Here is a 57,306-nt window from a genome sequence, read left to right as displayed (position 1 = left end):
GCCGCTGCCATGGTCGACGGCGCCGGAGAGCATGAACAGGGCGCCCTTGAAGAACGCGTGCGCGATCAGATAGAGCACCGCGGCCTCGATGGCGATGTCGGAGCCGAGGCCGGTGAGCATGACCAGAAGCCCGAGGGAGGCGACCGTCGTATAGGCGAGGATGAGCTTCATGTCGGTCTGGCGCAGGGAGAGGGCGGCACCGACCAGCAGCGTCGCACCGCCGAACAAAGTGAGCGTCATCATCCAGGCGGAGGTGCCGCCCAGAGCCGGGGTGAGGCGCATGAGGAGATAGACGCCGGCCTTCACCATGGTGGCGGAATGGAGATAGGCGCTCACCGGGGTCGGCGCCTCCATGGCGTTCGGCAGCCAGAAGTGGAACGGCACCTGGGCGGATTTGGTGAAGGCGCCCGCCAGCACCAGAGCCAGCATGATGCCGTACAGGGCATGGCCGCGGAGCAGATCGCCGGCGGCATTGAGGCCCGACAGGTCCCAGGCGCCCGTGGTCAGGGCCATGAGGATGAGGCCCGCCATGAGGACCAGTCCGCCGCCACCGGTCACGACCAGGGCCTGGACCGCGGCGCGACGCGAGGCTGGGCGCTCATGGTCGAAGCCGATCAGCAGGAAGGAGGTGAGGGAAGTGAGCTCCCAGAAGACGAAGAAGGCGATCACATTGTCGGCGAGCACCAGGCCGAGCATGGAGGCCATGAACATCAGCAGGAAGCTGAAGAAGCGACCGCGCTGGGGATGATCCGCCAGATAGGCACCGGCATAGATGAGGATCAGGGCGCCGATGCCGGTGATGAGGAGGGCGAAGACGAGGCTCAGCCCGTCCAGCCGGAAGGACAGGTCGATGCCCAGCTGCGGCAGCCAGGCGAGGCTCTCGGCGATGGCCGCACCGCCCGACACGGGGCCGATGAAGGTGATGAAATAGGCCAGCAGGGCGATGGGCAGAAGAGCCAGGAGCCAGCCGGCCAGACCGGCAAAGGCACGGGCGATCAGGGGGGCAAAGGCCGCCAAGAGAAAACCTGAAACAACCGCCAACAGCATGTCGCCGAAAACTCCTCCGTCCACCCCCGCGGAAAGGTCAGGCGCACCTGTCATGCAAGCCCGGTCCGGCTTATATCCAAGGGATCCCGGAGCGCCAAGGCGAAACGGGCAGCAAGCCGTTGAATTTCACGGGAGCACCGGGCAAGACCGCTGGGGGCGTCGAGGAGGGCTGGTCAAGGGACGGGTCCTCTTGTATCGAGACGGGTCAATCCCTCGTCCCCTTCTCGCCGGAGCCCCATGCGCATCTATTCCAGCCTTGCCGAACTTGCGGCCGATGAAGGATGCGAGATCGGCGTGAGCCAGTGGCTCGAGATCACCCAGGACCGCATCAACCGGTTCGCGGATGCCACCAACGACCATCAGTGGATCCATGTGGACCCGGCGCGGGCGCGCGCCGAACTCGACATGGATACGATCGCCCATGGCTACCTCACTTTGTCGCTGATCCCGCATTTCACCTCCGAGATCTTCACCGTCGCCTCGGTCAAGCGGATGATCAATTTCGGCGCCAACAAGGTGCGCTTCACCGGCATCGTTCCGGTGGGCTCGAAGCTGCGCGGGCGGGTGACGTTGTCCAAGGCGGTCTTGAGTGCAGCCTCCCTGCGCACCATCTCGGAGTTTACAATCGAGCGCGACGGCGTCGCCAAGCCCGTGGCGGTCGCCGAGATCATCACCCTCTTCTACGAGTGATGCGTCGCGGCCGCTGTTCTCCTGGGACGGAGCCGGCTTGGCGCTTGTCGCGGGCAGCGCATTCTCACCCTCCCGTTGCAAATGCAATGGGCCCCTCTCCCCCTGGGGGCGAGGGACACTCGCAAGGTCAATAATGATGAAAGTCTATCACGGCATCACCCTCGACGACCCTTACGCCTGGCTCAGGGCGGAGAATTGGCGCGAGGTGATGCGCGATCCGTCCGTGCTCGATCCCAAGATCCGCACCTGGCTCGACGGCGAGAATGCGCAGGCCGCAGCGGGGATGGCCGATACGCAGGCGTTCCAGGAGACGCTGTACAAGGAACTGCGCGGCCGGGTGAAAGAGGACGACAGCGGCGTGCCGGCCCCCGACGGGCCGTTTGCCTATTTCTTTCAATATGAAAGCGGGGCCGAGCATCCGCGCTATTGCCGGCAGAAGCGGGATGGCGGGCCGGTCGAGATCCTGCTCGATGGCCGGGCGTTGAGCGCCGGCATGGCCTTCTTCCGATTCGGCTCGGTGTCGCACAGCCCCGACCATGGGCTCATCGCCTATGGGTTCGATGCGGCGGGCGGCGAATATTATACGATCAAGATCCGGGACATCGCCTCGGGCGAGGAGCTCGCCGACGAGATCGTCCATACGACCGGCAGCATGGTCTGGGCCAATGACGGGCGGACGCTCTTCTATGTGTGGAACGACGATCGGCACCAGCCCTGCCGGGTCTATGCCCATGTGCTGGGGACGCCGGCGGAGTCGGATGTGCTGGTCTATGAGGAGAAGGACCAGGGCTTCTTCGTGGGAATCGGCGAGACCCAGAGCCGCAAGTTCATCCGCATCCAGGCCCATGACCACGAGACGTCGGAGGTCTATCTCATCGATGCCGATGCGCCGCAGGAGGCCCCGAGGCTGGTGGCGGCGCGCGACAAGGGCGTCGAATACAGCGTCGGCCATCGCGGCGGCGACCTCGTGATCCTCACCAATGCGGATGGGGCGGAGGACTTCAAGATCGTGACGGCACCGGTGGCGGCACCGAGGCGGGAGAACTGGCGCGATCTCGTGGCCCATGATCCGGGCCGCTTCATCCTGGGGATGGAGACGTTTCGCGACCATCTGGTGCGGCTGGAGCGGTTCGAGGGGCTGCCGCGGATCATCATCCGGGACTGGGCCACGGGGACGGAGCACTCGATCCATTTCGACGAGGAGGCCTATGCCCTGGGCTTCGGCGAGAACCTGGAATTCGATACGACCGCCTTGCGGTTCAGCTATTCCTCCATGACGACCCCGGCGCAGGCCTATGACTACGACATGGCCGACCGCAGCCGCGTCCTGCGCAAGACGCAGGAGGTGCCGAGCGGCCATGACCCGGCGCAGTATGTGACGCGGCGCGTGATGGCACCGGCGGATGACGGGGAGCTGGTGCCGGTGTCGATCCTGTATCGCAAGGACACGCCGCTAAACGGCTCCGCACCCTGCCTGCTCTATGGCTATGGCGCCTATGGAATGACGATCCCGGCGGCCTTCAACGCGAATTGGCTGTCGCTGGTGGATCGCGGCTTCGTCTATGCGCTCGCCCATATCAGGGGCGGCAAGGACAAGGGCTATCGCTGGTATGCCCAAGGCAAGAGGCTGAACAAGAAGAACAGCTTCACCGACTTCATCGCGGCAGGACGGTTCCTGGCGCGGGAGCGCTTCACGAGCGAGGGCAAGATCGTGGCGCTCGGCGGCTCGGCGGGGGGCATGCTGATGGGGGCGGTCGCCAACATGGCGCCGGACCTGTTCCGCGGGATCATCGCGGAAGTGCCCTTCGTGGACGTGCTCAACACCATGCTGGACCCGACCCTGCCCCTGACGCCGCCGGAATGGCCGGAATGGGGCAATCCCATCGAGAGTGCGGAGGATTTCGCCTATATCGCCTCCTATTCGCCCTATGACAATGTCGCAGCCCAGGCCTATCCGCATCTGCTGGCCCTGGCGGGGCTGGCGGATCCGCGGGTCACCTATTGGGAGCCGGCGAAATGGGTGGCAAAACTTCGCGATCTTCGAACCAATGACGCCCTGCTGTTGTTCAAGACGAACATGGAGGCGGGACATGCCGGTGCCGCCGGCCGGTTCGACCGCCTGAAGGAAGTGGCATTGATCTATGCCTTCGCCTGCAAGATAACGGACCGGATCCAGGCGATGCCCGAGTCAGGCCCGGGCGTTCCGAGCTGACTTTCGACAAGAGCCTATTGACCGAATGGAGAAGACGCCGATGACCCAAGCCCTGCGGAGCGCAGCCCCGACTGCGGCGCCGACATCCGCCGACCGCGCGCAATTCGACTGGCAGGACCCGCTCGGATTGGAGCATCTGCTCACCGAAGAGGAGCGGATGATCCGCGACAGCGTGCGTGCCTATGCCGACGCCAAGCTGATGCCGCGCATCCAGTCCGCCTTCCGCGAAGAGCGTTTCGACCGGGAGGTCATGAACGAACTCGGCGAACTCGGGCTGTTGGGCGTGCAGATCCCGGAGGAATATGGCGGGGCCGGGCTCGGCTATGTCGCCTATGGGGTGGCCGCGCGCGAGATCGAGCGGATCGACAGCGGCTATCGCTCGACCATGAGCGTGCAGAACTCGCTGGTGATGCATCCGATCTATGCCTATGGCACGGAAGAGCAGCGGCGGAAATTCCTGCCGAAGCTGGCGACGGGAGAGTTCATCGGCTGCTTCGGCCTGACGGAGCCGGATGCGGGATCGGATCCCGGCGGCATGACCACCCGGGCCAAGCGGATTCCAGGCGGCTTCATCCTGAACGGGACGAAGACGTGGATCTCGAACGCACCGGTCGCCGACGTCGCGGTGGTGTGGGCGAAGCTCGAGGATGAGGGCATTCACGGCTTCGTGGTGGAGCGCGGCACGAAGGGTTTCTCGACGCCGATCATCGACGGCAAGGTCTCGCTGCGGGCCTCGATCACCGGGCAGATCGTGCTCGAGGACTGCCATATCCCGGAGGCGAACCTGCTGCCGAATGTGAAGGGCCTCGCCGGGCCCTTCGGCTGCCTCAACAAGGCGCGCTACGGCATCGCCTGGGGCGCCATGGGGGCGGCGGAATTCTGCTGGCATGCGGCGCGGCAATATACGCTCGACCGCAAGCAGTTCGGCAAGCCGCTGGCCGCCAACCAGCTGATCCAGAAGAAGCTCGCCGACATGCAGACGGAAATCGCGCTGGGGCTGCTGGGTGCGCTGGCGCTGGGCCGCGAATTGGAGGCGGGACGGGCGGCGCCGCCGTCGATCTCGCTGATGAAGCGCAACAATTGCGGCAAGGCGCTGGATATCGCCCGGATGGCGCGCGACATGCATGGCGGCAACGGCATCTCCGATGAATATCACGTGATCCGCCATCTCGTGAATCTGGAGACCGTGAACACGTACGAGGGCACCCATGACGTCCATGCGCTGATCCTGGGACGGGCGCAGACGGGGATCCAGGCGTTCCAGTAAGGGGGGCGGTCTGGGGTGCCCGAGCCGCATGGGGTCCCGGATCTGCGCTGCGCTCCGTCCGGGATGACGGGGGTGGGGGGAGGCGCGGGGTTCCGGATTCGCTGATGCTGTAAAGCTCCATATTGCAGGGAACGACTGTTGGGCCCTTGTGCAGAGTCGCTAATGGATTCATAAAGATTCGTGGGGATTTGATTTGATTCGGTAAGCGGGAAGCGCCTTGGGATCGGGAACGACACATGACGTCTTCAGGGCACAGCTGATCGTTTCAGAGCAGCAGCAGCTCTATGATTACTGGAGCACCCGGGCCGGCAATCGCGCCATGCCGGGGCGCTGCGACATCAGCCCGGCGCACTTCCCGCGACTGCTGCCCGGCATCAGCCTCATCGATGTGGGCGAACGCGACCAGCGCTTCCGGGTGCGGCTCGCCGGCACGCGGCTGAGGGAAATCTACGAACGCGAAATCACCGGCCTCTATCTCGACGAATTCGACTGGGGCGACCGCCGCGACTACTGGGTCTCGGCCTATGAGCGGGTGGTGGGCACCGGGCGGCCGGCACAGGGCGTGGTGCGCGGCCCGCGCGTGTCGAAAGAGCATCTGGTCCAGTTCTGGCTGCGGCTGCCGCTGTCATCGGATGCCAAGCGGATCGACATGATCCTCTGCCATGATGCCTTCATCCCGGCCATGGATCTCCATGCCAACCAAGAAACATCCTATTTCGGTGCGCATTCCTACGCCTCCGCCCAAGGGCATTGAGGCTGCCTCGCGCTTGAGCTTCAGGGCGCGGGCGAGGATGAGGTGGCGGTTCAGGTCGTAGGACCCGTGGCCGGCACGACCGCTGCGGCGTTCGGCGCGCAGGGCGTGTTCGATCGCCCCGAGGGAGCGGGCGCCGGCGATCACTGCGGGGTCGCCGCGGCGCATGACGTCGGGCGACAAGCGGCGGAGGGAGCGGATCTTGGCCATGGGATCTCCTGAAGACTGGGGAGATCAGGGTGCCATGTCGCCCGGCCGGGGGAACAAGATGCGGCCGGCGCTCTCAGTTCTCAGAGATAATCGACCCGCATCACCAAGGGGGCGACCCATCGGGGGACCACGTCGTAATGGACCTCGCCCTGGTCCACATCCAGGGGCACCAAGATGAAATGCCCAATGGCGCCGCGCAGAAGGCGGCGCAGGAGGACCGTTGCCTCGTCGAGGGCGACGATGGCGTCGCAGGTCTGGATGGCGGCGGTCTCGGTCGCGCCGAGAATGTTGCCAATGAGGATGGCGCCGCGGGGATAAGGGCCCACGGTCTCCGCCAGGCGCACCGCCACGGGCTGCTCGGCGGGGACGTCGAGGGCGAAGATGCCGGGCTCCTGGCGCTGCAGGCGGCCACTGCCGTCGAGGCCGCCGAGAAGCTCGATGGAGCGCGCGCCGGTGCCGCCGAGAAGGTCGGCAGGATGGACGCCGAAGGCCGAGCCGAAGCGCGACAACCAGTCCGCCGTCACCGCGATATCCCCGGTCTCCAGGCGCTGAACGGTCTGCGGCGTTGTGTCAATCCGCTCAGCAAGGGAGCGCAAGGTCCAGCCGCGAAGGCGCCGAAGCTCCCTTATACGTGTTTTCATTATGAAAAACTGTCGTCCAATGAGTGTATTTTTCGAAAACGCCGACGAAATTTATCCCCGCCATAGTCGAACGAGTAATAATTGGGGTGTTAAGGTTACGAGGTAATCATCGGGATTTGGTGAGATCGTCAGCGCAATGATTAACTAGGTCATCTTTGCACGGGGGGCGTCAGTGTCACAAGAACTATGCTTGCGTAGTGTTGAGTATCCTTCGACAAAGAGTCGGCTGGAGGCGCGCCGCGGTCCCGCGAGGCCCCGCCGACGGGTGGTCGCCACGCTCAGTCCCGATGAAGACTACGCCATGCTGCGGGGCTTCATCATGCTGGTCGTGTGCTGGGCCTGGCGGATTCCGCAGACCGAACTCATCGCCACCACGCGCTGCCGGGCGGAGGTGGCCTGGGCGCGCCAGGTGGGGATGTATCTCGCCCATGTCTCCTGCGGCATGTCGCTCAGCGAGAGCGGGCGGCTGTTCGGCCGCGACCGGACGACGGCGGCGCATGCCTGCCGGCTGGTGGAGGACGAACGCGACGATCCCGCCATCGATGCGTCCCTGGATGCGCTGGATGCGGTGCTGCGGGTGGGGCGCATCCTGGTGCGATGCTGCGAGGGGGCGTGAGATGGCGAAGAATTTTCAGGCGCAGCGGCAAAGCCTTGCCACGCGGATGCTCGAGGAGGGCGACGGGAGCCGCCGGCCGGTGCTCGTCAACGAGGCGGAAAGCCCCCTGTTCTGGCTGCTGAAGCGCAAGGATGCACAGGGCAACAGCCTCATCAGCGCGGAAGAATACGAAGCCGGGGAGCGGCTGCGGCGGGACTTCACCCTGGCCGGCCTGACGCCGAGCGTGACCGCCCATTGGGGCGACCGGCTCGGTGGCGGGGGCAGGCGGCGCTCCGGCCTTGCCGGGGGGCAGGCCGAGCTGCAGGCGGCGGTGATCGCCGCCAAGGACCGGCTGCAGGCAGCCTTCGCCGCCGTGGGCCCGGAGCTTGCCGGCGTGATGATGGAGGTGTGCTGCCTCGCCAATGGGCTCGAGGCCGCAGAGCGGCGGCTCGGATTTCCGGCCCGCTCAGGCAAGGTGGTGCTGCATCTGGCGCTGACGCGGCTGGCGCGGCATTACGGGCTGCTGGCCGATCCCGCCGCCGCCGCCCGGCCGCGGCCCCTGCGCCATTGGGGCGCGGCCGATTATCGGCCGGAGATGTGAGGGGGGGCAGGGATTGCGGGCCGGGGTCCCGGGTCTGCGCTGCGCTCCGCCCGGGATGACGGGGGATTTATGGGTCGTCCCGGGCTTGACCCGTCCTTCGAGACGCAGCCTTCGGCTGCTCCTCAGGATGAGGGGCGTTCCCCGGCTGTCATCCCGGGCTTGACCCGGGATCCCCGAGCCGCATGGGGTCCCGGGCCTGCGCTGCGCTTCGCCCGGGATGACGATGCGTCAGGCGAGGGCGGTCTGGGCGTCGGTTCTGATGCGGGCGACCATGGAGGCCAGGCCGTTGGAGCGCTGGGGGGTCAAATGCTCGTCCAGGCCGAGGCGGGCGAAGATGGCATTCGGATCGGTGGCGAGGATCGTCCGGGCGCTGCGGCCGGAAAAGATGCGGAACAAGACGGCGATGAGGCCTTTGACGATATGGGCGTCGCTGTCGCCCTGGAAGGTCAGGATCGGCTCGGCGGGATCGCTGCGGTCGATGCGGGTCTCCAGCCAGACGCGGCTGGCGCAGCCATGGACGCGGGTCTCGCCGGTGCGGCGCTCATCAGCCAGAGGCGGCAGGTCACGGCCGAGCTCGATCAGATAGCGGTAGCGGTCCTCCCAATCGTCGAGGAGCTCGAAATCCTCCGCCAGCTGGTCGACCGCCTGGGACGTCTGTGTCATCGTCATCCAGGGGAGATAATCCCTCGGCGGTGCCGGAGCAAGCGGCTTGACGCCTTGCTGTCCACGTTGAAGTCGATCGCCGGAGGGGCTAAAGCTGCCCTAGCGCGTATCGTAGCCGTCCACAGGAACCTGCATGAAAATCAAATTCGCAAAGCCCGCCCGTCCGAAAACCGGCACCTTGGTGCTTCTGGTGGCGGAGGGCGGCGGCCTCGGACCCCTGGGCCAGGACGTCGACACGGCCACCCAGGGCGCGCTGTCGCGGGCGATGAAGCTCGCAGGCTTCGACGGGAAACGCGACAAATTCCTCGATTTGCTGGCTCCCGGCGGAGTGTCCCTCGACCGAGTGGTCCTGGCGGGCGTGGGCAAGCCTGAGGATCTGACCGCCTATGCGCTCGAGCTGGTGGGCGGGGCGATCGCAGGGACCCTCAAGTCAGGCAAGAGCAAGGATGCCACCATCGGCGTCGATTTCGACGGCGGGCCGCTGTCGAGCCCGCAGGTCGCAGCCCTCATCGCATCGGGAGCGCGGCTCAGAGCCTATAGCTTCGACAAATACAAGACGAAGAAGAAGGACGACGACAAGCCCAATCCCAAGACGCTGACGGTGATGAGCAGCGATGCCGAGGCGGCGAAGGCCGGCTTCGAGCCGCTGCAGGCGATCGCCGAGGGCGTGCACATGGCCCGCGACCTCGTCAACGAGCCGCCGAACGTGCTGCATCCCGAGGCCTATGCGAAGCGGGTGGACTCTCTGAAGGAACTCGGCGTCAAGGTCGAAGTGCTGGATGAAAAGGAGATGCGCGCACTCGGCATGGGCGCCCTCGTGGCCGTGGGAGAAGGGTCGGTCCGGGAAAGCCGGATGGTGGTCATGACCTGGAATGGCGGCAAGAAGAACGACCAGCCGCTGGCCATCGTCGGCAAGGGGGTCACCTTCGACAGCGGCGGCGTCTCGCTGAAGCCAGGGGCGGGCATGCAGGACATGAAGGGCGACATGGCCGGATCGGCCTGCGTCGTCGGCCTCATGCATGCGCTGGCCTCGCGCAAGGCCCGCGCCAATGTGGTGGGCGTGATCGGGCTGGTCGAGAACATGCCCGACGGCTCCGCCTTCCGGCCGGGGGACATCCTGAAGTCCATGTCGGGACAGACGATCGAGGTCCAGAATACGGATGCGGAAGGCCGCCTCGTGCTGGCGGATGCGCTCTGGTACACGCAGGACCGGTTCAAGCCGAAATTCATGGTTGACCTGGCGACGCTCACGGGCGCGATCCTGGTGGCGCTCGGCAAGGACCATGCGGGGCTGTTCTCGAATAATGACGAATTGTCGGAGCGGCTTGCGGCGGCGGGAACGGTCACCGGCGAGAAGGTCTGGCGGCTGCCGCTGGGGCCGGAATACGACAAGATCATCGACAGCGACGTGGCGGACATGAAGAATGTCGGCGGGCGCTATGCCGGCTCCATCACCGCCGCACAATTCCTGCAGCGCTTCGTCAACGGCGTGCCCTGGGCGCATCTGGACATCGCCGGCACCGGCATGGACGGCAACAAGACCGCCATCAGCCAGCATTTCGGCGTCGGCTGGGGCGTCAGGCTGCTGAACCGGATGATCGAGACCCATTACGAGGGGTAGGCGTGTCCTTCGAGACGGCCCTTCGGGCCTCCTCAGGGATGAGGGTTTTTCTACGACTGTCATCCCGGGCCTGACCCGGGATCCCCGCGCCGCATGGGGTCCCGGCTCTGCGCTGCGCTCCGTCCGGGATGACGGGGTGGGGGTGCCTGGGCACCGGTGCCTGCCGCTTGCAATGCGTCATCCTCGGGCTTGACCCGAGGATCCAGGGTTGCGGGGGAAAGGGCGGGCCGTGTGGCTCCTGGATCCTCGGGTCAAGCCCGAGGATGACGGTTTAATTGGAGCCCGAGGATGACGGTTTGAGTGGAGCCCGAGGGTGACGGGTGGCGGGTCTCTTCTGGCTGTCATCCCGGGCTTGACCCGGGATCCCCGAGCCGCATGGGGTCCCGGATCTGCGCTACGCTCCGTCCGGGATGACGGGGTGGAGGAGGGGGCGCGTCCGGGAGGGCGGGGGTGGGGGCATGGGATGAGGACGAGGGCGGGAGGCGATGACGGAGGTGTTGTTCTATCATCTGGAGCGCCAGGATCTCGAACAGGTGCTACCGATGCTGCTTACCAAGACCTTGGAGCGGGGGTGGCGGGCGGTGGTGCAGGCGGGCAGCGAGGAGCGGGTCGAGGCGCTGACCGTGATGCTGTGGACTTATGAAGACGACAGTTTCCTGCCGCATGGCAGTGCCAAGGATGGCTTTGCCGAGCAGCAGCCGATCTGGCTGACGCCGGACGACGACAATCCGAACGGGGCGCAGGTGCGCTTCTTCGTGGACGGGGCCAGCCTGGAGGAGGTCGCCGCCTATGAGCGGGTCGTGCATCTGTTCGACGGACGCAATCCGGAGGCGGTGGCGGCCGCCCGCGGCGAATGGACGAAGGCCAAGGCCCGTGGGCATGCCGTGACCTATTGGCAGCAGTCGAGCGAAGGGCGCTGGGAGCGCAAGGCTTAACTGACGAGGGGAAAGCGCCGGGCCAGGCCGGCGGCGACCCGGCGCAGGGCCGCCTCGGCCTCGCGCGCGCCCGGCTGTCGGCAGCGCAGGGTGCGACCGATGAGCGAGGCCGTGACGGCCATCTCCTCGGGCCCGAAGCCGCGGGCGGTCAGGGCGGCCACGGAGAGGCGCAGCCCCGAAGGCAGGGCCAGGGGTGCTGGATCATCGACCAGCGGGACCGGGTCTGCGTTCAGGCCGATCCGGCGCAGCAGGGTCGCTGCGGGCTCGGCCCCCAGTCCCAAAGGCCGCAGATCGAGGACGAGGATGGAGGTGTCGCCGCCGGCGACGAGGAGGCCCTCGGCCTGGAGCGCCCGGCGGAGGCTCGCCGCATTCTCGGAAACCCCCTGGATGTAGCGGCGGAAGGCCTCGCTTGGCACCTCGCCAAAGGCGGCCGCCAGGGCTGAAGCGGTGGCGGGCGCCAAGCCGGCATCGCCCTGATCAGTCAAGGTGAGATCGATCTGGCGGGCGAGATCGATGTCGGCGGTGGCGATCAGCGCCCCCGGCGGCCCGCGAAACTCACGATTGGTCGGCATGACGACCAGATGGGCCTCGGCCAAGGGACAGGGCAGATGCCCACCCGCCACGAGGCCGGCATGATCGGTGAGGTCCGCCACGAGCACGGCATCGACCTCGTCGGCCAATTCCCGCAGCAGCTGCAATCGCGGTCGATGGGGACAGGTGACGCCGCCGGCGATGATGAGGCGGGGGCGATGGGCCAGGCACAGCCTGCGCAATTCGGTCTCCGTCGGCTGTCCGGTCGCGGGCTCGACGCCGTATTGGGCGACATTGAACCAGCGGCCGGCGGAATGGGCGCCGAGGCTGTGGGTGACGGAGCCGCCGGCGCGCAGCTTCAGGCTGAGGACCGTCTGACCGCGCGGGAGGATGGCCAGCAGCAGGGCGAAGTGAGCCTGGGCGAGGGACGGGTAGAGGCGGATATGGGGGGCGCCGAAGATGCCGGCGGCGCGGGATACGACCAGATCCAGGAGTGCGGGCATCCGGGGAAGGCCGCCCAGGGCCAGGCGGCGGGCATCGCGGGCCGCCTGGCTCAGGGTGCAGGCCGCCGTCGTCAGATCGAGGGTCGCGAGCCCGTGGCGGCGCGCCCGCGACAAGAGGCCGAAGAGACGCCGGTCGACGACACGCAGGCCGACAGGGGCACAGGCCAAGGGAGGCTCACTCAGGGACTGGGGCACCGGGACACTCAAACCGTCAAGTACAATTTTTCTACCTAAAGTAGAAACTTGCGGCCAGAATGAGGCGTGGCCAAGAGCGTAGACGGTTCAAGGCCAGAGACATCGAAGGCGACAGGTGGCAGAGGCCGCCAGACGCGATAGAGTGCCCGCCAAGACAGCCAGGAGGTGCCATGTCCGAGAAACTTAACTACCGACTGCTCACCGGTCCCGACGACCGATCGTTTTGCGAAAAGGTCTCGCAGGCGCTGGAAGACGGCTATCTGCTCTTCGGTGCGCCGTCCATCACCCATGACGGATCGCGGGTGATCTGCGCCCAGGCGGTGATCCTGCCGCATACACTCAGCGCAGGGGGAGACTGATCATGGCGCCCACACTCTACGAGCTGGCCGGTGCACAGGACGAACGGTTCAGCCCCTATTGCTGGCGCGTCCGATTCGCCCTGGCGCATAAGGGCCTGAAGCCGGAGGTCAAGCCGCTGGCCTATCACCAGATCCGTTCGGTCGGCCATTGCGGCCATCCGACGGTCCCGATCCTCATCGACGACAGCAAGGAGGTCTGCGACAGCTGGGCCATCGCCAGCCATCTGGAAGAGGCCTATCCCGAGAAGCCGGCGCTGTTCGGCCCGGGAGCGCGGCGGATGGGACAGTACAAGTTCATCGAAGCCTGGACCAACCAGGTGCTGCATCCGGCGATCATGCCCCTGATCGTGCTCGACATCTTCGAGCGGCTGCAGCCGGAGGACCAGGCCTATTTCCGCGAGACGCGCGAGAAGCGGGTCGGGTCACTGGAGGCGGCGCGCGGCGACGAGACGGCCCGGCGCGAAATGATCAAGACCCAGCTCGCTCCCGTGCGGTTCGCCCTGTCGCGGCAGAAATGGCTCGGCGGCGACAGCCCGGACTATGCCGACTACATCGTCGCCGGCACCCTGCAATGGCCGCGGGTGTCGAGCCCGCGACGGGTGGTGGAGGATCCGGCGGTCGAGGAATGGTTCGAACGGATGCTCGATTTGTTCGACGGCATGGGCCGCAAAGCACCGGCGCTTCGATAAAAAGGGAGGGAGAAGGCGCCGCCGGCGCCCTCTCCCCCTCTGGCGACCGTGACGACGGTCAAGATCAGGAGCCGATGTCGAAGATGAGTTCGGCGCCGACATTGAGAAACAGATAGTCGTCCGTGCGAGTCCCCAAAGGTGAGCCGGTATTGATGCTGGCATAGGGCAGCTTCGTCCAGTAATCGATGCCGCCGACCGCGGCGATACTCATGCCGGGCATGATCTTCTGCACGAGCTTGGCCTCGCCACCGACCCGGCCGCCGAGGGTCGACAGGCTGTCGGCATATTTGACGGGCGAATCTGCGACCGCCGTGCGCATGATGGCCATATCGTAGCGCCCCTTCGCCATGAGGCCGTAGAAGCCGCCATAGCCCTTGATGACGGCATAGGTGCTGTCGGCCAAGGGAATGGTCGCCTCGGCCGCCAAGTTGATGCCCGGTGCCCAGGCGCTCACATCGGTGGTGCGGCTCATGGAGCCCACCACGGGGGTGGTGGCTCTGCCGAACCCATCGGTGGATTGTTGGAAATTGGCCAGATAGGGCTCGATGTTGAAGGTGAAGGACCTGCTGCCCATGGCGCCGAGAAGAGAGGTCCCCTTGGCGCGGACGCCGAACTCGGAAAGGATCTGGCTCTGGCTCGCCTCGATGTCGGTGGTGAGGTTCAGGGAGCCGCCGGCGCCCGGGACCGGCAGGAAGAATGAGTGGTTGCCGGTGAAATCCTTGGAATGGCCATAGGCGGTGAAGCGGCCATAGGATTCGAGCGCGGAAATGAAGCCGGTCGAGTTGGCGGGCGCCTTCCAGCCAATCGACGCCGTGCCGTAGAAGCCTTCATAGCTCTTGGGCGTGAACAAATCGACGGTCCCGCCCGTGGTGGCGCTGATCATGTTCATCTGCGGCGCCTTCATCCAGGCAAAGCCACCGCCGATGGTCGCGTAGACCGAGGGCGGATAGACCGGGTCGGGATAGCTGGGCATGGTCATCTCGGTCACATAATCGGCGACCGGCGCCACGCTGGGCGGGAGCAACGCGTCGGCCGCAAGGCTCAAGCCAGGGGTCGCGAGCAGCAGGGCAGCCGATAGCGGCAGACGGAATCTGTTCATGACGGTCTCCAAAATTTCGGCACAAATGTTGGCGATGCGAAGACTTCACCGATGCCACACACCCGACTTAACGAGCTGGCCCCGTGTCGCTCTCTCCCGGATATATTCAAATCTCTACTGTGAATACGGTAAATTTTCCTGATTGAAGAAAGGTTAAATCCAATAATAATTCTATTATTACTTGTATGTATTAGATGAGATAGAAATTATACAATGAAAAAACAATCCGACCCTTCGAGCGGTGAGGGATATTCGTCCGGATCGAACAGAGGCCGGTCCGGCGCTTTACCCGATTCAGGCGCCGGGGTCCGGCGCTTTGGAAGCAGTTGCTTTACGAGTTTATCACAGCGCAGTAGACGCGATGGCGGAGACGCGGCAGGATCGGCGCAGACCTCATTCCAAGGAAAAAGCCATGTGTGTTGCCGGATGCCATGAAGCCGTCGCCAAAAGTCTGTCGCGGCGCAGGCTCTTGTCGGGAAGCGTCGTCGCAGCGGGCGCCCTGGCGAGCCTGGCCGGTTCGGGAGCAGGCGCCGGGGCGCTGGCGGCCGGCGGCAAGGCATTCAGTAAGGTGGTCGACCTGACCTTGCTGCTCACCGACGACTTCCCGACCTATGGCGGCACCCAGGGCTTCACCCTGGAGCCGGTGACAACGATCGCCTCCGATGGCTACAACACCAATCGCTGGATCGTCGACGAGCATACGGGAACCCATATCGACGCGCCGCTCCACTTCATCAATGACGGGATCGACGTCTCGCAGATCGCGGTCGACACCCTGGTCGCGCCCCTGGTGGTGGTCGATATCCGCGAGAAAGCCGCCAAGGACGCCGATGCGATGGTGGAAGTGGCCGATCTCGAGCGCTGGGAAAAGGCGCATGGGGCCATCCCGGACGGCGCCGTCGTGGTGATGATGAGCGGCTGGGACAAGCATCTGGGCACGGACATGTATCGCAATGCGGCCGAAGGCGGGGTCATGCATTTCCCCGGATTCTCACCCGCCGCGGCGAAATGGATGCTGGAGCGCAAGATCGCCGGGCTCGGCGTCGATACCCTGTCCCAGGACCGGGGCATCTCGAAGGATTTCGCCGTGCATGTGGCCTGGCTCGGCGCCGGACGCTTCGGCATCGAGGCGATGGGCAATCTCGACCAGGTGCCGGCAGCGGGGGCAACCCTCGTCATCGGCGCGCCGAAGATCAAAGGTGCCACCGGCGGGCCGACGCGGGTGCTGGCGCTGGTCTGACGCGCGGGGCTTGAGTTTCTGGCTGTCATCCCGGGCTTGACCCGGGATCCCCGAGCCGCATGGGGTCCCGGCTCTGCGCTGCGCTTGGCCGGGATGACGGCGACCTTAAACTGTTGACCCGGGATCCCCGAGCCGCATGGGGTCCCGGCTCTGTGCTGCGCTTGGCCGGGATGACGGGTGTGGCGGGTCAGGCCAGGGCCAGTCTCGATTCGGCCTCTTCCAGGGCGGTGGTGGCGTCGAGCCACTCGTTCTCCACGGATTTCAACTGCTTCAGCAGAACGCCGCGGTCCTGGACCAGGCGGTTGGCGGCGGAGCTTTCCTTGGCGTAGAGCTTCGGGTCGGCCAGCTTTTCATCGATTTCGGCGATCTTGCGCTGGACCTCGGCCACGCGCTTCTCGGCCACCTCGATGCGACGGCGATAGGGGGCAAGGCGGGCCCTGGCATCGGCGTCACGCTTGCGGCGCTCCTGGGCGGTGAGCTGAGGCTCGGCCGGGGCCTTCGGTGATTCAACTTCTGAAGCAGCGGATTCACCCTGCGAAGATTCCGCCACAACATCCTGAGCGGATTCGCGTTTTTCCTTGCGCGCGGCGCGGGAGCGCTCGAGCACCAGCTTCGTGTAATCGTCGAGATCGCCGTCGTAAGGGGTGACGGTCTTGTCGGCGACCAGCCAGAGGCGATCGACGCAGGCCTCGATCAGGAAGCGGTCGTGGCTGATCAGGATGACGGCGCCTTCGAAATCGTTCAAGGCGGAGACGAGAGCGGCACGGCTGTCGATGTCGAGATGGTTCGTCGGCTCGTCCAGCAGCAGGATATGCGGGCCGGAAAAGGTCGCCAGCATCAGCGTGAGACGCGCCTTCTCGCCGCCGGACAAAGTGGCGATCTTGTTGTCGGCGAGATGGGCTGCAAAGCCGAAGGAGCCGAGGCGGGCGCGGCGCTGGGCGATGGTCGCATCCGGCATCAGCTTGATCATGTAATCGTAAGGCGTGTCGGCAAGGTTCAGGGCATCGACCTGATGCTGGGCGAAATAGCCGACATTCATGCGCTTGTGATAGCGCATATGACCGGTCTCGACGCCGAGCTTGCCGGCGATGAGCTTTGCAAAGGTGGATTTGCCGTTGCCGTTGGAGCCGAGCAGGGCGATGCGGTCGTCGGTGTCGATGCGCAGGTCGAGATTGCGCAGGATCGGCTTGCCGGGCTCGTAGCCCACCGAGCCTTCCTCGATGCGAATCAGCGGGGGATCGAGCGGGCGCTGGGTCTTGGGGAAATGGAACGGGACGACGTGCTGGTCGACGATGGCGGAGACCGGCTCCATGCGCTCCAGCATCTTCAGACGGCTCTGGGCCTGGCGCGCCTTGGAGGCGGTGTAGCGAAACCGGTCGACAAAGGCCTGCATGTGCTTGCGCTCGTCGTCCTGGCGCTTCTTCAGCTTCAGCTGGCGGGCCTGCTCCTCCCGGCGGAGGCGCTCGAAGCGGTCGTAATTGCCGGAATAAAGCGTGAGCTTCAGGCCTTCCAGCAGCATGATCTGCTCGGGCACCGCGTTCAGGAGGTCGCGGTCGTGGCTGACGATCAGGACGGTGGCCGGATAGGTCTTCAGGAAGTTCTGGAGCCAGAGCGTGCCCTCGAGGTCGAGATAGTTGGTGGGCTCGTCGAGAAGGAGCACGTCGGGCTGGGCGAAGAGCACCGCGGCCAGGGCCACACGCATGCGCCAGCCACCGGAGAAGTCGGAACAGGGCCGCTTCTGGTCCTCCTCGGGAAAGCCCAGGCCGGAGAGGATGATGGCCGCGCGGGCGGGCGCGGCATGGGCATCGATGTCGGCCAAGCGGATCTGGATCTCGGCGATGCGGTTGGGATCGGAGGCGTGCTCGGCCTCGTCCAGGAGCGCTGCACGCTCGGTGTCGGCGGCGAGGACCACGTCGATGAGGGATTCGGGCCCGCCCGGGGCCTCCTGGGCCACCTGGCCGATGCGGGCGTTCTTCGGCACGCTGACGGAGCCCTGCTCGGGCTGCAAGGCGCCGGTCAGCAGCTTGAGCAGGGTCGATTTGCCAGTGCCGTTACGGCCGACAAAGCCGACCTTGTGGCCGGGCATGATGGCGCAGGTGGCGTCGTCCAAGAGGAGACGCCCGTCGATGCGGTAGCTGAGGCCGTTAATGTGCAACATGGGGGCTTGATCTGGGGGAAAGCCGGTCCCAGGTCAAGCCCGTTGGCGTGCGCGGCCTACCAGAATTGGTCGAGGGATCCGGTGCCGTGACCGGTGTCGGGAGACGTCTCCCCGGCGGTGCCGATGTCCCCTGCCGACTGGTTCGCCTGGTGCCAGGACCCGTCTTCGCCGCGCCGGCAGAAGACCGGTTCCAGTTCCAGGCCGGCTGGAACCGTCTTCGGTTCGGCAAGATCGAAATCCTTGCCGAGAGGCATGTTGGTGCTGAATCCGGGGAATTCGTCCTGTGCGTCTTCGCAGCCAAGTTTGAAGCGATAAAGTGTCGCCGTTCCGTCCTTGTTCTTCAGGTGGTAGGTCTCGCCATAGTCAATGTCAGTCACACGATTTCCTTAGTTGGTCATACTTATTTTATCTGTTGAGGAAAAAACTCGATTTAGTTCATCGGTGTTGAACTCGTCCAAAATCTGGGCGGGATCAACTTAGCAATTGGTCAAGTCCACTTTCAGAACCGGGAGCCGGATCGGTTGTTCAGCCGGAGCCGGGGTCATGATCCACACAGTTCTCGCCGGTCGCATCTTGATTATGACGCCCGGGACCGCTATATGCCGCCCACAATCCAGACCCCCTGGGTTTCATCTGCTGGTTGGGGAGGGCCCTTCTATGAGCGCACACACCCTCTTCCAAGTGGGGATGGACTTGGAGGCTCCAAGCACCGCCCAAAAGGAAGATACGACCCACGGCCGCCCTGTGATCGAGGACGACCGCAAGGACCATTTCATCACGAAGAACGGCGTCGACTGCGCCGGGATGCATCTGATCATCGACCTGCACGAGGCGGAAGGAATCGACGACATCGAGTTGATCGACGCCACTTTGCGCGACTGCGTCGAAGTGGCCGGGGCCACGCTGCTGCACATGCATCTGCATCATTTCACCCCCAATAGCGGGGTGAGCGGGGTTGCGGTCCTGGCGGAGAGCCATATCTCGATCCACACCTGGCCGGAGCGGGGCTATGCCGCGCTGGACGTGTTCATGTGCGGCGATTCCGCGCCGGAGCGGTGCATCGAGGTGCTGAGGCGGGCGTTCAAGCCGCAGCGCATCAACGTCACCGAATTGCTGCGAGGCGAAGGGGCCTGAGACGATCGTCCCTTCGTCACGGGTTCGGCGCGAGGCGCGAACCCGTTCCCACAATATCTGCGCATCCCCTGGGGATGCATGACCACAATCACAGCCGATCGCTGATTTGCGACAGGAGGCCCTGGCTCATCCTGTTGCATTGCGAAACAAGTGTTGCAAAGATTGGGCATGGCGCTGCAGCGCAAACCATCAGCGAGGACGAATGAGCGACGGCGACGGCATCTGGTATTCGGAAACCCTGCATGAGGGGCTGCGGACCTCCTTCCAGGTCAAACGCGTGCTGTTCGACAATCGCAGCGATCATCAGCATCTGGTGATCGCGGACAGTGTGAGTTTCGGCAAGGTGATGATGCTGGATGGGGTGACCCAGCTCACCACCGCAGACGAGTTCATCTATCACGAGATGCTGAGCCATGTGCCGATCCTGGCGCATGGGGCCGTGAAGGACGTGCTGGTGATCGGCGGCGGCGACGGGGGGATCGCCGCGGAGGTGCTGAAGCACGATTCCGTCGAACGCTTCACCCTGGTCGAGATCGATGGCGGCGTCGTCGACTTCTCCAAGACGCATCTGCCGGAGGTCAGCCGCGGCGCCTTCGAGGATCCGCGCTTCGAAGTGATCATCCAGGACGGGAAGGATTTCGCGGCCACCACGGAGCGGCGCTATGACCTGATCGTCATCGATTCGACCGACCCGATCGGGCCCGGCGAGGTCCTGTTCACGGAAAGCTTCTACCGGGACTGCCACCGCATGCTGAAGGCCGGCGGCATCATCGTCACGCAGAACGGGGTGCCGTTCTTCCAGCCCAAGGAGCTCGCGCAGACGATCCGGTTCTTTTCAGGGATCTTCCGGGATGCGACCTGCTTCCTGGCGGCGGTGCCCACCTATGTCGGCGGCTTCATGGCGCTGGGCTGGGGCAGCGACGATGGGGATTTGCGCAAGGTGGCGCCGGAGATCATCCAGCAGCGGTTCGAGGCGGCCCAGATCGAGACACGCTATTACACGCCAGAGATCCATCAGGCGTGTTTCGCACTGCCCCGGTTCATCGGCGACATCGTCGCATCGGCACGGCAGGGTTCCCCACTGAGAGACCTTTGAATGGCGACCATCATTCCGGCACTGCGCTATAATGATGCCAAAGTGGCAATCGATTGGCTTCCCACGGCCTTCGGCTTCACAGTTCATGCAGTTTATGAAGACGAGGACGGGTCCATCGTGCATGCCGAAATGAGACAGGGGGCGGATTTCATCCTGATCAGCTCCGCCCGCGACGACGATCTCAGGCTGGCCAGTCCGCAAGACGGGGTGGCCAGCGTCTGCATCTATATCGTGATCGACGAAGTGGACCGCCATCACGCGCAAGCGAAGGCCGCGGGTGCAGAAATCATCCGGCCGCCGGCGGATACGCCCTATGGCTCGCGGGAATATTCCTGCCGCGACCCGGAGGGCCATCTCTGGAGCTTCGGGACCTACGCTCCCAGCCTGTGAGCCCAAGCGTGCATGGCCGGCATCGGTCTTGCATGGTGAGAGCAGCTGGACACGGACCCCTCCAAGAGGGCCGGCCGAGTGAGGGGATCGATGATCAGGGAAGTTCTCTGCGTTCTGTTGGCGGCGCTGGCGATCTATGGATTTATCGCCTTCATGCCCCAGGACGGCACAGTCCAAAGGTCGCTGCGGGAAAGCCGGGTGTCGACCCTGACGGAGACGTCGCAGAGCGTCGATCCGTCGTTGCGGGGTGCTCTCGATCAATAGATGGTGATCTGAGGCCGCCGAGCCGGTTCAATTGGCCATCGCAACGAATGCTTCGGGAATTTATGGTGGGATCTCTCCAGCGTCGGCGTTAGGCTGGCGCAAGGGATGGCTGCACAGCGCAGCCGATTTTCGGGGCAGGCGCGCGGATCACGCACGCCTGGAGAAAGCGGGGTCTTGACCATGAGACGCAACATATTCTTCGCGGCGGCCGTCAGTGCGGCCCTTGTCGGTCTGTCCGGGTTCGGAGGAGAAGCGAAGGCACAGTCGAGCCAGCCCTTCGCGCAATTGAGCCAGCTGTTCGAGGGGCTCGGACGAAACGTCACCCAGCCCTCCAGCAAGACGCGGCGCTATGTGCGCTATGAGACGAGCAAGAAACCGGGATCCATCGTCGTGGAGACGGGGGAGCGGGCGCTGTATTACGTGCTGCCGGGAGGCGAGGCGATCCGCTATTCCATCGGCGTCGGCCGGCAGGGCTTCCAATGGTCAGGGGCGCACAAGGTCTCGCGCAAGGCGGAGTGGCCGACATGGACGCCGCCGGCCGAGATGCGCCGTCGCCAGCCCGGGCTTCCCATCACCATGGCGGGAGGGCCAAACAATCCGCTGGGCGCCCGCGCGCTCTATATCGGCTCGACCCTCTACCGCATCCATGGAACGAACGACGCCCGCAGCATCGGTCTCGCCATGTCCTCGGGCTGCATCAGGATGATGAACAACGACGTGATCGACCTCTATGAGCGGGTCAAGATCGGCGCCCGGGTCTATGTGTATCACTGAGGGACATGGCTGAACCGGGTGGACTGGTTCGCCAGCATCGACCTCTATTGTGAGCGCATCGGCCCCGGCCTCTGGGCCGAGCCCCTCAATGCGCTCTCCAACGCCGCCTTCTTCGTGGCGGCGCTGGTGGCCGGCTGGCACGCCTGGCACTCGCCGGCGCGGCGGGACGGGCTCCTCTGGCTGCTGATCGCCCTGGTGGCGGCGATCGGGGCCGGCTCGACGGCCTTCCATATCGTGGCGCAGAGATGGGCCATGGCGGCGGATGTGCTGCCGATCACCCTGTTCACCTATGCGTTCTTCCTGTTCGCCATGCGCCGCTTCGCCGGGCTGGGATGGGCATGGGCGAGCCTGACGACGCTCGCCTTCCTGGTGGGCTCGTTCTTCACGGTGCTGGTGCCCCGGCATGTGATGAACGGCTCGGTGGGCTATCTGCCGGCCTTCCTCGCCATGAGCGGTGTGGGGCTCCTGCTGATGGGGCGCCGGCACCCGGCCGGGGCCTGGCTGGGGGCCGCGGGGGCGGTGTTCCTCGTGTCATTGATGTTCCGCAGCATCGACCAGGCGGTGTGCCCGCTGTTTCCCTGGGGCGTGCATTATCTGTGGCATGTCCTCAATGGCGTGGTGCTGTGGATGCTGCTGGAGGCGGGGGCGCGGTACGGGTCCTGGGAGCCGGGGCGGCGGCCAGGATGAGGGGGGTCCTTCGAGACGGCCCTGCGGGCCTCCTCAGGATGAGGATTTTCTTTGTCTGGCTGTCATCCCGGGCTTGACCCGGGATCCCGAGCCGCCTGGGGTCCCGGATCTGCGCTGCGCTTCGTCCGGGATGACGCGGGTGGGTAGGCTCTGACGGTCCCGGATCTGCGCTGCGCTTCGTCCGGGATGGTGGTCAGACGTCGAGTTCGGCGGTGTCGACGAATTGGGCGCGGTCGGTGATGAAGCGGAACCGTTCTTCGGGCTTGTTGCCCATGAGCTGCTCGACGCTGCGGCCGGTGCTGCGGTCCTCGTCCTCGACGAGCTCCACCTGCAGGAGCATGCGGGATTTCGGGCTCATGGTGGTCTCCTTGAGCTGGGCCGGCATCATTTCGCCCAGGCCCTTGAAGCGGGAGACCTCGACCTTGCCGCGGCCCTTGAACTCCTTGGCGATGAGGGCGTCCTTGTGGGCGTCGTCGCGGGCATAGATGGTCTTTGCGCCCTGGGCGATGCGGTAGAGCGGGGGGACGGCGAGATAGAGATGGCCGCTCTCGACCAGGCCGCGCATCTCGCGGAAGAAGAAGGTGATCAGGAGCGAGGCGATGTGGGCGCCGTCCACATCGGCGTCGGTCATGATGATGACCTTGTCGTAGCGCAGGTCATCGGCGCGGAAGCGGGCGCCGGTCCCGCAGCCAAGCGCCTGGGCCAGATCGGCGAGTTGCTGGTTCTGGGCGAGCTTGTCGCGGGTCGCCGAGGCGACATTGAGGATCTTGCCGCGCAACGGCAGCACCGCCTGATTCTTGCGGTCGCGGGCCTGCTTGGCGGAGCCGCCGGCCGAATCGCCCTCGACGATGAAGATTTCGGCCCCCTGGGCCGCATTCTGCTGGCAGTCGGCGAGCTTGCCGGGCAGCCGGAGCTTGCGCACGGCCGACTTGCGCTGCACCTCGCGGTCCTGGCGGCGGCGCAGGCGCTCCTCGGCGCGGTCGATGACCCAGTCGAGGAGGCGGTTGGCCTGGGCGGGATGGCCGGTGAGCCAATGGTCGAAATGATCCTTCAGGGTGGCATCGACAATGCGTCCCGCCTCGGGGCTCGCCAGCTTCTCCTTGGTCTGGCCCTGGAATTCCGGTTCGCGGATGAAGACGGAGAGGAGGACGCCGGCCGAGACCATGACGTCGTCGGCGATCATGTCCTTGGCGCGCTTGTTGTTGGTGAGCTCGGCATAGGCCTTGAGTGAACGGGTGAGGGCCGACTTCATGCCGTTTTCGTGGGTCCCGCCCTCGACGGTGGGGACCGTGTTGCAATAGGAGGAGACGAAGCCCTCGCCGGCAAACCAGCCGATGGCCCATTCGACGGAGCCGTGACCCTCCGCCTTCGTCACCTTGCCGGAGAAGATCTCGTCGGCGACCCGCTCCTGGCCTTCCAGCTGAGCCTCGAGGAAATCCTTCAGGCCGCCGGGGAACCGCAAGGTCGCCTTCTGGGGGATGTCGGAGGCGGTGCCTAAGTTTTCCGAGGCGCAGGACCAGCGGATCTCGACGCCGCCGAAGAGATAGGCCTTGGCGCGGGCCATGCGGAAGAGGCGGGCCGGCTTGAATTTCGGGCTGTCGCCGAAGATCTGCGGATCGGGATGGAAGCGGATCTTCGTGCCGCGGCGGTTGGAGACGCGGCCGAGACGCTCGATGGGGCCCAAGGGGTGGCCGCGGCTATAGGCCTGGCGGTAAAGCTCCTGGCCGCGGGCGACCTCGACCTCGAAATGGTCGGACAGGGCGTTGACGACGGAGACGCCGACGCCGTGGAGGCCGCCGGAGGTCGCATAGACCTTGGAATCGAACTTGCCGCCGGAGTGAAGCGTGGTGAGGATCACCTCGAGGGCGGACTTGCCGGGGAATTTCGGATGCGGATCGATGGGAATGCCGCGGCCGTTGTCGGTGACCGTCAGGAAGCCATCGGCGCCGTATTCCACCTCGATGAAGCTCGCATGGCCGGCGATCGCCTCATCCATGGAATTGTCGATGACCTCGGCGAAGAGGTGATGGAGGGCCTTCTCGTCGGTGCCGCCGATATACATGCCGGGGCGGCGGCGCACCGGCTCCAAACCCTCGAGGACCTCGATGTCGGCAGCGGTGTACTGGCTCTCGGCGGGTGCCCGCGTGACGGGTGCGGCCGGCGTGAGTCCAGGCTTTGCCGCTGACGTGAGTCCAGGTTTTGCCGCCGGCACCGGCGGTTGTCCAGGTTTTGCCGCCGGCACCGGCGGTTGTCCAGGTTTTGCCGCCGGCACCGGCGGTTTGGCCTTGGTGCGGTTCTGCTGGATATGGGCATCGAGAGGCCCGAAGAGATCATCGGCATTCGACATGGTCAGGACCGGTCTGGCATGATTCGCTGATAGTATACTCTCGGGTGGCAAACAACCGGTGCGGCTTCATGCCGGCGGCCGGGTTCGGCTGGGGATAAGTGCAGGCGGACGCCCGGCCGATAAGGGGTCAATCATTGTCCTTGGGGATTTCCGCAGGCGCGGCCTCGCCGCTGCCGTCCTCGCTCGTCACCTCGGGCGGGCGGCTGGGATCGATGCAGCCGGTGAGCCAGACGTCGAAGACCGGATGCTCCACGGCGTGCAGGCCCGGGCTTTCGGCGAACATCCAGCCGGTGAAGATCCGCTTGCGGGAGTTGTCCTCCTCGATCTCGTCCACCTCGACGAAGGTCGAGGTCTTCGGCTCTTCCGTGGGAGGCCGCGAATAGCAGACGCGCGGGGTGACTTCGAGCTGGCCGAAGCGGTGGGCCTCGTTCAGGGGCACCTGAAAAGACGTGATGACGGCCGTGATCTTGTCGAGGCCGGAAAAAACCGCGACGGGATTTTCAATCTGCTCGGCGCGCGCGGCCTGAGGCAGAATCGCCGCCCATCCCAGGGCTGCGGCAACAGCAACGCGGGAGACACTCATTTCAGGGCCGCCTCGACCCTTATCCGCATGTAGTCGGCCGTCCAGTTGCCGGCTCCATCGCGCAATGTGGGGGCGAGCAGGTCCACCACCTCGGCGAGAACGGCGTCGGACTCGGCCCCGAATTGCTGGAAGAAGGGCTTGCGGAAGACCTGCAGCCACGCGGCCATCCCGCTCTTCAACGGGGTGGGGCGGCCGAAAAGGCCGATGCGCTTCACGCCAAAGCCATGGGTCACGAGCAAAGCAGAATATTCCTCAGGGGTCGGAAAGAACCACGGGCCGGCGAGATCGGGATCACCGCTACGGCGCGCGGCCACGGCGCGCATGGCCGTGATGATCGCCGCGACATTGGTATGGCCCCCGAATTCGGCGACAAAACGACCGCCGGGCTTCAAGGCGCCGGCGACGCCGCGCAGGACTTCCGCAGGACGCGTCATCCAGTGCAGGGCGGCATTGGAGAAGACGGCATCGAACTCGTCGCGAAAATCGAGCTTCTCGCCATCCATGAGGCGGGCATCGACGCCGCGGGCGCGGGCGGCGCGGATGAAATCCTCGGAGGCATCGACGCCGACCATGTCGACGCCCATGGCGCCGAGGGCCTGGGTGAGGACGCCATCGCCGCAGCCGAGATCGAGAATGCGCTCGCCGGGCCGAGGCGCCAGCCATTCCAGCACCGGCCCGGCCAGATCGGAGACGAAGCGCGCATGAGCGCCGTAGGTCTCGGCGCTCCAGGTCTGTTCGCGGGCCTGATCCGTCATTGCTGCTGGGCGGGCGGCTCTCCACCCTCGGGGACGGCCGGTTCCGCCTGCGGGGTCGCCTCCGGTGCTGCCGGGGCGGGCGTCGCCGGCGTCGAGCTGCCGCCGCTGGGCTTCACGAAGGAGCCGATGATGCTCCAGAGATCGAGGGCAGGCTGGGTGTATTGGAACTGGTCGCCATTCTTCAGCAGCGTCTCCGATCCGCCCGGCTCGATGGCCACGAAGCTGGAGCCGAGAAGGCCTTCGGAGGTGATCTTGGCAGTCGAATCATCCGGCAGCTTCACGTCGCTGTCGATGGTGAGGGCCAGAACGGCCTCATAGGTCTCGTCGAGGTTGTGGCCCGTGACGCTGCCGACCTTGAGGCCGGAAATGCGCACGTCGGAGCCGGTGTTGACACCGCCGAGATTGTTGAAGGCCGCCGTCACGGTGTAGCCGCCCCCGGCTCCGCCGAACCCAGTGGTGGTGTAGAGGAAGAAGAGAAAGGCACCGGCGATGACGATGACGATGGCGCCGGTCAGGGTTTCGACGGCATTCTGCTTCATGCGGGAGACAAGCCTCGGTTCGGGAGCCGGCGCAGACGGGCGGGGGCCCGCCTGGCGGCCGCAAGCTGAAAAAGGGGAACGCGCCAGCGACTCAGACATCCCGGTCCAAAGGAGGGCAGGATGCCGAGCGCCAGTTTAGCATGCTTCATCACTTTGGCGTCCAGGGCTCGTAATCGGGCTCCGGGGTCACCGGGGTTCTCGCCGCCAAGGTTCCGGGCGGAAGATAGGCCGGGGCGACGCCGGTCATATTCGGCAGATGCGGCTTTTCCCACTCCCGCGGCTGGTAATTCTCCTCGGAAGGGGCGGTGTCGTCGCGATGCGCCAGCCAGCCATGCCAGCCGGGCGGAATGCTGGAGGCCTCAGCAACGCCATTATAGACCACCCAACGGCGGTCGCCGTTGCGCTGGCGATAATATTTGTTGCCGAAAAGATCCTCGCCGACGAATTCGCCCTGGCGCGAAATCAAGAGGCGCGTGCCCAGCGTCTGGCCGTTCCACCAGGTGAAGAACTGAAGAAAAAACGTCTTGAGGCTCATGGGCGCGTACCGATCAAGCTCAGGCGGACCTGTTGCTGATAAATCATAGGCCGACTTATGCCGCAACGGCTGCGGCGCGTCCACCCTGGCGGCTGTTCGCAACTTCACCAAGCGTCATTAAAGGTCGAGTTCACAAGGGAATCATGGCATGCGGAGATTGTGGGTAAACTGTTAATAAACCGTTAGCATCGCTAGATATTGTTTTCCGCCCCGCCATGGCCACAAGCTGTTGACGTTTCGGCGGCGGAGTAGCATGATCAGGACACGTTGGGAGTCGTCCTCGGGGATGAACGGGGCAACGCCCAGCGGAGCGGGGAAACTACCGTATCCAGACTGTATAGGGGACCGACGCGGCCGCATCGCGGGGCTGTGGCGGGCTTGTCGTGTCTGGAGCGTCGGTTGCAGATTCGGTGCTGTACGAACGTGTAGCCCGGCCGTCGCTCACTTGAATTTGGACCTTAGTTTGGGAGATCGCCTATGCGCATCGAGCGCCGTTACACCTCCGCCGGAAATTCACCTTTCGACGGAATCGAGTTCCGCCGCTCGACCAGCGAGATCCGCAATCCCGACGGCTCGACCGTCTTCAAGCTCGAAAACATCGAGGTCCCGAGCTCGTGGAGCCAAGTGGCCGCCGACATCCTGGCGCAGAAATATTTCCGCAAGGCCGGCGTGCCGGCGCGGCTGAAGCGCGTCGAAGAAGAAACCGTGCCGTCCTGGCTGTGGCGCTCGGTGCCCGACGAGGCCGCCCTGGCGGGGCTGCCGAAGCCCGAGCGATTCGTGTCGGAGACCTCCATTCAGCAAGTGGCGCACCGGCTCGCCGGAACCTGGACCTATTGGGGCTGGAAAGGCGGCTATTTCGGCTCGGAAGAGGATGCGCGCGCCTTTTACGACGAGCTCTGCTTCATGCTGGCGACGCAGAAATGCGCCCCCAATTCCCCGCAATGGTTCAATACCGGCCTGCATTGGGCCTATGGCATCGACGGTCCGTCCCAGGGCCATTTCTACGTGGACCCGGCGACGGGAAAGCTGACCAAGTCGAAATCGGCCTATGAGCATCCCCAGCCCCATGCCTGCTTCATCCAGTCGGTGGGCGACGATCTGGTGAATGAAGGCGGCATCATGGATCTGTGGATCCGCGAGGCGCGGCTGTTCAAATACGGCTCGGGGACGGGCTCGAACTTCTCCCGCATCCGCGGCGAGAACGAGCCCCTGTCGGGCGGCGGCAAATCATCGGGACTGATGAGCTTCCTCAAGATCGGCGACCGGGCGGCGGGCGCCATCAAGTCGGGCGGCACCACGCGGCGCGCCGCGAAGATGGTGGTGGTCGATGTCGACCATCCCGACATCGAGGCCTATGTCGACTGGAAGGTGAAGGAAGAGCAGAAGGTCGCAGCCCTCGTCACCGGCTCCAAGGTCGTCAAGCAGCACCTTACGACGGTGATGAAGGCCTGCATCAATTGCGAGGGACCGGGCGAAGATTGCTTCGACGTGACCAAGAACCCGGCGCTGAAGCGGGCGGTGAAGGCCGCGCGGCGGGCGCATGTGCCGGAGGCCTATGTGCGCCGCGTCATCGAGACCGCGCGCCAGGGCCAGGAGAAGGTCGATTTCGACGTCTATGACACGGATTGGGATTCGGAGGCCTACCGCACGGTGTCGGGCCAGAACTCGAACAATTCGGTGCGGGTGACGGATGCGTTCCTGGAGACCGTGCTTGCCGACGGGGACTGGTCGCTGTTCTGGCGCAACAAGGAAGGGGCGGCCAAGGTCGTCAAGGCCCGCGAGCTGTGGGACAAGATCGGCTATGCCGCCTGGGCCTGCGCCGATCCCGGCATCCAGTTCCACACCACCATCAATGATTGGCATACCTGCCCGGCCAGCGGGCCGATCCGGGCATCGAACCCGTGTTCGGAATACATGTTCCTGGACGATACCGCCTGCAACCTGGCCTCCCTCAACCTGCTGCAGTTCCGCAACAAGGAGACGGGGCAGTTCGAGGTCGAGCTGTTCGAGCATGCCACGCGGCTGTGGACGCTGGTGCTCGAGATCTCGGTGATGATGGCGCAGTTCCCGTCGAAGGAGATCGCGCTCCTGTCCTACGAATACCGGACCCTGGGCCTGGGCTTCGCCAATATCGGCGGATTGCTGATGACGGCCGGCATCGCCTATGATTCGGAGGAGGCACGGGCGATCTGCGGGGCGATCTCGGCGCTGATGACCGGCATCTCGTATGCGACCTCGGCGGAGATGGCCGCCGAGCTCGGAGCCTTCAAAGGCTTCCCGAAGAACCGGGACTCCATGCTGAAGGTGATGCGCAACCATCGCAACGCCGCCTATGGACGGGACACGGGCTATGAGGGGCTGAGCATCGCGCCGGTGCCGCTGGACCAGGAATCCTGCCGCGACACGGCGCTCATCGCGCATGCCAAAGCGGCCTGGGACAAGGCCGTCAGCCTGGGCGAACGGCACGGCTACCGCAATGCGCAGGCGACCGTCATCGCGCCCACGGGCACGATCGGCCTGGTGATGGATTGCGATACCACGGGCATCGAGCCGGATTTCGCCATGGTGAAGTTCAAGAAGCTCGCCGGCGGGGGCTATTTCAAGATCATCAACCAGGCGGTGCCCGAGGCGCTGCGGGCGCTGGGCTATCCGGCGGAGCAGATCAAGGACATGGTCGACTATGCCGTCGGCCACGGGACGCTGAAGGGCGCGCCGGGGATCAACCATCCCACGCTGAAGGCGAAGGGCTTCAGCGACGCCGCGCTGGAGAAGATCGAACAGGGGCTGGGAACGGCCTTCGACATCAAATTCGCCTTCAACAAATGGAGCCTGGGCGAAGAGTTCTGCCGCCAGGTGCTGAAGCTCTCGGACGAGCAGCTGAACGACATGAATTTCGACCTGCTGGCGGCCATCGGCTTCTCGCGCGCCGATGTCGAGGCGGCAAACACCTTCTGCTGCGGAGCGATGACGCTGGAAGGCGCGCCGCATCTCCAGGCGCATGACCTGCCGGTCTTCGACTGCGCCAATCCTTGCGGCCGCATCGGCAAGCGCTGCCTGTCGGTGGAGAGCCACATCCGGATGATGGCGGCCGCCCAGCCGTTCATCTCGGGGGCGATCTCGAAGACCATCAACATGCCGAACGACGCCACGGTGCAAGAGGCACAGGAGGCCTATTTCCTGTCCTGGCGCCTGGCGCTGAAGGCGAATGCGCTCTATCGCGACGGATCCAAGCTGTCGCAGCCTTTGTCCTCGCAGCTGGTGGCGGAAGACGAGGAGGAGGCCGACGAGTTCCTCGAGATGCCGCAGGTGCAGCGGGTCGAACGGGTGGTGGAGCGGATCGTCGAGCGCATCGTCGAGGTGCAGAGGCGGGCGAAGCTGCCGCACCGGCGCAAGGGCTATACCCAGAAGGCGATCGTCGGCGGCCACAAGGTCTATCTGCGCACCGGCGAATATGAAGACGGAAACCTGGGCGAGATCTTCATCGACATGCACAAGGAGGGGGCGGCCTTCCGGGCGATGATGAACAATTTCGCCATCGCCGTGTCGCTGGGCCTGCAATATGGCGTGCCGCTGGAGGAATATGTGGAGGCCTTCACCTTCACGCGCTTCGAGCCGGCGGGCCTGGTCTCGGGGAACGAGGCGATCAAGAACGCGACCTCGATCCTGGATTACGTGTTCCGCGAGCTCGCCGTCTCCTATCTCGGGCGCAACGACCTCGCCCATGTGGACCCCACGGATATCGGCTTCGATGCCATGGGCCGAGGCGTGGACGAGGGCAAGGCGCCCGCCGGCAGCGGACAGGACCATGTCCACAGCCATCCGGGCGCCATTCCGGCGGCAAAATATCTGTCCACCGGCTATGTGCGGCAGAAAGTGTCGGGCAATGTGGTGGTGATGCCGAAGATGTCGGGCGGGGCGGCGGCCGCGCTGCAGCACCAGCTGGAGCATGCCTATGCCGGTGCCTATGCCGCGGAGGCCGTCACCTCGACGCTCACAGTCGGCTTTGCAGAAGAGGCCGCAGCACCGATCCGGGACGATTATTCGCTGCGGGCGGAGGCGCGGATGAAGGGCTATGAGGGGGAGAATTGCGGCGAATGCGGCAATTTCACCATGGTGCGCAACGGGACCTGCCTCAAATGCGACACCTGCGGCAGCACGAGCGGGTGCAGCTGAGGGGCAGCGGCTCCCGCGGGGCGGCTGGGTCGTCGGTGCGGATTGCGGCCGGATGCTTCGAGACGCGGACTGGCGTCCGCTCCTCAGCATGAGGGTGTGGGGCTACTCCTCCCTCGGCGTGAGGGTGTGAGGTGGCTCGGGGCGGAGTGCGGGGGGAGTCCTCATCCTGAGGTGCCTGCGCAGCAGGCCTCGAAGGATGGTCGGCTGGGGCGTCGGTGCGGATTGCGGCTGGATGCTTCGAGACGCGGACGGGCGTCCGCTCCTCAGCATGAGGATGTGAGGGCTGCTGCTCCCTCGGCATGAGGGTGTGAGGGGCTGCTCCCTCGGCATGATGATGGGGAGGCTGCACCTCAGCTTGAGGGTGTGGGGCTGCTCCTCCCTCGGCGTGAGGGTGTGGGGGCAGCCCGGGGCGGGGTGCGGGGGGAATCCTCATCCTGAGGTGCCTGCGCAGCAGGCCTCGAAGGATGGGCGGCTGGGGCGTCGGTGCGGATTGCGGCCGGATGCTTCGAGACGCGGACTGGCGTCCGCTCCTCAGCATGAGGATGTGAGGGCTGCTCCCTCGGCAATGAGGATGTGAGGCTGCTCCTCGACATCAGGATGTGGGGGCTGCACCTCAGCGTGTGGGTGTGGGGGCTGCACCTCAGCCTGAGGATCGGGGCGTTTCTCAGCTTGAGGGTTTGCGGGGGCGGCTTGCGAGGGCGGGCAGGCGGTCCAGGCGGCCTTCGATCAGGGCTTGTTTCTTCGCGCGGGACCAGCCCTTCCACTGCCGTTCGCAGGCGATGGCGTCGGTGATGCGGTCGAAATGCTCGGCATAGGCCAAGACGACAGGGCGCCGCTTGGCGGTGAAGCCGTCATGGAGGGCGTGATTGTGCTCCGACACCCGGCGCTCCAGCTCCGTCCTGGTGCTGCCGACGTAATATCTGCCGTCCGCGCAGCGAAGAATGTAGACATATGCCCCCATGCGTCGGCCCCCCTTGCAGTGTAGGTGCAGGCCAGAGGCGTGTCATCTCCTCTCGGCCGTTTCGGGGTCAGCGGCGTGGGTTGTCCCGTGGGGCTGGATGCTTCGAGACGCGGACTGGCGTCCGCTCCTCAGCATGAGGGTGTGGGACAGCCCGGGGCGGAGTGCGGGGGGAATCCTCATCCTGAGGTGCCTGCGCAGCAGGCCTCGAAGGATGGGCGGCTGGGTCGTCGGTGCGGATTGCGGCCGGATGCTTCGAGACGCGGACTGGCGTCCGCTCCTCAGCATGAGGATGTCAGGGCTGCTCCCTCGGCAGGAGGATGGCGAGGCTGCTCGGCATGAGGGTGTGAGGGCTGCTCCTCGGCAATGAGGATGTGGGGGCTGCTCCTTGGCATGAGGGTTCAGTGATTAAGCGACCCTGGTCTGGTTCAGCCGTTCCTCGTCCAGGGCGATGCCGAGGCCGGGGCGGGTGCCGAGGTCGAGCCAGCCTTTGTGGGCTTGCAGGGGCTCGGCGAGCATGAAGTCGCGGGCGGCCAGGGGCCATTCGGGGGGGTCGTAGGGATATTCCAGGAAGGGTGCGTTGCCCAAGGCTGCGGTCAGATGGGCGTTGGCTAAGACGCCGAGGCCGTTGGTCCAGGTGTGGGGGGTGAAGATGAGGCCCGCATCCACCGCCTGGGTGGCGATGCGGCGCAGGCCGGAGATGCCGCCGACCAGGGCCGCGTCGGGCTGGAGCACGTCGAGGGCGCGGGCCTCGATCAGGCTGCGCAGCTCGTGCAGCTCGCGGGTCATCTCGGCACCGGCGATGCGGATGTCGACCCTGCTGCGCAAGGCGGCCATGCCCTTCACGTCGCCCCGGTGCAAAGGCTCCTCCATCCAGAAAACGTCGAGATCCTCCAGGGCGCGGGCGACGGGCAGGGCCTCCTTCAGGGTCCAGGGCGGGGCTGCGTCCCAAGGCATGCGCCAGCCCTGATTGCAGTCGACCATGAGCTCGAGACGGTTACCGAGGCGGGCGCGGACGGCTTCCAGGGCCTTGATGTCGTCGCGCCAGTCGCCGCGATGGAAGCGGATCTTCAGGGCGGGAAAGCCTTGCTCCAGAAAGCGCTCGGCCTGGTCGGCGAGGGCTTGCGGCTGGCGCAGGGTGCCGGAGGAGGCATAGGCGCGGATGCGGCCCGAGGCGCCGCCGAGCAGGCGCCAGACGGGCTGGTTGGCAGCCTTGCCGGCGAGGTCCCAGAGGGCGAGATCGAGGGGCCAGCAACGGCTGCCGTGGAACTGGATGTTCTCGAGGATGCGGAAATGGCGCTCCAGGCTGAGCGCGTCCTGGCCGATAAAGAGCGGCTTATAGGCCTCGAAGCCGATCATCTCGTCGCCGGAGCCGATGCCGGTCAGGCCGGAATCGGTGTGGACCCGGACGATGGTGGCGGAAAACTGCGTCCGCGGCCGCGTGTCCCAGCTCGCGTTGAAGGGCGGGTCGAGGGGGAGACGGTGGTGGGTGACCTCGATGTCGGTGATCTTCATGGGCGTCCTGGTCCTTCGAGACGGCGCGGGGGTCCTCAGGATGAGGGGGTGAGGTCTTGGCGGTCCCGGATCTGCGCAGCACCGCTTCGCGCTGCGGCGCGTCCGGGATGACGGGGGGGAGCCGCATGGGGTCCCGTCCTTCGAGACGCAGCCTTCGGCTGCTCCTCAGGATGAGGCCTTGGAGGTAAATGCTCAGGCCAGAGCGTAGACGGCGCGGGCCAGGGTGTCGATGTCGGCATCGGTGACCTCGCGGGCGGTGTTGGCGCGCATGGGCGCGTTTTCGGGGCTACGCATCTGATCGGCCAGGAGATCGGGGCGGTTCAGGGAGATGCCGTCGCCGGCCAGGGACAGGTCCAGGGCGCTGGCCTCGATCAGCCGGAGGAAACGGTCGACGGCGACATCCGCCTCGGCAGGTCCACCCATGGCGAGGGCGACCGCGGCGAAGGCGTCGGGTGCGCCCGAGACGGCCCAGGCCATGGACGCCGCCATGCCCATGGCGGTGGCGCGGCCATGGGGGACGGGGGCGAGGGCGGCCAGGGCATGGGCGATCGTGTGGGCGATCGCCGTGCCGGCATTGTCGATGGCGAGGCCGGCATAGGTGGAGCCCAGAAGCATTGCGAAGCGGGCGTCGAGGTCATGGGGCTGGGCGAGCGCGCGCTCGAAGGACCCCGAAATCAGCCGGATCGCCGCATGGGCATAGAGGTCGTTGGCGGCGAAGCGGCGGCGGCCGGTGGCAGCCTCGATGGCGTGGACGAGGGCATCGAGCCCGGTCGCTGCGGTGATCGCCGGCGGCAGCGCCACGGTGAGCTCGGGGTCGAGGATCGCCAGGCGGGGCTTCAAGGCATCGCCCCAGGCCCAGGCCTTGATCTTGCGCGCGTCCGTGAAGACGCATGTCGCGGTGACCTCGGAGCCGGTGCCGGCCGTGGTGGGGATGGCGATGAGCGCGAGGGGGGCGGCGGGGAGGGGCGTGGCGCAGAAGGCGTAATCGGCCACGGGGTTGCCGGAGGCTGCCGTCGCCGCCAGCAGCTTGGCTGTATCGAGGGCCGAGCCGCCGCCGAGGCCGATGATGGCGGTGGCCCCATGGGCGCGGGCATCCTCGGTCGCTGCATCGATGTCGGCCGCCTTGGGCTCGCCGGGAGCGGCCTGCAGGGTCAGCGGGCGATGGCCGGCATCCGCCAGCTGCCGCGCGATCCGCGTGGTGATGCCGAGGCGCGCCAGAGCGGGATCGGCCAGCAGGACGATGCGGGCGGCGGGACCGGCCAAGGCGGTGAGCCGCTCGGCCAGGCTTGCCACAGCGCCGGGACCGGCGAGGATCTCTGGAGTGCGGCTGAGGGTGAAAGGGGTCACGGCGGGCCTCGTCTGGGGAGGTGGAGTAGAGGGTGGGAGGCAGGCCGGCGTCAAGGGGGCGCTTGGGTGAGGTTGTTCTGGCTGTCGGCCGGGGGCTCGACCCGGGGATCTCTTGCCGCATGGGGTCCCGTCCTTCGAGACGGCCCTGCGGGCCTCCTCAGGATGAGGACTTTCTTATCACTGTCATCCCGGGCTTGGCCCGGGATCCCGGGCGGCATGGGGTTCCGTCCTTCGAGACGGCCCTGCGGGCCTCCTCAGGATGAGGGCTCTGAGGTCTTGGCGGTCCCGGATCTGCGCTTTGCTTCGTCTGGGATGACGGGTGGGATCAGGGGGCGGTTGGGAGGAGGGCTTGGGCGAGGGTGAGGACGGCTTCGGGGTCGGCATCCTCGGTAAAGGCGTGGAAATCGCCTTCCATGTAGAGGGCCTCGTCCAGCATGGCGTGGTAGTCCTCGCGGGGGATCTCGCGGGCGCCGAAGCGGGTCAGATGGTCGGTCACGAACTGGGTGTCGAGCAAGGTGAAGCCGCCGGCATTCAGGCGGGCGACCAAGTGGATGAGGGCGACCTTGCTCGCGTCGCGGGTGCGGGAGAACATGCTCTCGCCGAAAAAGGCGCCGCCGACGCGGACGCCGTAGAGGCCGCCGACCAAGGCGTCGCCCTGCCAGCATTCGACCGTATGACAGAAGCCCATGCGAAAGAGCTGGCCGTAGAGGCCACGGATGCGGCTGTTGATCCAGGTGGACCGGCGCCCCGGCTTGGGCTCGGCGCAGGCGCCGATGACGGCGTCGAAATCGCTGTCGATGCGGACCTCGAAGTCGCCCTGGCGGATGGTGCGCTTGAGGCGGCGGGGGACGTGGACCTCATCGAGGGGGATGATGCCGCGACGCTCGGGGTCGATCCAGTACAGGCCCGCATCGTCGGCGCTCTCCGCCATGGGAAAGATGCCGGCGGCATAGGCCTTGAGCAGGATCTGCGGCGTGATGGTGCTCATCGTCGTCTCTTACTGACCGAGCACGCGGTCCATCATTGCCGGCGGCGCTCGAGATAATTTTCCAGCCAATGAATATCGTAATTGCCGTCGATAATGTCATCGTCCTTCAGCAGATCGATGAAGAGCGGGATCGTGGTCTCGACGCCCTCGATGACATATTCGCCCAAAGCCCGGCGCAGGCGCATCAGGCACTCGTTGCGGCTCTTGCCCATGACGATCAGCTTGGCGATGAGGCTGTCGTAATAAGGGGGCACGGTGTAGCCGGCATAGATCCCGCTGTCGACGCGCACACCCAGGCCGCCGGGCACGTGGACGGAATCGATGTGGCCGGGCGAGGGAGTGAAGGTCAACGGGTTCTCAGCGTTGATGCGGCACTCGATGGCGTGGCCGGAGAAGACGATGTCGTCCTGGGTGAAGGAGAGCTTGGCGCCGGCGGCGATGCGGATCTGCTCCTGGACGATGTCGATGCCGGTGATGGATTCGGTCACCGGATGCTCCACTTGCAGGCGTGTGTTCATCTCGATGAAGAAGAACTCGCCATTCTCGTAGAGGAACTCGATGGTGCCGGCGCCGGAATAGCCGAGATCGGCGATGGCGGTGGCGACGCGGGTGCCGATGGCGTGGCGCTGGTCGGCATTCAGGGCCGGCGAGAGGGCCTCCTCCCAGAGCTTCTGGTGGCGGCGCTGGAGCGAGCAGTCGCGCTCGCCGAGATGGACGGCGTTGCCCTGGCCATCGCCGAGGATCTGGACCTCGATGTGGCGCGGCTTGGCGAGATAGCGCTCGAGATAGACGGCGTCGTCGCCGAAGGCCGCCTTGGCCTCGGTCTGGGCCGTGGTCAGCGCCTCGGCGAGATCGGCCGGGGTGCGGGCGACCTTCATGCCGCGCCCGCCGCCGCCGGCAGCGGCCTTGATGAGGACGGGGAAGCCGATCTCCTCGGCGATGCGGGCCGCCTCGTCGCCGGAGCGGACGGCGCCCGGCGAGCCGGGGACGACGGGGATGCCTAGGCGGATTGCGGTCTTCTTCGCCTCGATCTTGTCGCCCATGATGCGGATATGCTCAGGGCTCGGGCCGATGAAGGTGATGTTGTGCTCGCCCAGGATCTCGGCGAAGCGGGCGTTCTCGGCGAGGAAGCCATAGCCGGGATGGACGGCATCGGCCCCGGTGATCTCGCAGGCGGCCAGCAAGGAGGGAATGTTCAGATAGCTGTCGCGGGCCGGCGGCGGTCCGATGCAGACGCTTTCATCGGCCAGGCGCACATGCATGGCGTTCTCGTCGGCGGTCGAATGGACCGCGACCGTGGCGATGCCGAGCTCGCGGCAGGCGCGCAGGATGCGCAGCGCGATCTCGCCGCGATTGGCGATGAGGACCTTATCGAACATGGCCGCTCATCACTCGATGATCATCAGGGGCTCGCCGAATTCGACGGGATTGCCATCCTCCACGAAAATGGCGGTGACCTTGCCGGAATGGGGGGCGGGGATCTGGTTCATGGTCTTCATGGCCTCGACGATGAGGATCGTCTGGCCCTTGGTGACCTCGCGGCCGATTTCAACGAAGGTCGCCGCGCCGGGGGCGGGCGCCCGATAGGCCGTGCCGACCATGGGCGATTTCACCGCGCCGGGATGCTTGGCGGGATCGGCGACGGTGGGGACCGGAGCGGGGGCAGGTTCCACCGGGCCCGCGGAGCCGGGGGCGGGTACGAAATGATTCACGGCCTGACCGGCGCGAGACACGCGGACGCGCAAGCCGTCCTGCTCGACCTCAATTTCCAGGAGGCCGGTCTCGTTCAGGAGATCGGCAAGGTCGCGAATCATGTCGCGATCGATGACGGCCTTGTCCTTGCCCATGCTTTCCAAGTCACCTTCTCGATGTCACGGGGAGTTTCGCCGGGTGTTATAGTGGCAAAGCCAGCGGAACGGAAGCGGTTGAAGGCGTCGCGGGCGTCGCGGGGTCCCGGGACGCGCTCCCGTCCGAGGGCGCAGCGCCATCAGACAGCCCTTGACCCGGCCCCTGGGGCTGCCTCGATAAGGGAGCGGTCCGCAACGCAACGAGGTGATTCGTGCCGTCCACCGCCCCCGTCCTGTCAGCCTCCGAGGCCGCACAGCGCCTCGGCGTCTCGCCGAAAGCCCTGCGGCTCTATGAGCAGCGCGGACTCGTGGTGCCCGCCCGCACCGCCGCCGGCTGGCGGGCCTATGGGCCGGCGGAGATGGCGCGCGCCGGGGAGGTCGTGGCGCTGCGCGCACTCGGACTGAGCCTGGCCCAGGTGGCGCGGGTCCTGAAGGGCGAGGCGCACGGGTTGGAGCGAGCGCTAACCGCGCATCAGGCGGTATTGGAGCACCAGATCCGCAGCCTTTCCGACAGTCTGGATGCCGTCCGCAGCCTGCGGAGCGACCTGGCCTCGGGGCGGATCCCGGGTTTGGGCGCCGTCGCGCGGCTCGCAGGGGAGGTTTCTCCCTCCCCGGTGCGCTTCGCCCTGCCGTGGCCCTGGGGCGGCGAGAGTTTCGAGCTGCCCGACCGAACGCCCCTGACCTACATCACCGGGCCGTTGGGAAGCGGCAAGACCAGGCTCGGCCGCCGCATCGCCGAAAGTCTGCCCGAGGCGGCCTTCCTCGGATTGGACCGGCTGGACAACGGGGCCGCCGCCGCACGGAGGCAGCTCGAGCAGGACGATGCGCTCAAGGCGCGGGTAGACGAGGCCGCAGCCTGGCTCGTGGAGGATGGGGCTGACATGTCGGAGGCCCTGCTCGCGCTGCTGGTGGGACTGGAGAGCGAGGGACCCGCCGCGCTCGTCGTCGACATGGTGGAACAGGGGCTCGACGCCTCGGCCCAGACCGCCGTGATCGCCTTCCTGCGCTGCCGGGGGAATGCAGCCCGCCCGCTTTTTCTGCTCACCCGGTCGAGCGCGATCCTGGATCTCGCCGCCCTGGGCCGCGACGAGGCGATCCTGTTCTGTCCGGCCAATCACAGCCCGCCGATGTGGGTCTTGGCCGTGCCCGGAGCGCCGGGCTACGAGGCGGTGGCGACCTGCCTCGCCTCACCGGAGGTGCGCGCGCGGACGGCCGGCGTCATCGCATGGCGTCCGGCGGTCGCGTGAGACGCCGGAGCCTGCTTTGCTCAGAAGTCCGCGCAGGCCAAAGCCTGCTGTGTGCTCAGAAGTCCGCGCAGGCCGGAGCCTGCTTTTGTGCTCAGCAGATCGAGCAACTGCCGTCCTTGCGTACGTCGGTCACCAGCTCGGAGAGGGTGTCGATCCCGACGGCGCCGGGAATGAAGCGATCGCCGATGATGAAGGCGGGGGTGCCCTGGATGCCGAGGGCCTGGGCCAGCTTGTAGCTCTCGTCGATCTGCGCCTGGACCTCGGGGGCCTCCATGTCGGCCTTCAGCTTCGCGATGTCGAGGCCGAGCTTTTCGGACATGGCCAGCACGCCGGCTTCGTCGAGGGTCCCCTTGTGTTCCATCATCGCGTTGTGGAGCTCCAGGTATTTCTCCTGCTTGCGGGCGGCGAGGGCAGCCTTGGAGGCAAAGATCGAGCCGGGGCCCAGGATCGGGAACTCCTTCAGCACCAGGCGGACCTGCTTGTCCTTGTCGAGGAGGGCGTTCACGTCGGGGAGCGAGCGCTTGCAGTAGCCGCAATTGTAATCGAAGAACTCGACCACGGTGACGTCGCCCTCAGGGTTGCCGGCCACCATGTCGGTCTTGCTGCGGAAGATCAGGGAAGCGTTCTCCTTGATCGCCTCCTTGGCCTGGCCCATCTGCTGGCTCTGGTCCTTGGCCTCCAGGGCTGCGATGACCTCGCGCAGAAACTCCGGATTGGCCAGGAGATAGCTGCGGATCGTGTCGACGATCTCGCCGCGCTGCGCATCGTTGAACTCGGCGGCAAAGGCCGGCGAGGCGACACTCGACACACCGAGCAGGCAGGACATCGCCAGGGGCGCGAGGCGACGAGTGACAAAGCGCATGAAAACTCTCCAGATTGAGGCGGCGCCGACCATGCCACGGGCGAGGGTCAGCTGTCTTCGGTCTTGACGTTCAAGATATCGTTGGCGCGGATCCATTCGGGCGTGCCGCGCTTGAAGGCGGCCATGGAGCGCTTCGCCTTCTGCTTGGCGAGATCATAATCGCCGGTCAGCAGGGCCACTTCGGCGGTCTCGAGATCGGCCATGGGGATATTGTTCTTGCGGGCATAGCTCAAGGCCAGCTGGGCGTGGAGATCGGGACTGTCGGCCTCGGTGCGCTTGGCGCGGAGCAGGAGCTGCTGGGCGGAGTCGACCAGGCCAGGATCCTCGGTGGACAGCATGGCCTGGGCCAGCATCACCCGGGTCAGATCCGCCCGCGGCATGAGCTCGACGGCCTTACGCAGCGGCGCGATGGCCTGTTTCGGACTGCCCCCCTCCAGCAGGGCCTGGCCCTTCAACTCCCAGAAATAGGGATTCTTCGGCTGCGCCTGGAGCAGCGCGTCGATCTCGACCATGGCCGCGCGGGTGTCGCCGGTGCGGAAGGCGACGATGGAGCGGGCATAGCGCGCCGGGGGGCTCGTGTCGCTGGTGGGGTATTTCTGGTAGACGCGCTGCGGCGAGCCCAAGAAGCCGGTGAGCTTCGCCTGGACCATGCGGTGGCGCGCCAACAGAGCCGGATCGTCGGGGGTGTCGAAATAGGGGCTCTTGCGGGCGTTGATCTCGAGATTGCGCACCCGGTCGAGGGGCATGGGGTGGCTGAGGACGTAAGGGTCGATCGCCACGGAGGAGGCGAGGGACTGGTTCGAGAGCTTCTCGAACAGATCGATCATGCCCTTGGCCGATTGCTTGGTCGCGGTCAGATATTTCACCGCCGCCTGGTCGGCGGAGGATTCCTGGGCGCGGGCATAGGAGAGCAGGTTGCGCTCGGCCAAGGACTGGCCGCCAAGCATCAAGCCCTGGCCGCCGCGGGCGAGCTCGCCCTGGCCGCTGAGACCGGCGCCCACCATGGTGGCGACACCGAGAAGCATGCCGACGATCGCGGCGGTCGAGGCCTTGTCGAGCTGGCGCTGCATGCGCGTCAGATGGCCGCCGGCGATATGGCCGGTCTCGTGGGCCAGGACGCCGATCACCTCGTTGGGCGTCTCGCATTCGGTGATCAGGCCGGTGTGGATGAAGACGCGCTGGCCGCCGGAGACGAAGGCGTTGATGGTGGGGGCGTTGATAATATAGACGTTCACGCCGTCGGGCCTGAGGCCGGCAGCCCGGAAGACCGGCGTCGCGTAATCGCGCAGAAGCTGCTCGATCTCGGTATCGCGGATCAAGGGCAGCCCCGCCGCCTCAAGATGGCGGATGCCGATCCCGGTCATGAAGACGGCCACCGCCAGCACCAGGGCGCAGGCCCTGGCGGCGAGTGACCTGAAGTCGATATGTGATCTGCCCATCAGCACAGCGTCATCTCCGATCGGGCTTCAGCCTTCCCCAGTAATTGCGGCGATACTGGGGCTGAGCCGAACGCATTTGCGTGTGGCGCCGAGGGCAAAGCCCCGGGTCTGCGGCGCATTCCACCAGGGACGCGCCGCAGGAGGGATCGCCTCAATCGCCAAAAATCTTGCGCTGCCACCAGCCGCGCCGGGCCGGACGCTCGGGCTTCGGCTCGACAGGCTCAGCAGACACGCGTTCACGGGCCGGTTCAGGCTGGTGCTGCGCTGCTTCAGGCTCCGGCTCGTGCTGCACCGTCTCGGGCTCCGGCTCGGATGTCGGGGCAGAGGCTTCGCTGCTCTCCGTCGGAGCGGAGGGCTCCGCCGGCAGGATCGGAGATGCTGCCGCCTCGTCGAATTGCGGAACAGGCTTGGGCGTCGATCCGGCCTGATCGGTGATCATGTCGTCGGTCACCGCTGCCGCCTTGGGCTTGGCGCGACTGCGCCGCTTCGGCTTGGGCGCCGGCTCTTCGGCGGCCGCAGGCTCAGCAGCCACAGGCTCGGCAGCCTCAGGCTCGGCCGGCGCCTCAGCGGGGCCGGCTTCGGCCTCCGGTGCTGGCTCGGCCGCGGCCGTCTTGCGGACCCGCGGCTTGCGGGTGCGCTTGGGGGCTGCCGCCGGTTCGGTCGCCTCCGGCGTGGCGGCTTCGGCGTCGCTGATGGCAGGCGCGGCCGGGGCTTCGGCCGAGGCTTCACTTATCCGGCCCGCCTCGGGGGAGAGGTCCACGGCAATCTGCTCAGCCGCCAAGGACTCGTCGCCGGTGGCCTCGATCTCGACGGAGAGGATGCCTTCGACGCGATCCTCCATCGGACCTGCAGGCGCCAGCTCGGCTGCCTCCCGACGCGACCGGTCGCCGCGACGTCCGCGACCCCTGCGGCTGCGGTTGCGGCTCGCCTCGGTTTCCTGGTCGCCTTCGACGGCGTGCTGGAATTCGGGGATCGGGGTGATGCCGGTGTCGGGCTGGGGCAGGGAGCCGGGATCGACCCAGTCGCCATTCTCCTGGCCCTCGGCCGCGGTGCCCTCAAACTCGCGATTGCGGCGACCGCCCCGACGACCGCGGCGACGGCGGCGACGGCGGCTGCCGTCATCCTCGCCCGGCTGGTGACGCTCGCGCTCGTCGTCGCGCTCCTCGAAGGCGGTCTCTGCGGTCTCCGCGACAGTCTCGACATCGCCGATCCTCTCGGGCTGCTCGGCCACGCTTTCCTCGACCACGACCTCCTCTTCCTCCTCGTCGAAATCGGCATAGGAGGTGTCGATCTGCACGGCGATGGGCAGCGGCCGGACCGGGCGGCCCTCGGCGCGCTCGACCTTGAAGTTCTCGTTGTGATGCTCGTCGGAGGGCTCGAGATAGATCGAAATTGCGTAAGCGGCCTCGATGGTCAGAACATTGTGGCGCTTCTGATTCAGCAGATAGAAGGCGACATGCGGGTCGCAGCGGACGGTGACATCCTCGGGGCGGCGCATGAGATACTCCTCGATGCCCCGCAGCACGGACAGCGCGCAGGATTCGATGGAGCGGACGATGCCGCGGCCCTGACAGGTCGGGCAGGGGATGGTCGATCCCTCCAGCATGCCCACGCGCAGGCGCTGACGGGACATTTCGAGCAGGCCGAAATGGCTGATGCGGCCGACCTGAATGCGGGCGCGATCGTTCTTCAGCGCCTCCTTCATGCGGCGCTCGACATTGCGGTTGTTGCGCTTCTCCTCCATGTCGATGAAGTCGATGACGATCAGGCCGGCAAGGTCGCGCAGACGCAATTGGCGGGCGACCTCATCGGCAGCCTCGAGATTGGTCTTGAGGGCGGTGTCCTCGATATTGTGCTCGCGGGTCGACTTGCCGGAGTTCACATCGATGGAGACCAGGGCCTCGGTCTGATTGATGACGATGTAGCCCCCCGAGCTCAGAGTGACGACGGGGGAGAACAGGCCGTCGAGCTGGCTTTCCACCTGGTAGCGGCTGAAGAGCGGGCGCGGCTCCATATAGGGCTTCACGTTGCGCGCATGGCTCGGCATGAGCATCTTCATGAATTCGCGCGCCTCACGATGGGCGACGGGGCCCTCGATGAGGACTTGGTCGACATCCTTCGTATAAAGGTCGCGGATCGCCCGCTTGATGATGCTGCCCTCCTCGTAGATGAGGGCGGGGGCCGTGGATTGCAGCGTCAGATCGCGGATGCTCTCCCACTGGCGGAGCAGATAATCGTAGTCGCGCTTGATCTCGACCTTGGTGCGGTTGGCGCCGGCGGTGCGGACGATGACGCCCATGCCCTCGGGCACCTCCATCTCGCGGGCCACCTCCTTGAGGCGACGCCGATCGCCGGCATCGGTGATCTTGCGGGAAATGCCGCCGCCACGACCGGTGTTCGGCATCAGCACGCAATAGCGGCCGGCCAGGGACAGATAGGTGGTGAGTGCGGCGCCCTTGTTGCCCCGCTCCTCCTTGACGACCTGGACCAGAAGGATCTGACGGCGCTTGATGACCTCCTGGATCTTGTAGACCCGGCGGACATTGCGCTGGAAATGGGAGGCCTCCTCCAGGGCATCCTCGGCGCCGACACTGTCGACGGCCTGGGATTCGGGATCCTCCTCGACCTCCTCGACGCCGCCGGAGCCGCCTTCGCCGCCCTCGGCATCGGCTTCCGCGCCATTGTGGCGGCGATGCCGGCGCCGGCGGCGGCCGTCACCATTGCCTTCTTCGGCGCTCGGTGCTTCGGATGTCTCGACCGGTTCGATATCCTCGTCGCCGGAGGCCATGGCATCGCGGGCCTCCTGCTTCAGCAGGGCCTGACGATCGGCGACCGGGATCTGATAATAATCCGGATGGATCTCGTTGAAGGCCAGAAAGCCGTGGCGGTTGCCACCATAATCGACGAAGGCCGCCTGGAGCGATGGCTCCACCCGCGTTACCTTGGCGAGATAGATATTGCCTCTGATCTGCTTCCGGGACGACGATTCGTAGTCGAATTCCTCAATCTTGTTTCCACGCAGCACGACGACCCGGGTCTCTTCCGGGTGGGCCGCGTCGATCAGCATATTGCTTCCCATAGGATACTTTCTCCCGCGCTCGCGCGGGCCGCAGCTCAAAACCGCCGGTCTCGGCCAAAGAGGCCGCCAGCGGGCGAGCGCGAGCGCATAGTGATGTTGTGAGGGCAGGCCGGTTGTTGCTGCTCGCGCGTGTGGCAGAAAGAGCGGCCGGTGCTCCAAGGAGCTTGAACTCCGGCGTAATGCTCTCCCGTTCCCTCTTCGCGTGCGTCAGCAATGCCTGTTCCGATTCAGTCCATAGCAGCCTCGGCCTTGGCCGAAGCGGTTTCAATAACTCGGCCCGAAAGCACGAGGTCAAATGCGCGGCCCGCCTAGAGCAGGCCTGCAATTCAGACGCAATGGGAAGCGAGCTAACCGCCGTAAGCGCGGACGCCGCCCATCGCGTTAGAAAGGGGCGAGAGCCGACGGTGCCAAAGCCGAATGCCACGTCATCGTCGATCCTCTGACTTCTAATTACGGGAATTCCACAAAGTTTTGCAAGAGCAGTGAAATGTGGGCCTGTCACCGAAAGGCACCACCGGACCCGAAAGCGCGATTATGGCCGCGCGACTCAGAGTGCTGGACCAGGCTTCCGTAAGATTTAGTTAACTCGGACCGTCTAGCCTGCCGACACGTCGCGGGAAGAGATCGGTGTCGCAGCGCCGGTTCCCGCGGGAGGTTTGTCGGGTCAGTCAAGGGGCGCTGCAGGAGTGAAGGCGGGTCTCCGCATATCGGCGTCTGGGATGCTGCGCCTCGCAAAGAGAGCGCTGCGTCCAATGATGCTGGCGCTGTTGGTCGGGGGATGGACCCTGGCGGGCGGGGCGCCGACGCGGGCGATGGAGCCGGCTGCGGATGCGCCCGAGGAGGCCGCCGTCCACGCGATCGCCTCGCGCGTGGCCGGCGATGCGCGGCGGACGCGCTTCGTGCTGGATCTCGACCAGCCGATTCCCTTCAGCGTCTATGTGGTGGACGATCCGTTCCGGGTCATCATCGACCTGCCGAATGTGGGATTTCAGCTGCCCGCCGGAATCGGGGCGCAGGGGCGCGGGCTGATTCGCGAATACCGCTATGGCCGCTTCGAGGCGGAACGGTCACGGGTGGTGATCGATGCGAACCAGCCGGTGCTCATCGACAAGTCCTTCATGGTCAGTTCCAAGGGCACTGAGCCCGCACGCCTGGTGATCGACCTGATCGGCACCGACGCCGTCACCTTCGCCAAGATCAAGGAGCGCATCGAGCGGCAAGGCGAGGAGACCCGGACGGCGGCGCTGGCCGATCTCAATGCAGCCGACCCGGCAGAGGCCCCGGAACCCGCTGCCGCCGCACCGCAGACGGTCATAACGGCCAAGACGGACCTGCCGCCGGTACCGCGGCCGCGGCCGCTGCTGGCGACCGCAAGCGAGACGATGCCGGCCACGACGGCGCCGGCTGCCGCCGAGACGACGCTTGTCGCCTTGACCCTGCCCGCCGAGACGGCGGCGCCGAAGGGCGCAGGATCCGAGGGCGCGGTGGTGGAGCCGACGGCGGCCTTCGGCAGGCTGGGTGCCGCCAAGCCGGAGATGCAGAAGCCGGTGGAGCGCCGCGCCAAGCCCATCGTGGTCATCGACCCCGGCCATGGCGGCATCGATCCCGGCGCGATCAGCAAATCGGGCACTTTTGAGAAGGACGTCGTGCTGGGCTTTGCCAAGGTGCTGCGCGACCGGCTGCAGGCGAGCGGGCGCTACGACGTCGTCATGACCCGCAGCAATGACAGTTTCCTTACCCTCGGCAACCGGGTGCGGGTGGCCCAAAAGAAGCAGGCGGATCTGTTCATCTCCATCCATGCGGATTCGCTGAAGCGCGGGGTTGCCCGCGGGTCGACGGTCTATACCGTCTCGGACAAGGCCTCGGACCGGGAGGCTGCGGAAATCGCCGCGGCGGAAAACAAGGCCGACCTCGTGGCCGGCGTCGAGGTCGACGGCGAAAACGAAGAATTGACCGGCATCCTCATCGATCTGGTGCAGCGCGAAACGCGCAACCATTCCGTGTTCTTCGCCAAGACCCTCGTCAACACACTGGACGGGACGACGATGCTGAGCAGCAAGCCGCATCGCTATGCGGGCTTCCGGGTGCTGCGCGCAGCCGACGTCCCCTCGGTTCTGGTGGAGCTCGGCTATCTCTCCTCCAGCGAGGACGAGAAGCTGCTGACCTCCAGCGCCTGGCGGCAAAAGGTCGCCCGGTCCATGCAGGTGGCCGTGGACGGTTTCTTCGGGACGCATGTCTCGGCCCGCCAGTAGCCCGCGCCACGGCCGCGCCGCATTCTCGGCCTAAGTGCTTCCCGCAAGCGCCGAATCGCTGCCTCGCCGCAGGGTTGAACCGGATGCGGAGCCGATGCGGCGTCGCGCGGGGTGGCCGCTCATGATAAGATGGACCTTTGCGGCAATCGAGATTAACAGGCTGGGGCTTCAGCGGTTGATGGCGGACACGAGGTCCGCGCGGTGCGAGCCCGACCGGAGATTGAGAGCTTCATGCTGCGTTTTCTAGGGTTTCTATTCACCGTCGGTTTCATCCTGTTCGCCGTGGCGGCCGGCGGTGCTGGATATTTGATCTGGCGGATCTCGGATGAGCTGCCCGACTACAGCCAGCTCGCCCAGTACGAGCCGCCGGTCACCACCCGGGTGCATGCGGCCGACGGAACGCTGATCGCCGAATATGCCCGCGAACGGCGCCTATATGTGCCGGAAAGCGCCATTCCGAAGCTGGTGACGGAAGCCTTCCTGGCGGCAGAAGACAAGAATTTCTACCAGCATAGCGGGGTCGACCCGCTCGGCATCGCCCGGGCGGTGCTGACGAATGCGGAAAACTACATCAGTGGCGGCGGCCACATGATCGGTGCCTCCACCATCACCCAGCAGGTGGCCAAGAACTTCCTGCTGACGAATGAGCGCACCTTCGACCGCAAGCTCAAGGAGGCCCTGCTGTCGCTGCGCATCGAGCAGGCCTTCTCGAAGGACAAGATCCTCGAACTCTATCTCAACGAAATCTATCTCGGCTTCGGTGCCTATGGGGTGGCGGCGGCCTCGCTCAATTATTTCGGCAAGTCGTTGAACGATCTCAGCCTGGCGGAGGTCGCCTATCTCGCGGCGCTGCCGAAGGCGCCCAACAACTACCACCCCATCCGCGCCAAGGAACGGGCGACGGAGCGGCGCAACTGGGTGCTGGGGCAGATGGCCGAAAACGGCTTCGTGACGCGCGAGGAGGCGGAGGCGGCCATGAAGGTGCCGCTGACGATCACGCCGCGTGAAGTCGGGGCGGAACTGGTCTCGGCGGAATATTTCACCGAAGACGTGCGCCGGGAAGTGCTGGAGCTCTATGGCGAGAAGAAGCTCTATGATGGCGGCCTGTCGATCCGGACCACGCTGCAGCCGAAACTGCAGATCTTCGCGCGCCAAGCTTTAGCGCGGGGGCTCTTGAAATATGACCGGGCCCGCGGCTTCCGCGGACCGCTGCAGACCATCGACATCAGTGGCGACTGGGGCAAGACCCTGTCCGGCATCACCATGCCCGCCGATCTCGCCCCCTGGCAGCTGGCCGTGGTGCTGGAGACGACGAATGCGGAAGCCCGCATCGGGCTCACGCCGAAGCGGGTGGTCGGCGGGGCGCTCGCCGATGAGCGCGAACAGGGGACCATTTCGCTCAAGGCGCTGACCTGGGCCAGGGCGGCCAAGGACGGCGGCGGGCTCGGACCGCAGGTGAAGGCGGTGAGCCAGGTGCTCAAGGCGGGCGACGTCATCTATGTGGCGCCGGCCGACGATGGCGGCACGTTCCATCTGGTCCAGGTGCCGGCCGTGTCGGGAGGCCTCGTCGCCATGGACCCGCATACGGGCCGCGTCCTGGCCATGGTCGGCGGGTTCTCCTACGGGTTGAGCCAGTTCAACCGAGCCTCCCAGGCCCAGCGCCAGCCGGGCTCGTCGTTCAAGCCGTTCGTCTATGCGGCCGCCCTCGACAATGGCTATACGCCGTCGAGCGTGATCCTGGATGCGCCCATCGAGGTGCGGCTGTCGAATGGCGATGTGTGGAGCCCGAAGAATTACTCGAACAAATTCTACGGACCCTCGACGCTGCGGCGCGGCATCGAGCTGTCGCGCAACGTGATGACCGTGCGGCTGGTGCAGGATATGGGGCTGGAAAAGGTCTCCGAGATCGCCGAACGCTTCGGGATCTACGACAAGATGCCGCCGGTCCTGTCCATGGCGCTGGGAGCGGGCGAGACGACGCTGATGCGCATGACCACCGCCTTCAGCATGCTCGACAATGGCGGCAAGCGCATCCAGCCGTCGCTGATCGACCGGGTCCAGGACCGCTACGGACATACGATCTACCGGCATGATGCGCGCGATTGCCCGAGTTGCGGCGTGGATCAGTGGCAGGGCCAGGCCGAGCCCGAGATCGCCGATCAGCGCGAGGAAATCCTCAATCCGTATACGGCCTACCAGATCACCTCCATGATGGAGGGGGTGGTGCAGCGCGGCACGGGCCGGGCGGCAGCGGCCGTCGGCAAGCCGCTGGCCGGCAAGAGCGGCACCACCAATGACGAGAAGGACGCCTGGTTCATCGGCTCGGCTCCCGATCTCACCGTCGGGATCTATGTCGGCTACGACAATCCCAAGCCCATGGGCAAGGGCTCGACGGGCGGCGAGATCGCAGCCCCGATCTTCGCCGACTTCATGAAGCTGGCGCTGAAGGACAAGCCGGGGATCCCGTTCCGGGTGCCGTCGGGCGTGCAGCTCATCCCCATCAATCCCACCAATGGCCAGAGAGCGGCCTATGGCGACCCCAAGGTCATCCTGGAGGCGTTCAAGCCGGGCGAGGGACCGGCGGACGACACGGTCGTCATCGGCGGCGGTGCGGTGGCGCAAGGGGTGGCCGGCGAGCAGCTGCAGCAGCTGGAAGGCGGATTGTCGACGGGGACCGGCGGGCTTTATTGAGGGGGCTCTTCTTCTTCTCACTGTCATCCCGGGCGTGACCCGGGATCCCGGGCGGCAGGGGATCCCCGAGCCGCATGGGGTCCCGGATCTGCGCTGCGCTCCGTCCGGGATGACCAGGGTGGGGACGGGGCTCTTCTTCTTCTCACTGTCATCCCGGGCTTGACCCGGGATCCCCGAGCCGCATGGGGTCCCGGCTCTTCGCTGCGCTTCGGCCGGGATGACGGGTGGGGCTGCGGCGTGAGGCCTGGGGGCTGTACAGGCCTGCTCTCGGACTCTATGTAAGGCTCTCCACTTTCGAGAAGGTTCAACGGATCCGCATGCGCGCCGAAGCACAGACATTGGTCGATCACATCCAGCAGTCGCTCGGACTGCTGAGGAGGCATCTTTGACTGGGATCACGCCCTCAGACGCCTGGACGAACTGAACGCCGCCGCGGAGCATCCTGGGCTCTGGGACGAGCCGCAGAAGGCGCAGGCGCTGATGCGGGAGCGTCAGCAGATCGAAGACCAGGTGAAATCCGTGCGCGGATTGGAGCAGATGCTCAATGACAGCGTCGAACTCATCGCCATGGGCGAGGAGGAGGGCGACGAGAGCATCGTCAGCGATGCGGAAGCGACGCTGAAGGCGCTGCGGGACGATATCGGCAAGCGCGAGATCGAGACGCTGCTGTCGGGAGAGGCGGACAAGAACGACTGCTTCCTCGAAGTCCATTCCGGCGCCGGGGGGACCGAGAGCCAGGACTGGACCGAGATGCTGGCGCGGATGTATCTGCGCTATGCGGAGGCCCATGGCTACAAGACCGAGACCATCGAAGTCCATTCGGGCGAAGAGGCGGGGCTCAAATCGGCGACCTTCCAGATCAAGGGGCATAATGCCTATGGCTGGCTGAAGACCGAATCGGGCGTGCACCGGCTGGTGCGCATCTCGCCGTTCGATTCGAATGCGCGGCGGCATACGTCCTTCGCCTCGGTCTGGGTCTATCCCGTCATCGACGACACGATCGACATCGACGTGAACGAGAGCGACTGCCGCATCGACACCTATCGCGCCTCAGGGGCCGGCGGGCAGCATGTGAACACGACCGACAGCGCGGTGCGCATCACCCATATCCCCTCGGGGATCGTGGTGCAGTGCCAGATGGAGCGGTCGCAGCACAAGAACCGGGCGACGGCCTGGACCATGCTGCGGGCGAGGCTCTACGAGGCGGAGCTGCAGCGGCGCGAAGAGGCGGCCAGCACCATCAATGCGCAGAAGACGGAGATCGGCTGGGGACACCAGATCCGCTCCTATGTGCTGCAGCCCTACCAGATGGTGAAGGATTTGCGGACAGGGGTCGAGACCAGCGATACCGGCGGCGTGCTGGATGGGAAGATCGACAGCTTCCTAGAGGCGGCGCTGGCCCAGCGGGTCCACGGCAAGGGCGAGGGCGTGCCGGCGGAGGGGTAGGGGCTCTTCTTCTGGCTGTCATCCCGGGCTTGACCCGGGATCCCGAGCCGCATGGGGTCCCGGATCTTCGCTGCGCTTCGTCCGGGATGACAGGTAGAGGGGTGCGCTGCGCTTCGTCCGGGATGACGGGCGGCCGGCGGGTCAGTCGCTCTGGGTGGTCCGCATCAGATCGGCGGGGCGGAAGCCGCCTTGCTCGATGTCGGGGCGGAATTTCGGCTCGTCGGGGCTCTCCAGAGTGCGCAAAGGTTCCCGGGTGCCGGGGAGATAGGGGTCCGGCTCCATGGCATGCATGGAATCCGCCACGTCGATGGGATCTTCGGCGCGGTGAATGCTGCCTTCGATGAAGGCGCCGTTCTCGATGGAGATCGTCTCGTGGACGATGTCGCCCTCCACATGGGCATCGGCATAGATGTGGATATGGATCGCGTGAAGCGGGCCGATGATGCGGCCACGGACCACGATCTCCTCCGCGACCACCTCACCGCGAATCGAGCCGTTGCTGTCGACGACGACGCTGGCGGCGCGAATGTCGCCGTGAAGGGTGCCGTCGATCTGCAGCTCGCCGCTGGTGATCAGCTTGCCCTCGATGATCACGTCGGAGGTGATGATGGTGGGACCCGCACGACGGTTGCGCCGATCGGCGTCCTCGTCCGCCTTCATGGCCGCCGCCGCCTTCGCTCCCGCCTCGGTTCTACTGCTCTTGCTCTTGAAGATCATTCCGCGCCTGCCAGAAGCGTTTTGGGTCGACTGCGCGCCCGTTAATGCGCGTTTCATAATGCAAATGAGGGCCGGTACTGCGGCCGGTGCTGCCCAGGCGTCCGACGACATCGTGTTTCGCAATCTTCTGTCTCGGGACGACCGAGATCGCACTGAGATGAGCATATCGAGTGGAGATGCCATTGTCATGACTGATCAGGACCATCTTGCCATAGCCGGCGGAGACCTTCGCCTCGGTGACGGTGCCGGCCGCCGTGGCCAGGACCGGGGCGCCATAGGGTGCCTTCAGGTCGACGCCGGCATGCAGGGCCGCGCGGCGGCGGAAGGGATCGCGGCGGGTGCCGAAGCCGCTGGTGAGACGATAGGCCTGGACCGGGACCGTCAGCGGCAGGTCGCGCAGCCCCTCGCGCAAAGCGACGATGTCCTCGTGCCGCTCGGCAAGGTCGTCCAGGCGCTCGATGAGGGGATCGCCGCCCAAGCCCAGAGAGACGGGAATGAAGGGTCCGCCCACCGCCTCCTGACGCGGTTCGGCTGCGGCAATAATCCGGCGCGGGGACAGGCCAACCATGGTCGCGGTGCCCTCGGCGGCCTTCATCTGAGCCGAGATGTGGCCGTCGACGCGGGTCACCAGGGTCGCCTGCGCCTCGTCGAAGGCGGCGGCCAAGGCCTGCATCTCCGCGAGCGGCTGCAGAACCTCATCGGCAGACCCGAACTGCTCGCGGAAGCGGACGCGATAGGAGTCCGGCGCGAGGTGGGTCTGATCCTCGAAATTGGAGTCCTGGGCGGGGGCCTGCTCGGTCGCCGGATCGGCGTCCGGGGCCATGGTTGTGCCCTGGAAGGCGCGCGCCGGGAGCCAGCCCTGCTGGAAGAATGATTCGAGCTGGCGCTGCCGGGCGAGGAGGTGGCCGTAATCGGCGCGCAGGGAATCAACCCGGGCGAGATAGGCATCCTGATCCAGCAGCAGCCGAGAATTTACCACGTCGATGGAGGTGCGCAGCTCCGAAAGGCGGACCTCATAGGCGTGCTTGACGTCGGCGATGCGGCGTTCCTTCAAGGCGATCAGCTGGTCCTTGAAGGCAACATTGACGCTGGCATAAGCGAGCCAGAACAACAGGCCCAGTCCGCCGATGCAGACAAGAACCTGAAGGCGCGAGGACAAGGTGACGAAGCGAACATCGCCTTCGCTGCGAATGTAAATCTGACGTTCACGAAAGAGGCGTCCGAGAAATTCTCGAATGCCACCCTCCGGCGTCGTCCAATGTTCTCGGCGTCGCATGCCGTTGTTCCAACCGCCCCCGAAACGATGCACAACTCTCAGTTCAACAGGTCATCCCGACCTTGTGCACTGTAACATCGCCGCGGTCAATGTCACTGCGGTTGGTTACTTTGCGGACCGCTTGAGCGGTGAAAGTCGAAGGCCTGTGACAAATCAATCGAGAGCGCGTGCAGCGGCGAGAACTTCCTGCACGTGGCCGGGAACTTTCACCTTGCGCCAGATCCGAGCGATCTTTCCACTTCGATCAACAAGAAATGTTGCACGATCGATCCCCATGTACTTCCGACCATACATGCTCTTCTCCACCCAGACCCCGTATGCCTCAAGGGTGGTGCGGGATTCGTCCGCCGCCAGGGGGAAGTCGAGACCATGCTTCTTCTTGAACTTGTCGTGCCTCGCGACCGAATCGGCGCTCATGCCGACGATCTCGGTATCGGCGGCGTTGAAATCGGCGCGGGCGGCGTTGAAGTCGATCGCTTCCTTCGTACAGCCGCTGGTATCATCCTTCGGGTAAAAATAGAGAACAAGCTTGCGGCCGCGGAACGCCTCCAGCGTCAGTGTCGTTGACCCGTCGCCGGGCAATGAAAAGGCTGGCGCGAGCGAGCCCTGGTCCAACGTTTCAGTCATGTCGTCATCCTTTGGTCTCTTTTAAATGATGGATGAAGTCGCTTGGAATTCGTGCACTCTGCACGCAACGGTACCGTGTATTCCGCGTGCGGAGGCTCCCATGAAGAACATAGCCGAACGGGTCAACCGTTCCGATGCAAGGTTGGCCCGGACTGCGGCCTTTATGGAGCGAGACTCTCAGGCTAAGCATTCCAGGCACTAGGCAGCCATAGATTCACCGATTTGCGCAAGCGCATTACCAGATTGAGCCTGTTTTCGCTCGGCGGCGCCGTGTTGCTGATCGCTGTCTTGTCGCTCGTCTTCCTCTGGCGGCTGAGCCTGGGACCGATCTCCCTCGGCTTCATGAGCATGCCGCTGCAGGCGATGATCAATTCCGGCCTGTCGGGAATGCGGGTGGAAATCACGGATGCGGTGATCGAGCGCACGGAAGGATCGGGGCGGCCGCGCGTCCGGCTGCGCAACGTCCGACTCACAGATCCCAACGGCAACCTGCTGGCACAGGCGCCGCGCGCGTCGCTGGGCTTCGACGGGGAAGGCCTGTTGCGGGGACGGATCCTGCCGCGCAAGATCGAATTGATCGGACCGCATATCCTGGTGCGGCGGACGCTGAACGGTGCCCTGGAGCTGGGGGTCGGGGCCGCAACGGCGCCCGATGACGAATTCGTGCTCGCCCAAACCCAGGGCAGCCAAAGCAGCTCGGGCCCGCAGACCAGCGCCGCGGAGGGCAAGGGGGATGCCGAAAGCAGCGAGGAGATCGGGCTCTTGTCCTTCATCCGCCGGGAGCTGCTGGCGCCACGGGATGAGGGGGAAACGGCGGCCTCGTCCCTGGAGGCGATCGTCATCACCAATGCCCGGGTCTCCTTCTACGACGCCATCAACGAGGCCGAATGGGAAGCGCCGGACGTCAACCTGAACTTCCAGCGCGAGGCGACGGGGCTCAAACTGATCGCGGATGCCGATATCGCCAGCGGCCGGGTGCCCTGGAAACTGGCGATGATCGCCACCTACAATACGGCGGACGAGAAAATCACGGCCAGCGCCAGCGTCCGCGACTTCATTCCCGCCGATGTGGCCGACCAGATCTTCGCCCTGTCGAAGCTCGCCGAGGTCAAGGTGCCGCTGTCGGGGGAGGCGCGGCTCGAGATGACTACGAGCGGCACGATCACACGGGCAGATGCCGCACTCAGCGCCGGGGCGGGCTATGTGGGCTTTCCCGACTTCCTGTCGCAGTCCATCCTGGTCGATGAAGGCCTGCTGCGCTTTGCCTTCGAGCCGGCGAGCGGCGACATCGTGATCGGCGAATCAGCCCTCTATGTGGGCGGGTCGCAAGCGCAGCTCTCCGGCCGGATCCATCCGATCCAGGCCGCCGACGGGCGGATCAGCGCCCTCGACTTCAAACTCAACGCCCATAATATCAGCCTGGACACCTCCGGCGAGATCAAGGATGCCCTCGCCATCGACCGCATCGACTTCCTCGGCACGGCCTCGCTGGATTCGGCTTCGGTCACCGTGGACGATCTGGTGATCATGGCGGGTGAAGCCGGCATCCGGCTGCGCGGTTCGTTCATCGAGGGGCCGGAGGCGATGACGGTGCGGTTCGGCGCGCGGCTGCACCAGGTGCCGCTGCCGGTCCTGAAGAAGCTCTGGCCGCCGCTGGCCGCCGTGGCAGCGCGGGACTGGATCAACGAGCATGTGGTGGATGGCATCATCACTGACGGCGAGATGATCGTGGACCTGCCGTCGGAGGTGATCGCGAGTTCGCTGCGGGGACAGTCGATCCCCGACGACAACATCAATTTCAAATTCAACCTGGCCAATGTGGAGACGCGCTATTTCGCCCAGCTGCCGGCGATCAAGAACGCCGTGGGGAGCGGCGTCCTGCGCGGCGACAGCTTCGATCTGCAACTCGACAACGGGCAGGTGACGCTGCCCTCGGGCACCTCGGTGGAGCTGGTCACAGGCACCATGAAGGTCACCCATCTCATGGTGGACGGGACGGCGGCCGCCTTCGATCTCTCGGTGCGCGGGCCGGCCCAGGGCTTCATGGAGCTGATCAACCAGCCGCCCCTGGAATACATCACCAAGTCCGGGGTGCGGGTCGGCGACCTCGGCGGCACGATCGAGGGGCGGGTGAAGCTCGCCCTGCCGATGAAATCCGGCATCAAGCCGGAGGAGGTCACGCTCGATGCCGGCGTCTCCATCCGTGGCGTCTCACTCCCCAATGCCATAGACGACATCAGCATCGACGGCGGCGATCTCGACATCCAGGCGACCATGCTCGGCATCGAGGGGAAGGGCCAGGTCCTGCTGAACGGCGTCGAGAGCAAGCTCGACTGGCGCATGTCCTTCGTGGACAATACGCCGGACGAGCGCAAGGTCACGGCCACGGCGACCCTGGACAACAAGGATCGGGAGCGGCTCGGCATCGACGTCAACGAATTCGTCTCCGGGCCGATCGCCGTCACGGTGACGGTCGACATCTCGAAATCGTCGGTGACGGGGGGGCGGGTGGATGTGGATTTCAGCAAGGCGACCCTGAAGGCGGACGCGATCAATTGGGTGCGCGGCCCCGCCGCCGGAACGAAAGCGCATTTCGATGTGGGGGTGGGCGACGGCAGCGGCGCCTTCGAGGTCCGCAATTTCGTCATGACCGGCGAAGATCTCGACATCCAGGGAAACTTCACGGTCAACGCCAAGGGCGACATCCAGAGATCCGATTTTCCGGTGGTGCGGCTCAGCCAGGGCAATGAGCTGACGCTGAAGGCCAACCGCATCGACGATCTGCATATGGAGCTCACCATCGACGGGAGCAGCTTCGATGCGCGGCCGATGATCAAGGCGCTGTTCGAGGAGGAAAAGCCCAAGAAGAAGCCGCAAGTGACCGAAATGAAAGGCAAAATCACCAGCGTCGTCGGGTTTCGAAACGAGCGGCTGGTGGAGGTGGAATTCTCCGGACGGGCCACGGAGAAGGGCATCGCCGCGATCAAGGTCAAGGGCAAATGGAACAATGGGGCGCCCGTCGACATGACGATCGAACCCGTGGCGGGCGGGCGGCGGCAGTTGAATGTGGGGACCGCCAATGGCGGGGCGATGCTGCGCGGCGGCGATTTCTATACGCGCGTGAAGGGCGGCAAGCTGAGCTTCACCGGCCTCCTGGGCCCGGCGGGATCGGCCGATCTCAGCGACGGGCGGCTCCGGATGTGGGATTTCGAGGTGGTCGACGAGCCGGCGCTGCAATTCGACGAGAAGGGCAATCCCATTCCGCTCTCGCCACAGCAGAGGGCGCAGACCGAGGGCTCCCTGTTCTTCTCGAGCCTCAACATGCCCTTCTCGATCTCTCAGACCGGTGCCACCATCGGCGACACGCTGCTGCAGGGGCCGGTGCTGGGCGCGACCGCCAAGGGCATCATCCGCAAGCAGGACAAGGCCATCGACATCGGCGGCACCATCATCCCGGCCTATGCCATCAATTCGATCCTGAGCTCGGTGCCGGTGCTGGGCGAGGTGCTCATGGGCGGCAAGGGACAGGGCATGTTCGGGGTGACCTTCGCCATTCGCGGAACCATCGACAAGCCGCAGATCCTGTTCAATCCGATCTCGGCGCTGGCGCCCGGGTTCCTGCGCAAGATCTTCGAGTTCCAGCGCTCGACGGGAACGGCCCCCCGCGCGCCGGCGGCCCCGCGGGCGCCGGCCGCACCGCAGGCCGCCCCGCGCAAGACGCAGCCGCAGGC

General features: G+C 65.8%; 48 protein-coding genes (1 of these 48 only partly in view). 24 read left to right on the top strand and 24 right to left on the bottom strand.

Annotated elements, in window-relative coordinates; all coding sequences use genetic code 11:
* Window positions 1-1,101, bottom strand: the 5' portion of a protein-coding gene (locus tag FKM97_RS23175) for a putative monovalent cation/H+ antiporter subunit A (RefSeq protein WP_246105234.1). The gene continues 1,272 nt to the left of window position 1, outside the view; the window shows 1,101 of its 2,373 coding nt (coding positions 1-1,101); its start codon is at window positions 1,099-1,101; the stop codon falls past the left edge of the window.
* A 183-nt stretch (window positions 1,102-1,284) separates the two neighbouring features.
* On the opposite strand from FKM97_RS23175, the gene FKM97_RS23170 reads away from it, so the two are divergent.
* The 5 genes from FKM97_RS23170 to FKM97_RS26430 all read left to right on the top strand — a co-directional run bounded on the left by FKM97_RS23170 (window position 1,285) and on the right by FKM97_RS26430 (window position 6,189).
* Window positions 1,285-1,737 (top strand): MaoC family dehydratase, encoded by a 453-nt coding sequence (locus FKM97_RS23170; protein WP_144294840.1) that lies wholly within the window; start codon window positions 1,285-1,287, stop codon window positions 1,735-1,737.
* Between the two features lie 133 nt (window positions 1,738-1,870).
* Entirely contained in the window at window positions 1,871-3,949 is a 2,079-nt protein-coding gene (locus FKM97_RS23165) for a S9 family peptidase (RefSeq protein WP_144294839.1), read from the top strand.
* 40 nt (window positions 3,950-3,989) lie between these two features.
* On the top strand, window positions 3,990-5,216 hold the full coding sequence (locus FKM97_RS23160) for an acyl-CoA dehydrogenase (RefSeq protein WP_144294838.1): 1,227 nt from the start codon (window positions 3,990-3,992) through the stop codon (window positions 5,214-5,216).
* Window positions 5,217-5,433: 217 nt separating this feature from the next.
* Window positions 5,434-5,970 (top strand): PAS domain-containing protein, encoded by a 537-nt coding sequence (locus tag FKM97_RS23155; protein ID WP_144294837.1) that lies wholly within the window; start codon window positions 5,434-5,436, stop codon window positions 5,968-5,970.
* Window positions 5,971-6,012: 42 nt separating this feature from the next.
* Window positions 6,013-6,189: a hypothetical protein gene (locus FKM97_RS26430; protein ID WP_170241096.1), complete on the top strand. Its 177-nt coding sequence runs from the start codon at window positions 6,013-6,015 to the stop codon at window positions 6,187-6,189.
* Window positions 6,190-6,257: 68 nt separating this feature from the next.
* On the opposite strand, the gene FKM97_RS23150 is transcribed toward FKM97_RS26430, so the two are convergent.
* Window positions 6,258-6,818: a helix-turn-helix domain-containing protein gene (locus tag FKM97_RS23150; RefSeq protein ID WP_144294836.1), complete on the bottom strand. Its 561-nt coding sequence runs from the start codon at window positions 6,816-6,818 to the stop codon at window positions 6,258-6,260.
* A gap of 190 nt (window positions 6,819-7,008) precedes the next feature.
* Here FKM97_RS23150 and FKM97_RS23145 point away from each other — a divergent pair, with 190 nt between their 5' ends.
* Both FKM97_RS23145 and FKM97_RS23140 read left to right on the top strand, forming a co-directional pair.
* Window positions 7,009-7,434 (top strand): helix-turn-helix domain-containing protein, encoded by a 426-nt coding sequence (locus tag FKM97_RS23145; RefSeq protein WP_246105233.1) that lies wholly within the window; start codon window positions 7,009-7,011, stop codon window positions 7,432-7,434.
* Entirely contained in the window at window positions 7,382-8,014 is a 633-nt protein-coding gene (locus tag FKM97_RS23140) for a DUF6456 domain-containing protein (protein WP_144294835.1), read from the top strand. Before FKM97_RS23145 ends, FKM97_RS23140 begins: the two co-directional genes overlap by 53 nt.
* Before the next feature lie 228 nt (window positions 8,015-8,242).
* On the opposite strand, the gene FKM97_RS23135 is transcribed toward FKM97_RS23140, so the two are convergent.
* On the bottom strand, window positions 8,243-8,677 hold the full coding sequence (locus FKM97_RS23135; RefSeq protein WP_144294834.1) for a SufE family protein: 435 nt from the start codon (window positions 8,675-8,677) through the stop codon (window positions 8,243-8,245).
* A 133-nt stretch (window positions 8,678-8,810) separates the two neighbouring features.
* Here FKM97_RS23135 and FKM97_RS23130 point away from each other — a divergent pair, with 133 nt between their 5' ends.
* Both FKM97_RS23130 and FKM97_RS23125 read left to right on the top strand, forming a co-directional pair.
* The gene (locus tag FKM97_RS23130; RefSeq protein WP_144294833.1) at window positions 8,811-10,298 is read left to right on the top strand and encodes a leucyl aminopeptidase; all 1,488 of its coding nucleotides are present in this window, start codon (window positions 8,811-8,813) and stop codon (window positions 10,296-10,298) included.
* Between the two features lie 485 nt (window positions 10,299-10,783).
* Window positions 10,784-11,233 carry a DNA polymerase III subunit chi gene (locus FKM97_RS23125; protein ID WP_144294832.1) on the top strand — a complete coding sequence of 150 codons (450 nt, stop codon included), beginning with the start codon at window positions 10,784-10,786 and terminating at the stop codon, window positions 11,231-11,233.
* Here the strand turns inward: FKM97_RS23125 and FKM97_RS23120 are convergent.
* A complete protein-coding gene (locus tag FKM97_RS23120; RefSeq protein ID WP_144294831.1) occupies window positions 11,230-12,462 on the bottom strand; it encodes a hypothetical protein in 1,233 nt (410 codons plus the stop codon). The two genes, FKM97_RS23125 and FKM97_RS23120, sit on opposite strands and share 4 nt — an antisense overlap.
* Before the next feature lie 170 nt (window positions 12,463-12,632).
* On the opposite strand from FKM97_RS23120, the gene FKM97_RS23115 reads away from it, so the two are divergent.
* Window positions 12,633-12,821 (top strand): DUF1737 domain-containing protein, encoded by a 189-nt coding sequence (locus tag FKM97_RS23115; RefSeq protein ID WP_144294830.1) that lies wholly within the window; start codon window positions 12,633-12,635, stop codon window positions 12,819-12,821.
* Between the two features lie 2 nt (window positions 12,822-12,823).
* A complete protein-coding gene (locus tag FKM97_RS23110; RefSeq protein WP_144294829.1) occupies window positions 12,824-13,510 on the top strand; it encodes a glutathione S-transferase N-terminal domain-containing protein in 687 nt (228 codons plus the stop codon).
* Between the two features lie 64 nt (window positions 13,511-13,574).
* Here FKM97_RS23110 and FKM97_RS23105 read toward each other — a convergent pair whose 3' ends face one another.
* A complete protein-coding gene (locus tag FKM97_RS23105) occupies window positions 13,575-14,609 on the bottom strand; it encodes a hypothetical protein (protein ID WP_144294828.1) in 1,035 nt (344 codons plus the stop codon).
* Between the two features lie 412 nt (window positions 14,610-15,021).
* Between FKM97_RS23105 and FKM97_RS23100 the strand changes: the two genes are divergently transcribed.
* The gene (locus FKM97_RS23100) at window positions 15,022-15,849 is read left to right on the top strand and encodes a cyclase family protein (protein WP_144294827.1); all 828 of its coding nucleotides are present in this window, start codon (window positions 15,022-15,024) and stop codon (window positions 15,847-15,849) included.
* A gap of 187 nt (window positions 15,850-16,036) precedes the next feature.
* Here FKM97_RS23100 and FKM97_RS23095 read toward each other — a convergent pair whose 3' ends face one another.
* Complete coding sequence (locus tag FKM97_RS23095; protein ID WP_144294826.1) at window positions 16,037-18,007, bottom strand: ABC-F family ATP-binding cassette domain-containing protein; 1,971 nt, start codon at window positions 18,005-18,007, stop codon at window positions 16,037-16,039.
* Between the two features lie 56 nt (window positions 18,008-18,063).
* Window positions 18,064-18,384, bottom strand: coding sequence for a hypothetical protein (locus FKM97_RS23090; protein WP_144294825.1), 321 nt, complete (start codon window positions 18,382-18,384; stop codon window positions 18,064-18,066).
* Window positions 18,385-18,664: 280 nt separating this feature from the next.
* Here FKM97_RS23090 and speD point away from each other — a divergent pair, with 280 nt between their 5' ends.
* The 6 genes from speD (at window position 18,665) to FKM97_RS23065 (ending at window position 22,352) form a co-directional block, all read left to right on the top strand.
* Window positions 18,665-19,141: an adenosylmethionine decarboxylase gene (gene speD, locus FKM97_RS23085; RefSeq protein ID WP_144294824.1), complete on the top strand. Its 477-nt coding sequence runs from the start codon at window positions 18,665-18,667 to the stop codon at window positions 19,139-19,141.
* Between the two features lie 202 nt (window positions 19,142-19,343).
* Window positions 19,344-20,237, top strand: a complete 894-nt coding sequence (gene speE, locus FKM97_RS23080) for a polyamine aminopropyltransferase (RefSeq protein WP_144294823.1) — start codon at window positions 19,344-19,346, stop codon at window positions 20,235-20,237.
* Window positions 20,238-20,627 (top strand): VOC family protein, encoded by a 390-nt coding sequence (locus FKM97_RS23075; RefSeq protein WP_144294822.1) that lies wholly within the window; start codon window positions 20,238-20,240, stop codon window positions 20,625-20,627.
* A 90-nt stretch (window positions 20,628-20,717) separates the two neighbouring features.
* Window positions 20,718-20,891 carry a hypothetical protein gene (locus FKM97_RS26425; RefSeq protein ID WP_170241095.1) on the top strand — a complete coding sequence of 58 codons (174 nt, stop codon included), beginning with the start codon at window positions 20,718-20,720 and terminating at the stop codon, window positions 20,889-20,891.
* Between the two features lie 180 nt (window positions 20,892-21,071).
* Complete coding sequence (locus FKM97_RS23070) at window positions 21,072-21,665, top strand: L,D-transpeptidase (protein ID WP_144294821.1); 594 nt, start codon at window positions 21,072-21,074, stop codon at window positions 21,663-21,665.
* Between the two features lie 18 nt (window positions 21,666-21,683).
* Window positions 21,684-22,352 (top strand): ceramidase domain-containing protein, encoded by a 669-nt coding sequence (locus FKM97_RS23065; protein ID WP_144294820.1) that lies wholly within the window; start codon window positions 21,684-21,686, stop codon window positions 22,350-22,352.
* A 193-nt stretch (window positions 22,353-22,545) separates the two neighbouring features.
* On the opposite strand, the gene parE is transcribed toward FKM97_RS23065, so the two are convergent.
* The 5 genes from parE to FKM97_RS23040 form a co-directional block, all read right to left on the bottom strand.
* Window positions 22,546-24,699 (bottom strand): DNA topoisomerase IV subunit B, encoded by a 2,154-nt coding sequence (gene parE, locus FKM97_RS23060; RefSeq protein ID WP_144294819.1) that lies wholly within the window; start codon window positions 24,697-24,699, stop codon window positions 22,546-22,548.
* Window positions 24,700-24,826: 127 nt separating this feature from the next.
* Entirely contained in the window at window positions 24,827-25,282 is a 456-nt protein-coding gene (locus tag FKM97_RS23055) for a DUF2155 domain-containing protein (protein WP_144294818.1), read from the bottom strand.
* The gene (locus tag FKM97_RS23050) at window positions 25,279-26,037 is read right to left on the bottom strand and encodes a class I SAM-dependent methyltransferase (RefSeq protein WP_144294817.1); all 759 of its coding nucleotides are present in this window, start codon (window positions 26,035-26,037) and stop codon (window positions 25,279-25,281) included. Before FKM97_RS23050 ends, FKM97_RS23055 begins: the two co-directional genes overlap by 4 nt.
* Entirely contained in the window at window positions 26,034-26,576 is a 543-nt protein-coding gene (gene mlaD / locus FKM97_RS23045; protein ID WP_170241094.1) for an outer membrane lipid asymmetry maintenance protein MlaD, read from the bottom strand. Before mlaD ends, FKM97_RS23050 begins: the two co-directional genes overlap by 4 nt.
* A 148-nt stretch (window positions 26,577-26,724) precedes the next feature.
* Window positions 26,725-27,111 carry an NADH:ubiquinone oxidoreductase subunit NDUFA12 gene (locus tag FKM97_RS23040; RefSeq protein WP_144294815.1) on the bottom strand — a complete coding sequence of 129 codons (387 nt, stop codon included), beginning with the start codon at window positions 27,109-27,111 and terminating at the stop codon, window positions 26,725-26,727.
* A gap of 477 nt (window positions 27,112-27,588) precedes the next feature.
* Here FKM97_RS23040 and FKM97_RS23035 point away from each other — a divergent pair, with 477 nt between their 5' ends.
* A complete protein-coding gene (locus tag FKM97_RS23035) occupies window positions 27,589-31,284 on the top strand; it encodes a vitamin B12-dependent ribonucleotide reductase (protein ID WP_144294814.1) in 3,696 nt (1,231 codons plus the stop codon).
* Window positions 31,285-31,948: 664 nt separating this feature from the next.
* On the opposite strand, the gene FKM97_RS23030 is transcribed toward FKM97_RS23035, so the two are convergent.
* The 6 genes from FKM97_RS23030 to accB form a co-directional block, all read right to left on the bottom strand.
* Window positions 31,949-32,245, bottom strand: a complete 297-nt coding sequence (locus tag FKM97_RS23030) for a GIY-YIG nuclease family protein (RefSeq protein ID WP_144294813.1) — start codon at window positions 32,243-32,245, stop codon at window positions 31,949-31,951.
* 405 nt (window positions 32,246-32,650) lie between these two features.
* The gene (locus FKM97_RS23025; RefSeq protein ID WP_144294812.1) at window positions 32,651-33,757 is read right to left on the bottom strand and encodes a mandelate racemase/muconate lactonizing enzyme family protein; all 1,107 of its coding nucleotides are present in this window, start codon (window positions 33,755-33,757) and stop codon (window positions 32,651-32,653) included.
* A 192-nt stretch (window positions 33,758-33,949) separates the two neighbouring features.
* The gene (locus tag FKM97_RS23020; protein WP_170241093.1) at window positions 33,950-35,104 is read right to left on the bottom strand and encodes an iron-containing alcohol dehydrogenase; all 1,155 of its coding nucleotides are present in this window, start codon (window positions 35,102-35,104) and stop codon (window positions 33,950-33,952) included.
* 325 nt (window positions 35,105-35,429) lie between these two features.
* A complete protein-coding gene (gene aat / locus FKM97_RS23015) occupies window positions 35,430-36,092 on the bottom strand; it encodes a leucyl/phenylalanyl-tRNA--protein transferase (RefSeq protein ID WP_144294810.1) in 663 nt (220 codons plus the stop codon).
* 32 nt (window positions 36,093-36,124) lie between these two features.
* Window positions 36,125-37,471: an acetyl-CoA carboxylase biotin carboxylase subunit gene (accC, locus tag FKM97_RS23010; RefSeq protein WP_144294809.1), complete on the bottom strand. Its 1,347-nt coding sequence runs from the start codon at window positions 37,469-37,471 to the stop codon at window positions 36,125-36,127.
* Between the two features lie 9 nt (window positions 37,472-37,480).
* Window positions 37,481-37,939 (bottom strand): acetyl-CoA carboxylase biotin carboxyl carrier protein, encoded by a 459-nt coding sequence (accB, locus tag FKM97_RS23005; RefSeq protein ID WP_205015285.1) that lies wholly within the window; start codon window positions 37,937-37,939, stop codon window positions 37,481-37,483.
* Window positions 37,940-38,151: 212 nt separating this feature from the next.
* Between accB and FKM97_RS23000 the strand changes: the two genes are divergently transcribed.
* Complete coding sequence (locus FKM97_RS23000) at window positions 38,152-39,186, top strand: MerR family transcriptional regulator (RefSeq protein ID WP_144294807.1); 1,035 nt, start codon at window positions 38,152-38,154, stop codon at window positions 39,184-39,186.
* A 91-nt stretch (window positions 39,187-39,277) separates the two neighbouring features.
* Here the strand turns inward: FKM97_RS23000 and FKM97_RS22995 are convergent, their stop codons facing one another.
* The 3 genes from FKM97_RS22995 to FKM97_RS22985 all read right to left on the bottom strand — a co-directional run bounded on the left by FKM97_RS22995 (window position 39,278) and on the right by FKM97_RS22985 (window position 44,566).
* On the bottom strand, window positions 39,278-40,048 hold the full coding sequence (locus FKM97_RS22995) for a DsbA family protein (protein ID WP_170241092.1): 771 nt from the start codon (window positions 40,046-40,048) through the stop codon (window positions 39,278-39,280).
* A 47-nt stretch (window positions 40,049-40,095) separates the two neighbouring features.
* Window positions 40,096-41,487, bottom strand: coding sequence for a M48 family metalloprotease (locus tag FKM97_RS22990; protein WP_144294805.1), 1,392 nt, complete (start codon window positions 41,485-41,487; stop codon window positions 40,096-40,098).
* 151 nt (window positions 41,488-41,638) lie between these two features.
* On the bottom strand, window positions 41,639-44,566 hold the full coding sequence (locus FKM97_RS22985; RefSeq protein ID WP_144294804.1) for an Rne/Rng family ribonuclease: 2,928 nt from the start codon (window positions 44,564-44,566) through the stop codon (window positions 41,639-41,641).
* Window positions 44,567-45,285: 719 nt separating this feature from the next.
* Between FKM97_RS22985 and FKM97_RS22980 the strand changes: the two genes are divergently transcribed.
* The 3 genes from FKM97_RS22980 (at window position 45,286) to prfB (ending at window position 50,955) form a co-directional block, all read left to right on the top strand.
* Complete coding sequence (locus tag FKM97_RS22980; protein WP_144294803.1) at window positions 45,286-46,818, top strand: N-acetylmuramoyl-L-alanine amidase; 1,533 nt, start codon at window positions 45,286-45,288, stop codon at window positions 46,816-46,818.
* Between the two features lie 231 nt (window positions 46,819-47,049).
* The gene (locus tag FKM97_RS22975) at window positions 47,050-49,509 is read left to right on the top strand and encodes a penicillin-binding protein 1A (protein WP_144294802.1); all 2,460 of its coding nucleotides are present in this window, start codon (window positions 47,050-47,052) and stop codon (window positions 49,507-49,509) included.
* A 317-nt stretch (window positions 49,510-49,826) separates the two neighbouring features.
* A protein-coding gene (prfB, locus tag FKM97_RS22970; RefSeq protein WP_144294862.1) for a peptide chain release factor 2 occupies window positions 49,827-50,955 on the top strand; the annotation gives its coding sequence in 2 pieces (ribosomal slippage) (window positions 49,827-49,895 and window positions 49,897-50,955; 1,128 coding nt in all).
* A 141-nt stretch (window positions 50,956-51,096) separates the two neighbouring features.
* Here the strand turns inward: prfB and FKM97_RS22965 are convergent.
* The 3 genes from FKM97_RS22965 to FKM97_RS22955 form a co-directional block, all read right to left on the bottom strand.
* Entirely contained in the window at window positions 51,097-51,672 is a 576-nt protein-coding gene (locus tag FKM97_RS22965; protein ID WP_170241090.1) for a bactofilin family protein, read from the bottom strand.
* A complete protein-coding gene (locus tag FKM97_RS22960; protein ID WP_144294800.1) occupies window positions 51,647-52,948 on the bottom strand; it encodes a M23 family metallopeptidase in 1,302 nt (433 codons plus the stop codon). The genes FKM97_RS22965 and FKM97_RS22960 overlap by 26 nt, the downstream gene beginning before the upstream one ends.
* 153 nt (window positions 52,949-53,101) lie before the next feature.
* Entirely contained in the window at window positions 53,102-53,575 is a 474-nt protein-coding gene (locus FKM97_RS22955; protein ID WP_144294799.1) for a peroxiredoxin, read from the bottom strand.
* A 243-nt stretch (window positions 53,576-53,818) separates the two neighbouring features.
* Between FKM97_RS22955 and FKM97_RS22950 the strand changes: the two genes are divergently transcribed.
* Window positions 53,819-57,306 (top strand): YhdP family protein (locus FKM97_RS22950; protein ID WP_144294798.1); only part of this gene is annotated, 3,488 nt, incomplete at its 3' end.

Origin of the sequence: Rhodoligotrophos appendicifer, from assembly GCF_007474605.1 — a bacterium.
Classification (GTDB): domain Bacteria; phylum Pseudomonadota; class Alphaproteobacteria; order Rhizobiales; family Im1; genus Rhodoligotrophos; species Rhodoligotrophos appendicifer.
Note: the sequence above shows the minus strand (reverse complement) of the source record. Positions and strands in the feature narration are given on the sequence as shown.

Excerpts from the sequence above, each read along its gene's own strand:
- FKM97_RS23150 (WP_144294836.1), bottom strand. The coding sequence starts at position 6,818 with ATGAAAACACGTATAAGGGAGCTTCGGCGCCTTCGCGGCTGGACCTTG.
- FKM97_RS23135 (WP_144294834.1), bottom strand. The coding sequence starts at position 8,677 with ATGACACAGACGTCCCAGGCGGTCGACCAGCTGGCGGAGGATTTCGAG.
- FKM97_RS26425 (WP_170241095.1), top strand. The coding sequence starts at position 20,718 with ATGATCAGGGAAGTTCTCTGCGTTCTGTTGGCGGCGCTGGCGATCTAT.
- FKM97_RS23040 (WP_144294815.1), bottom strand. The coding sequence starts at position 27,111 with ATGAGCCTCAAGACGTTTTTTCTTCAGTTCTTCACCTGGTGGAACGGC.
- FKM97_RS22995 (WP_170241092.1), bottom strand. The coding sequence starts at position 40,048 with ATGCGCTTTGTCACTCGTCGCCTCGCGCCCCTGGCGATGTCCTGCCTG.
- FKM97_RS23125 (WP_144294832.1), top strand. The coding sequence starts at position 10,784 with ATGACGGAGGTGTTGTTCTATCATCTGGAGCGCCAGGATCTCGAACAG.
- parE (WP_144294819.1), bottom strand. The coding sequence starts at position 24,699 with ATGTCGAATGCCGATGATCTCTTCGGGCCTCTCGATGCCCATATCCAG.
- FKM97_RS23115 (WP_144294830.1), top strand. The coding sequence starts at position 12,633 with ATGTCCGAGAAACTTAACTACCGACTGCTCACCGGTCCCGACGACCGA.
- speD (WP_144294824.1), top strand. The coding sequence starts at position 18,665 with ATGAGCGCACACACCCTCTTCCAAGTGGGGATGGACTTGGAGGCTCCA.
- FKM97_RS23130 (WP_144294833.1), top strand. The coding sequence starts at position 8,811 with ATGAAAATCAAATTCGCAAAGCCCGCCCGTCCGAAAACCGGCACCTTG.
- FKM97_RS22985 (WP_144294804.1), bottom strand. The coding sequence starts at position 44,566 with ATGGGAAGCAATATGCTGATCGACGCGGCCCACCCGGAAGAGACCCGG.
- FKM97_RS23170 (WP_144294840.1), top strand. The coding sequence starts at position 1,285 with ATGCGCATCTATTCCAGCCTTGCCGAACTTGCGGCCGATGAAGGATGC.
- FKM97_RS23055 (WP_144294818.1), bottom strand. The coding sequence starts at position 25,282 with ATGAGTGTCTCCCGCGTTGCTGTTGCCGCAGCCCTGGGATGGGCGGCG.
- FKM97_RS22955 (WP_144294799.1), bottom strand. The coding sequence starts at position 53,575 with ATGACTGAAACGTTGGACCAGGGCTCGCTCGCGCCAGCCTTTTCATTG.
- FKM97_RS23140 (WP_144294835.1), top strand. The coding sequence starts at position 7,382 with ATGCGGTGCTGCGGGTGGGGCGCATCCTGGTGCGATGCTGCGAGGGGG.
- FKM97_RS23165 (WP_144294839.1), top strand. The coding sequence starts at position 1,871 with ATGATGAAAGTCTATCACGGCATCACCCTCGACGACCCTTACGCCTGG.
- FKM97_RS23035 (WP_144294814.1), top strand. The coding sequence starts at position 27,589 with ATGCGCATCGAGCGCCGTTACACCTCCGCCGGAAATTCACCTTTCGAC.
- mlaD (WP_170241094.1), bottom strand. The coding sequence starts at position 26,576 with ATGAAGCAGAATGCCGTCGAAACCCTGACCGGCGCCATCGTCATCGTC.
- accB (WP_205015285.1), bottom strand. The coding sequence starts at position 37,939 with ATGGGCAAGGACAAGGCCGTCATCGATCGCGACATGATTCGCGACCTT.
- accC (WP_144294809.1), bottom strand. The coding sequence starts at position 37,471 with ATGTTCGATAAGGTCCTCATCGCCAATCGCGGCGAGATCGCGCTGCGC.
- FKM97_RS22975 (WP_144294802.1), top strand. The coding sequence starts at position 47,050 with ATGCTGCGTTTTCTAGGGTTTCTATTCACCGTCGGTTTCATCCTGTTC.
- FKM97_RS22980 (WP_144294803.1), top strand. The coding sequence starts at position 45,286 with ATGCTGCGCCTCGCAAAGAGAGCGCTGCGTCCAATGATGCTGGCGCTG.
- FKM97_RS23050 (WP_144294817.1), bottom strand. The coding sequence starts at position 26,037 with ATGACGGATCAGGCCCGCGAACAGACCTGGAGCGCCGAGACCTACGGC.
- FKM97_RS23160 (WP_144294838.1), top strand. The coding sequence starts at position 3,990 with ATGACCCAAGCCCTGCGGAGCGCAGCCCCGACTGCGGCGCCGACATCC.
- FKM97_RS22990 (WP_144294805.1), bottom strand. The coding sequence starts at position 41,487 with ATGGGCAGATCACATATCGACTTCAGGTCACTCGCCGCCAGGGCCTGC.
- FKM97_RS22965 (WP_170241090.1), bottom strand. The coding sequence starts at position 51,672 with ATGATCTTCAAGAGCAAGAGCAGTAGAACCGAGGCGGGAGCGAAGGCG.
- FKM97_RS23075 (WP_144294822.1), top strand. The coding sequence starts at position 20,238 with ATGGCGACCATCATTCCGGCACTGCGCTATAATGATGCCAAAGTGGCA.
- FKM97_RS23095 (WP_144294826.1), bottom strand. The coding sequence starts at position 18,007 with ATGTTGCACATTAACGGCCTCAGCTACCGCATCGACGGGCGTCTCCTC.
- FKM97_RS23025 (WP_144294812.1), bottom strand. The coding sequence starts at position 33,757 with ATGAAGATCACCGACATCGAGGTCACCCACCACCGTCTCCCCCTCGAC.
- FKM97_RS22960 (WP_144294800.1), bottom strand. The coding sequence starts at position 52,948 with ATGCGACGCCGAGAACATTGGACGACGCCGGAGGGTGGCATTCGAGAA.
- aat (WP_144294810.1), bottom strand. The coding sequence starts at position 36,092 with ATGAGCACCATCACGCCGCAGATCCTGCTCAAGGCCTATGCCGCCGGC.
- FKM97_RS23105 (WP_144294828.1), bottom strand. The coding sequence starts at position 14,609 with ATGAACAGATTCCGTCTGCCGCTATCGGCTGCCCTGCTGCTCGCGACC.
- FKM97_RS23030 (WP_144294813.1), bottom strand. The coding sequence starts at position 32,245 with ATGGGGGCATATGTCTACATTCTTCGCTGCGCGGACGGCAGATATTAC.
- FKM97_RS23100 (WP_144294827.1), top strand. The coding sequence starts at position 15,022 with ATGTGTGTTGCCGGATGCCATGAAGCCGTCGCCAAAAGTCTGTCGCGG.
- FKM97_RS23070 (WP_144294821.1), top strand. The coding sequence starts at position 21,072 with ATGAGACGCAACATATTCTTCGCGGCGGCCGTCAGTGCGGCCCTTGTC.
- FKM97_RS23110 (WP_144294829.1), top strand. The coding sequence starts at position 12,824 with ATGGCGCCCACACTCTACGAGCTGGCCGGTGCACAGGACGAACGGTTC.
- speE (WP_144294823.1), top strand. The coding sequence starts at position 19,344 with ATGAGCGACGGCGACGGCATCTGGTATTCGGAAACCCTGCATGAGGGG.